33 protein-coding genes (2 of these 33 only partly in view) are annotated in these 57,671 nt (G+C 72.6%); 19 read left to right on the top strand and 14 right to left on the bottom strand.

The window, feature by feature from the left end; all coding sequences use genetic code 11:
• The 4 genes from WMF14_RS13840 to WMF14_RS13825 form a co-directional block, all read right to left on the bottom strand.
• On the bottom strand, positions 1–353 hold the 5' end (the start) of the coding sequence (locus WMF14_RS13840; protein ID WP_276598056.1) for a rod shape-determining protein. It extends 682 nt beyond the left edge of the window; only the first 353 of its 1,035 coding nucleotides appear in the window; the start codon lies at positions 351–353; its stop codon lies off the left edge, out of view.
• A gap of 113 nt (positions 354–466) precedes the next feature.
• Positions 467–628: a 50S ribosomal protein L33 gene (rpmG, locus tag WMF14_RS13835; RefSeq protein WP_012235039.1), complete on the bottom strand. Its 162-nt coding sequence runs from the start codon at positions 626–628 to the stop codon at positions 467–469.
• Positions 629–823: 195 nt separating this feature from the next.
• Positions 824–1,756: an RNA recognition motif domain-containing protein gene (locus WMF14_RS13830; RefSeq protein WP_437801436.1), complete on the bottom strand. Its 933-nt coding sequence runs from the start codon at positions 1,754–1,756 to the stop codon at positions 824–826.
• A gap of 518 nt (positions 1,757–2,274) precedes the next feature.
• A complete protein-coding gene (locus WMF14_RS13825) occupies positions 2,275–3,228 on the bottom strand; it encodes a prolipoprotein diacylglyceryl transferase (RefSeq protein ID WP_272103236.1) in 954 nt (317 codons plus the stop codon).
• Positions 3,229–3,476: 248 nt separating this feature from the next.
• On the opposite strand from WMF14_RS13825, the gene WMF14_RS13820 reads away from it, so the two are divergent.
• The 5 genes from WMF14_RS13820 to carB all read left to right on the top strand — a co-directional run bounded on the left by WMF14_RS13820 (position 3,477) and on the right by carB (position 11,960).
• A complete protein-coding gene (locus WMF14_RS13820) occupies positions 3,477–4,013 on the top strand; it encodes a MogA/MoaB family molybdenum cofactor biosynthesis protein (protein ID WP_437801435.1) in 537 nt (178 codons plus the stop codon).
• Positions 4,010–5,227: a molybdopterin molybdotransferase MoeA gene (locus WMF14_RS13815; protein WP_437801434.1), complete on the top strand. Its 1,218-nt coding sequence runs from the start codon at positions 4,010–4,012 to the stop codon at positions 5,225–5,227. The genes WMF14_RS13820 and WMF14_RS13815 overlap by 4 nt, the downstream gene beginning before the upstream one ends.
• A gap of 204 nt (positions 5,228–5,431) precedes the next feature.
• Positions 5,432–7,150: a carbamoyltransferase family protein gene (locus WMF14_RS13810; protein ID WP_272103233.1), complete on the top strand. Its 1,719-nt coding sequence runs from the start codon at positions 5,432–5,434 to the stop codon at positions 7,148–7,150.
• A 368-nt stretch (positions 7,151–7,518) separates the two neighbouring features.
• The gene (gene carA / locus WMF14_RS13805; RefSeq protein WP_437801433.1) at positions 7,519–8,685 is read left to right on the top strand and encodes a glutamine-hydrolyzing carbamoyl-phosphate synthase small subunit; all 1,167 of its coding nucleotides are present in this window, start codon (positions 7,519–7,521) and stop codon (positions 8,683–8,685) included.
• Between the two features lie 2 nt (positions 8,686–8,687).
• Positions 8,688–11,960 (top strand): carbamoyl-phosphate synthase (glutamine-hydrolyzing) large subunit, encoded by a 3,273-nt coding sequence (carB, locus tag WMF14_RS13800; RefSeq protein WP_437801432.1) that lies wholly within the window; start codon positions 8,688–8,690, stop codon positions 11,958–11,960.
• 294 nt (positions 11,961–12,254) lie between these two features.
• On the opposite strand, the gene WMF14_RS13795 is transcribed toward carB, so the two are convergent.
• Positions 12,255–13,580 (bottom strand): collagen-like protein, encoded by a 1,326-nt coding sequence (locus tag WMF14_RS13795; RefSeq protein WP_437801431.1) that lies wholly within the window; start codon positions 13,578–13,580, stop codon positions 12,255–12,257.
• A gap of 760 nt (positions 13,581–14,340) precedes the next feature.
• On the opposite strand from WMF14_RS13795, the gene WMF14_RS13790 reads away from it, so the two are divergent.
• Positions 14,341–14,481: a hypothetical protein gene (locus WMF14_RS13790; RefSeq protein ID WP_437801430.1), complete on the top strand. Its 141-nt coding sequence runs from the start codon at positions 14,341–14,343 to the stop codon at positions 14,479–14,481.
• A 187-nt stretch (positions 14,482–14,668) separates the two neighbouring features.
• Here WMF14_RS13790 and WMF14_RS13785 read toward each other — a convergent pair whose 3' ends face one another.
• The 7 genes from WMF14_RS13785 to treY all read right to left on the bottom strand — a co-directional run bounded on the left by WMF14_RS13785 (position 14,669) and on the right by treY (position 27,586).
• Positions 14,669–15,283, bottom strand: coding sequence for an HMA2 domain-containing protein (locus WMF14_RS13785; RefSeq protein WP_437801429.1), 615 nt, complete (start codon positions 15,281–15,283; stop codon positions 14,669–14,671).
• Positions 15,280–15,564, bottom strand: a complete 285-nt coding sequence (locus WMF14_RS13780; protein ID WP_272103227.1) for a hypothetical protein — start codon at positions 15,562–15,564, stop codon at positions 15,280–15,282. The genes WMF14_RS13785 and WMF14_RS13780 overlap by 4 nt, the downstream gene beginning before the upstream one ends.
• Positions 15,561–18,890, bottom strand: coding sequence for an HAD-IC family P-type ATPase (locus WMF14_RS13775; protein ID WP_437801428.1), 3,330 nt, complete (start codon positions 18,888–18,890; stop codon positions 15,561–15,563). Before WMF14_RS13775 ends, WMF14_RS13780 begins: the two co-directional genes overlap by 4 nt.
• Positions 18,891–19,136: 246 nt before the next feature.
• Positions 19,137–21,518, bottom strand: coding sequence for a PAS domain S-box protein (locus WMF14_RS13770; RefSeq protein ID WP_437801427.1), 2,382 nt, complete (start codon positions 21,516–21,518; stop codon positions 19,137–19,139).
• Positions 21,519–21,751: 233 nt separating this feature from the next.
• Positions 21,752–22,561: a tRNA (N6-threonylcarbamoyladenosine(37)-N6)-methyltransferase TrmO gene (gene tsaA / locus WMF14_RS13765; protein ID WP_437801426.1), complete on the bottom strand. Its 810-nt coding sequence runs from the start codon at positions 22,559–22,561 to the stop codon at positions 21,752–21,754.
• Positions 22,555–24,399: a malto-oligosyltrehalose trehalohydrolase gene (treZ, locus tag WMF14_RS13760; RefSeq protein WP_437801425.1), complete on the bottom strand. Its 1,845-nt coding sequence runs from the start codon at positions 24,397–24,399 to the stop codon at positions 22,555–22,557. The genes tsaA and treZ overlap by 7 nt, the downstream gene beginning before the upstream one ends.
• A 1-nt stretch (position 24,400) precedes the next feature.
• Positions 24,401–27,586, bottom strand: a complete 3,186-nt coding sequence (gene treY, locus WMF14_RS13755) for a malto-oligosyltrehalose synthase (RefSeq protein WP_437801424.1) — start codon at positions 27,584–27,586, stop codon at positions 24,401–24,403.
• Between the two features lie 609 nt (positions 27,587–28,195).
• On the opposite strand from treY, the gene WMF14_RS13750 reads away from it, so the two are divergent.
• The 12 genes from WMF14_RS13750 (at position 28,196) to WMF14_RS13695 (ending at position 55,902) form a co-directional block, all read left to right on the top strand.
• Positions 28,196–29,260 (top strand): sigma 54-interacting transcriptional regulator, encoded by a 1,065-nt coding sequence (locus tag WMF14_RS13750; RefSeq protein WP_437801423.1) that lies wholly within the window; start codon positions 28,196–28,198, stop codon positions 29,258–29,260.
• A 131-nt stretch (positions 29,261–29,391) separates the two neighbouring features.
• Positions 29,392–31,365: a carbamoyltransferase C-terminal domain-containing protein gene (locus WMF14_RS13745; RefSeq protein ID WP_437801422.1), complete on the top strand. Its 1,974-nt coding sequence runs from the start codon at positions 29,392–29,394 to the stop codon at positions 31,363–31,365.
• A gap of 165 nt (positions 31,366–31,530) precedes the next feature.
• Complete coding sequence (locus tag WMF14_RS13740; RefSeq protein WP_437801421.1) at positions 31,531–32,772, top strand: acyl-CoA dehydrogenase family protein; 1,242 nt, start codon at positions 31,531–31,533, stop codon at positions 32,770–32,772.
• Positions 32,766–34,769 (top strand): carbamoyltransferase family protein, encoded by a 2,004-nt coding sequence (locus tag WMF14_RS13735; RefSeq protein ID WP_437801420.1) that lies wholly within the window; start codon positions 32,766–32,768, stop codon positions 34,767–34,769. Before WMF14_RS13740 ends, WMF14_RS13735 begins: the two co-directional genes overlap by 7 nt.
• 102 nt (positions 34,770–34,871) lie before the next feature.
• A complete protein-coding gene (sbnA, locus tag WMF14_RS13730; RefSeq protein WP_437801419.1) occupies positions 34,872–35,837 on the top strand; it encodes a 2,3-diaminopropionate biosynthesis protein SbnA in 966 nt (321 codons plus the stop codon).
• Between the two features lie 15 nt (positions 35,838–35,852).
• Complete coding sequence (sbnB, locus tag WMF14_RS13725; RefSeq protein WP_437801418.1) at positions 35,853–36,842, top strand: 2,3-diaminopropionate biosynthesis protein SbnB; 990 nt, start codon at positions 35,853–35,855, stop codon at positions 36,840–36,842.
• A 46-nt stretch (positions 36,843–36,888) separates the two neighbouring features.
• The gene (locus WMF14_RS13720) at positions 36,889–49,407 is read left to right on the top strand and encodes an amino acid adenylation domain-containing protein (protein WP_437801417.1); all 12,519 of its coding nucleotides are present in this window, start codon (positions 36,889–36,891) and stop codon (positions 49,405–49,407) included.
• 106 nt (positions 49,408–49,513) lie between these two features.
• A complete protein-coding gene (locus WMF14_RS13715; RefSeq protein ID WP_272103213.1) occupies positions 49,514–50,104 on the top strand; it encodes a cysteine hydrolase family protein in 591 nt (196 codons plus the stop codon).
• Positions 50,105–50,191: 87 nt separating this feature from the next.
• Positions 50,192–51,220: a hydrogenase expression/formation protein HypE gene (gene hypE / locus WMF14_RS13710; protein ID WP_437801416.1), complete on the top strand. Its 1,029-nt coding sequence runs from the start codon at positions 50,192–50,194 to the stop codon at positions 51,218–51,220.
• Positions 51,192–53,573: a carbamoyltransferase HypF gene (hypF, locus tag WMF14_RS13705; protein WP_437801415.1), complete on the top strand. Its 2,382-nt coding sequence runs from the start codon at positions 51,192–51,194 to the stop codon at positions 53,571–53,573. The genes hypE and hypF overlap by 29 nt, the downstream gene beginning before the upstream one ends.
• Positions 53,570–55,213: a cyclic peptide export ABC transporter gene (locus WMF14_RS13700; RefSeq protein WP_437329110.1), complete on the top strand. Its 1,644-nt coding sequence runs from the start codon at positions 53,570–53,572 to the stop codon at positions 55,211–55,213. Before hypF ends, WMF14_RS13700 begins: the two co-directional genes overlap by 4 nt.
• Before the next feature lie 62 nt (positions 55,214–55,275).
• Positions 55,276–55,902, top strand: coding sequence for a glutathione S-transferase family protein (locus WMF14_RS13695; protein WP_437801414.1), 627 nt, complete (start codon positions 55,276–55,278; stop codon positions 55,900–55,902).
• A 65-nt stretch (positions 55,903–55,967) separates the two neighbouring features.
• Here the strand turns inward: WMF14_RS13695 and WMF14_RS13690 are convergent, their stop codons facing one another.
• On the bottom strand, positions 55,968–56,528 hold the full coding sequence (locus WMF14_RS13690) for a dihydrofolate reductase family protein (protein WP_437801413.1): 561 nt from the start codon (positions 56,526–56,528) through the stop codon (positions 55,968–55,970).
• A gap of 98 nt (positions 56,529–56,626) precedes the next feature.
• Between WMF14_RS13690 and WMF14_RS13685 the strand changes: the two genes are divergently transcribed.
• Positions 56,627–57,277, top strand: coding sequence for a winged helix-turn-helix transcriptional regulator (locus tag WMF14_RS13685; RefSeq protein WP_437801412.1), 651 nt, complete (start codon positions 56,627–56,629; stop codon positions 57,275–57,277).
• 83 nt (positions 57,278–57,360) lie between these two features.
• On the opposite strand, the gene WMF14_RS13680 is transcribed toward WMF14_RS13685, so the two are convergent.
• Positions 57,361–57,671, bottom strand: partial view of a serine/threonine-protein kinase gene (locus tag WMF14_RS13680; protein ID WP_437801411.1) — the final stretch only. Its footprint extends 1,258 nt past the window's final position; 311 of the gene's 1,569 nt are visible here — the last part of the coding sequence; the start codon falls outside the window, past its right edge; the stop codon is at positions 57,361–57,363.

Raw genomic sequence — 57,671 nt, 5'->3', positions numbered from 1 at the left:
GTGATGCCGAAGGGGACGCAGATGATGATGCGCGGCTTGACGAGCGTGCGGCGGTTGTGCGCGCGCGCGATGAAATACCGGAGCATCGCCTCGGTGATCTCGAAGTCGGCGATGACGCCGTCGCGCAGAGGCCGCACCGCCTGGATGTTGCCTGGGGTGCGACCGAGCATCTCCTTCGCCTCGCGGCCGACGGCGAGCACCTTCTTGCCGCCGCGAGCATCGCGCTGGACGGCGACCACCGAGGGCTCGCATGACACGATGCCCTTGCCCTTCACGTAGATGAGCGTGGTTGCGGTGCCGAGATCGATCGCGAGATCGTTCGAGAACAGGCCGTAGAGCCAGTCGAAGATCATCGCTTCGCCCTAGAAAGGAAAGAGGTTAAGCCGAGCACCACGGAGGACGCAGCAGCCCGACCCGGGGCCCGCTTGCGCGGGCCCGGCGGCAGCGGCCAGCGGTGCAGCGTGGCCTAGCCCTTCGAGATCTTGCCTTCTTTGTGCTCGGTGTGCTTGCGCTCGGTCGGGCAGAACTTCTTGATGACGAACTTGTCCGTCATCGTCCGCTTGTTCTTCGTCGTGTGGTAGTTCGCGCGGCCGCAGTTGCCGCACGTCAGCTTGATGATGTCGCGCATCGGAGGTCTCCGAAGACAGGGCCGACCTGTTTCCACAGGCGGCCCTGGTTGAACCTAGGCACGGGCAGCACGGGAAGCGCTAGCACCGCAACCGGCGGGGGGCACCAGAGGACGTGTGCCGGATCAGCGACGCCCGACCGCCCGTCTGGAGGGCGCTACCCTACGAGAAACGATGCAGTTGTCAACCGGGAGCGCTCATTCGTCGTCCCAGTCGTCACCGGTGCGGCCGCGATCCCAGTTCTTGTTGTTGCTGCGCCGGCCAGCACCACCAGCGCCGCCACCGCCACCACCGCCGGGAGGACCATCCCCGTCGTGACTGCCGCGCCGCCGGCGATCATCGAAGGTCTTGCGCGCAGGCGGCGGAGGAGCTCCGCCACCACCACCGGCGAAGCCGCCGCCGCCGCCGCCGCCGAAGCCACCGCCGCCGCCGCCGCTGAAGCCGCCGCCACCACCGCCGAAGCCGCCACCACCGCCGAAGCCGCCCGGGCGGTCCTCGCGCGCCGGCCGCTCACCCTTCGGGTGTGCAAGGTTGACGACGAGCCGTCGACCACGCACGTCCACGCCGCGCAGGGCATCGATCGCGCCGCGCGCTGCCTCGGCGCTCGCCATCGTCACGAAGCCGAAGCCGCGCTTGCGACCGTCAGGATCCATCGGGAGGTGGACCCGCACCACGGGACCGGCGCCCGTCGCGCCGATGAGCCCCTCGACTTCCTCGACGCTCGCGTCGTAGGGGAGATTGCCGACGTAGAGGGTGCGATCGGGCGCTGCAGCCGGCCCGCCGCCGCCCATACCGCCACCGCCGCCAGGGCCACCTGGGCCAGCGCCGGGACCACCGCCGGGGCCCATCGGGCGCCCCTCGCGCCGCGGCGGCTCGGCCTGGAAGGGGCGGACCGAGATGGACTTGCCGCCCTGAAATGAACCGTCGAGCGACTCGCGCGCGGCGTTGGCTTCGCCGGTCGTCGAGAGTGTGACGAAGCCGAACCCGCGCGGACGACCCGTCGCGCGATCTTTCGGAAGACTGACCTCGACGACGTTGCCGCCGGTGGCCTCGAAGAGCTGCCGCAAAACGTCTTCGGTGATGGAGTCGGGCAAGCCCGCCACGAACAACTTACGCGAATCTTCAGCCATTGTAGAAAAACCTGGGGTTGGCCCCTGCGTTCCCTCTTATTTTGGTCCACTCGCTCCGTGATCGATGTCGATGATGCGGAGCCTTTCGCGAGCGCGCCTCGATCGCCCCTCCGTCGGCGGAAGGAGCGACCGAGCTCAATCGAGCGAAGGTCGGCGGGCCGACCCTCTGGTGCAAACTCCACCCCACGATATCTGGCGCCCCAGGCGCGTCAAGGGACCCGCCACGGGCGGGCGAGCCAAATGAAGGCCCGGAAGGAGCCGTCCCGGGCCCCCACGCGCCTTGGGGGCCTTACGCCCCTCACCCGAGCGCCGGTCCGGAAGACCGAGGGCGCCCCAGGCGACCAGGGGCTCCACCGCGCGCGCACTCCGTCACAGGCGGGCGTCGCCAGGCCGGCGCTCGGGACGCCCAGCGGTCGGAAGGGCCGAGCGGTCCAGCGCCAACCAGCGTATGAGCGCATCGCGCGGCGCGGATCCGTCCGAGACCCGAAACGACCGCTCCACGGCGCCCAGGTGCGGGCTCACCTTTCGGCCCGGGCGCGGGAGGCCCGAGGCGCCTCGGGCTCATCGTCCTCGTCGGACGGGTCGTCGTCCGCGACGCGCGGCGAGCCGTCCAGCGGGTCCGCGCCGGCGCTCGACGGCTCGCCGCGCGCCGCCATGCGCAGGAAATAGAGCCCCACCGCGAACAGACCGAAGCAGGCCCACTGCGCCGGAGTGAGACCGCCATAGCGCGGATCGCCGCCGACGACCGTGCCCTCTCGCTCGCGCAGGAAATCCAGCGCGAACCGCACCGGAGCGTACGCGGTGCACATGATCCCCGTGTAGAAGCCGAGCGGACGATGGGGGTTCCGGCGCCAGAGCACCGCGAACGCGATCGCGAGCGGGATCGCGAGCACACACTCATACAGGCCGAGATCGAACCGGCCGACGTGTCCCGTCCCGAGCGGGTATTGGACCGCGAACCATGCGTCGGAAATGCGGCCCGGATGATCGTGGACCGACGCGCAGCCTGCGCGCCCGAAGACCCACGCGAGCGGAAACGCGCTGTTGACGACCTCGCAGTAGGGCAGGATCCGCTCGCGGCGATAGAAGCGCCACGAGAAGGCGCCGATCAGCGCGCCTGTGAAGCCGCCGAAGCTCGACAGGCCGTCCCAGAGCGCGAAGAGATAGAGAGGATCCCGGGCGACGCGCTGCGGGTGATAGAAGATCGCGTCGAGGACGTGCCCGCCGATGAACCCGGCCGCCACGACCCAGAAGATGAACTCGCTCATCTTCTTCTCGTCGAGGCGCCGCTCGCGGGCGTGCCGCGTGGCGACCATGGCGCCGATGTAGACGCCGAGCGCCACCAGCGTGCCGAACGGCTTGATCGACGGCGGCTTCGCCGGATCGATGAGCTGCCCCACGAGCGGGATGTGCTCCAGGAAAGCGAGCGGGATCTCGGGGAGCTCGATGTAAGGGATCAGAGGGCCTGACACGCCGCTCCCCTAGCGCAGCGACGGGGCGAAAGCCATCCGCCGTCGATGACGTCGGAGCGACAAGGCCGCGCCGCGCGCCGCGGACGGCTCGCTGGGCGCGGCGGGAGCGCCTGGGACGCAGCGAGGCCGCCTTCGCTCGATCGGCGATCGCGCCGTTGCGCCACCGCGCTCGGGCGAAGTCCGCCGCGACGTCGCGCCGGTGTCGTCAAGAGTTCGCCTATCGCCGGGGACAGGCGTAAATCTGCCGCATGAGCCGCTCCCCCGTGCGCGTCGCCACGCTGACGCTCAGTGACACCCGCACCCTCGACGATGACGAGGGCGGACAGCTCCTCGGCGAGCTCCTGAAGCGCGCCGGCTTCTCCGTGACATCCCACGCCGTCGTCCGCGAGGAGCCCGAGCTGCTGCGAGCCGCGATCGTTCAGATCGCGGACGCCGGCTCGGCCGACGCGGTCGTCACCACAGGCGGGACCGGGATCGCCCCGCGCGACCGGACCCTCGAGGCGCTCGCGCCGCTCTTCGAGAAGACGCTCGACGGCTTCGGCGAGGCGTTCCGGCGCCTGAGCTGGGACGCCATCGGGCCGAACGCAATCCTGTCGCGCGCCGCGGCGGGCGTCGCGCGAGGGCTCGTGGTGATCGCGCTGCCCGGCAGCCCGAAGGCGGTGGAGCTCGCCGTCACGCAGATCATCGGCCCCGTCCTCGCGCACGCGGTCACGCTGGCGTCCGGCAAGGGCGGGCACCACCACCGACCCCCGCAGCCCGCGCAGGGCGAGGAGCAGCGCGGATGATCCCCTTCGAAGAGGCGCTCGATCGGCTGCTCGCGACCGCGATCCCGGTCGGCCCCGAGCGGGTGCCGCTCGACGACGCGGCAGGGCGCGTGCTTGCCGAGGACATCGCGGCCGCCGACGCGATGCCGGCCTTCGACTACAGCGCGATGGACGGCTACGCCGTCGCCTCGGCCGACCTCGCGGGCAGCGGGCCCTTCAGGCTGCCCGTCCGCGGCGAGAGCGCGGCCGGCCGCCCGCTGCCGGCGCTCCAGCCGGGCACGGCGTGTCGGATCTTCACCGGCGCGCGGCTGCCGCCCGGCGCCGACGCGATCGCGCCGCAGGAGGACGCCGCGCGCAGCGGCGACGAGATCACCCTGCAGGAAGCGCCGCGGGCGGGCGCCTGGGTGCGCCGCCGTGGCGCGGACCTCGCGGAGGGCGCCGTCCCGCTGCGCCGAGGAGCGCGGCTCACGCCGGGGAAGGTCGCGCTCGCGGCCGCGCTCGATCGCCCGAGCGTCCTCGTCGCGCGCCGCCCCGTGGTCACGGTGATGTGCTCCGGCGACGAGCTGCGCGGGCCCGGCTCGCCAGGCCCCACCGGCACGATCCCGGAGTCGAACAGCTACTTCATCGCCGCGACGGCGCGCGCGGCGGGCGCTGCGGTCCGCGTCTCGCCGTTCGTCCCCGACGACGCGGCGCGCGCCGCCGAGGCGGTGTCGACGGCGCTGCGCGGGTCCGATCTCGTGGTGACCGTCGGCGGCGTGAGCGTCGGCGATCACGACATCGTCCGCCCCGCGCTCGAGGCAGCCGGCGTGTCGCTCGATTTCTGGCGCGTCGCCATCAAGCCGGGCAAGCCGCTCGCGGTGGGGCGCGCCGAGCTCTCGCGGTGCGGCGTCGTCCACGTGCTCGGGCTGCCAGGCAATCCGGCCTCGGCCTCGCTCACGTTCGTCCTCTTCGGCGTGCCGCTGCTCCGCGCGCTCCAGGGCGACGCGGCGCCGCGGCCGCCCCGCGTGATCGTCCGCGCGGACAGCGCGCTCAGGCGCCAGACCGGTCGCGCCGAGTTCCTCCGCACCCGCCTCGACGTCTCGAGCGGCGAGCTCGTCGCCCGCATCGCCGCGAACCAGGCGTCGGGCGCCGTCACGAGCTTCGCCGAGGCCGACGCGCTCGTCCTCGTGCCGGCCGATCGGGAGCGCATCGACGCGGGCGATCGCCTCGAGGCCATCCGCCTCGCGGAGATCTGAGCGCACGCCGCGCCATGCCGCGCTGCGCGCAGCATGGCCGCGGCAGCGGAGGGCATTGCCGCGCAGCGGGGGGCATTGCCTGCAATGCGCCGCATTGCCACGCGACCGCCGAAATTACGTCACGAACCCGCGCTCCATCACGCTGCGCTCGCACGGAGGGCTCGCCTTGACCCTCGCGCGGGGGCGCCGGAAGATGGCGGAGCCATGCTCATCCTCGGGATCAACGCCTATCACGGCGATGCGTCGGCCGCCCTGCTCGTCGACGGCCAGCTCGTCGCGGCGGCGGAGGAGGAGCGGTTCAGCAGGATCAAGCACTGCGCGGGCTTCCCGCGGCTCGCGGTCGAGTACTGCCTCGGCGCCGCCGGCGCGCGGGTCGAGGACATCGATCACATCGCGATCAGCCGCGACACGAGGGCGCACCTCGGCGACAAGCTCCTCTACGCGCTGACGCGGCGCTCGCCGGCAGGGCTCCTCAAGGGCTCGCTCGGCGCGAGCGACCCGAAGGTGCACCTCGGCGCCGCGCTCGGCGTCGATCCGAAGCGCATCCGCGCCGCGTCGCACAGCGTCGAGCACCACCGCGCGCACCTCGCCTCCGCGTTCTTCCCCTCGGGCTTCGACGAGGCGGCGGTCCTGTCCGTCGACGCCTTCGGCGACTTCGTCAGCACGATGTGGGCGCGCGGCCGCGGCAACAAGCTGGAGATCCTCCGGCGCGTCGGCTTCCCCCACTCGCTCGGGCTGTTCTACTCGGGCCTGACGCAGTACCTCGGCTTCCCGAAGTTCGGCGACGAGTACAAGGTCATGGGGCTGGCGGCTTACGGCCAGCCGGATCTGCTCGACAAGCTCCGGCAGGTGGTGCGCGTCAAGGACGGGGCGTTCGAGCTCGGGCTCGAGTACTTCCAGCACCACACGAAGGGCATCGCGATGACCTGGGAGGGCGAGCCGCGCTACGGCCCCATCCACTCCGAGCGCCTGATCGACCTGCTCGGCCCCGCCCGCAGCCCGAAGAGCCGGATGGAAGATCGCTTCATGGCGGTTGCCGCCTCGACCCAAGCGGCGTTCGAGGAGGTGTACTTCGAGCTGCTCGCGACGGCGAAGCACCTCACCGGCTCGACGCGCCTCGCCCTCGCGGGCGGCTGCGCCTACAACAGCGTGGCCGCCGGGAAGATCCGGCCGAAGGGGCTGTTCGACGATGTCTTCATCCAGCCCGCAGCCGGCGACGCGGGCACGTCGTTCGGCGCGGCGCTCTACGTCCACCACCACAAGCTCGACAACCCGCGCGGCTTCCACCAGACGCACAGCTACTTCGGCCCGGCCTTCTCGCAGGAGACCATCGACGAGCTGCTCCGGAAGGAGCAGGTCGCGTTCGAGACCCTCCCCGACGAGGACCTGATCCCCCGCGTCGCCAGGGCGCTCAGCGAGGGCAAGGTGGTCGGCTGGTTCCAGGGGCGGATGGAGTACGGCCCGCGCGCGCTCGGCAACCGCAGCATCCTCTGCGACCCGCGGCGGGTGGACATCAAGGACGTGATGAACGAGCGGATCAAGCGCCGCGAGCTGTTCCGCCCCTTCGCGCCGGCGCTCCCCCTCGAGCGCGTCGGCGACTACTTCGAGCAGACCTCGCCGGATCCGTTCATGGTCAAGGTCTACAAGATCAAGCCCGAGCGCCGCGCGGAGATCCCCGCCGTGACCCACGTCGACGGCACGGGGCGCCTCCAGACGGTGACCGCCCAGGAGAACCCGCGCTACCACGCGCTCATCAGCGAGTTCGGCCGGCAGACCGGCACGCCCGTCCTCCTGAACACCTCGTTCAACGCGAGCGAGCCGATCGTTTGCACCCCAAAGGAAGCGCTCGACTGCTTCCTCCGGACCAAGATGGACGTGCTCGTCCTCGAGCGGGCCTACCTCGAGCGCGCGCCGGCCCTCTAGGCAGACCCGCGCGCGCTCCGGCGCGCTCCGGACAGGCCGCGAAAAGCGGGCCGGAAGCGGCCGAGAAAGCTCGGCCGAAAGTTCGTGGTTGACGTGGAGCGAGGGGACGGCAAATGGGCGTCCCCGGCATGTGGAAGAACGGGACGCCGGGCGCCCTGCCCCACCTCGACGGAGCGCCGGAGCAACCGGTGCCGACGAGCGGGGGTGCTTGGACGCCTTGCCTCGAGCATGATGCCGGCCCGCCGCGCGGCGTGCGCGCGGACCTGGTACCCCATGGGCCCACGGCGCTGCATGCGCTCACGGCCCCTCCTGCGTAAGGGTCCGCGCCGCGGCGGCCCAGGCGGTCAAAGAGGATGGATGCGAATCGGATGAAGCTCGTACTCGAAGACGGGACGACCATGACGGGCCGGTGCTTCGGCGCCCCGCGCGCGGTGAGCGGCGAGGTCGTCTTCAACACCGGCATGACGGGGTACGTCGAGACGCTCACGGATCCCTCGTACAGAGGCCAGATCCTGACGATCACGTACCCGCTCGTGGGCAGCTACGGCGTGCCCGCGCCGCGGAGAGCGGGCAGCGTCGACGGGCCTTACGAGGCCGACCGCATCCAGGTGCAGGGCCTCGTGGTCCAGAGCTACGTGGAGCGGTACAGCCACCACGCCGCGGTCCGCTCGCTCGGCGCCTGGCTCGCCAGCGAGGGCATCCCGGCGATCACGGGGATCGACACGCGCACGCTGACGCGGCGGCTCCGGGAGGTCGGCACGATGAAGGGCTGGCTGTTCCCGGCCGAGATGGACCTCGAGCGGGTGAAGCGCTCGGCCGAGGCCGTGGACATGCGCGAGGAGGTGTTCCGCCTCGTTTCGCCCCGCGAGCCCATCACGTACGAGGGCGGCCCCCTGAAGGTGCTCCTCATCGACGCGGGCGCGAAGGACAACATCGTCCGCTCGCTCCTGCGGCGAGGGGTGACCGTCATCCGCGCCCCCTACCACGCGCCCATCGCCGAGCTCGCCGAGAGCGCCGACGGCATCCTCATCGGCAACGGCCCCGGCGACCCCAAGGACCTCGGCCAGCTGGTCACCGCGCTGCGCGGCCTGCTCAGCACCTACACGAAGCCGATCTTCGGCATCTGCCTCGGCAACCAGATCCTCGCGCTGGCCGCCGGCGGCGACACCTTCAAGCTGCCGTACGGCCACCGCGGCGTGAACCAGCCGGTGCAGGACCTCCTGAGCCGCCGCTGTTACGTCACGAGCCAGAACCACGGGTACGCGGTGAAGCACGAGTCGCTGCCCGCCGAGTGGGAGCCCTGGTTCGTCAACATCAACGACGGCACCAACGAGGGCATCCGCTCGCGGCTCCGCCCCTTCTTCAGCGTCCAGTTCCACCCCGAGGCGACGCCCGGGCCCGAGGACGCAAGCTACCTGTTCGACGACTTCCTCCGCCTCTGCGGCGCGATGAAGGGGTCCTCCGATTCGCGACTCAAGACCGCGGGGGCCGCTGCCGTGGATCCCCGCTCTACCCCCACTGCAGGAAGGAGCTGAGCATGTACGGCGCCTATCTCCCCAAGAAACCCCGGCGCGTCCTCGTGCTCGGCTCCGGCGCGCTCCAGATCGGCCAGGCCGGCGAGTTCGACTACTCGGGGTCGCAGGCGATCAAGGCCCTCAAGGAAGAGGGGATCGCCACCGTCCTCGTGAACCCCAACATCGCCACCATCCAGACGAGCGAGGGGCTCGCCGACCGCATCCACCTCTGCGCGGTCACCCCGGAGTTCGTCGAGCGGATCATCGTCAAGGAGGAGGTCGACGCGATCGCCCTCTCCTTCGGCGGGCAGACCGCGCTCAACTGCGGGCTCGAGCTCCACGACTCCGGTATCCTCGACAAGTACGGCGTGCGGGTGCTCGGCACGCCGATCAAGGCGATCCGCGACACCGAGGACCGGCGGCTCTTCATCGAGCGCCTCGACGAGATCGGCGTGAAGACGGCCCGCAGCCGCGCCTGCCGCTCGCCGGCCGAGGCCATGGCGGCGGCGCGCGAGATCGGGTTCCCCGTGATGCTCCGCGGCGGCTACGCGCTCGGCGGCAAGGGCAGCGGCATCGTCGAGAGCGAGCGCGACCTCGAGGACGCCGTGCGCCGCGGCTTCGCCGGCGGCGTGCCCCAGGTGCTCGTCGAGGAGTGCCTCCGGGGCTGGAAGGAGATCGAGTACGAGGTCGTCCGGGACGGGCGCGACAACTGCATCACCGTCTGCAACATGGAGAACCTCGACCCGATGGGGATCCATACAGGGGAGTCGATCGTCGTCGCCCCGTCGCAGACGCTGAACGACGAGGAGTACCAGCTCCTCCGCTCGGTCGCGCTGAAGACGATCCGCCACCTCGGCATCGTGGGCGAGTGCAACATCCAGTACGCGCTCGACCCGCACAGCGCCGATTACCGGGTCATCGAGGTGAACGCGCGCCTCTCCCGGTCGAGCGCCCTCGCCAGCAAGGCGACGGGCTACCCGCTCGCCTACGTCGCCGCGAAGATCGCCGTCGGCTACACCATGCCGGAGATCGCCAACGCGATCACCCGCAGGACGACCGCGTTCTTCGAGCCGGCGCTCGACTACCTCGTCTGCAAGGTCCCGCGCTGGGATCTCGGCAAGTTCCGCGGCGCGTCGATGCGGATCGGCAGCGAGATGAAGAGCGTCGGCGAGGTCATGGCCATCGGCAGGACGTTCCCCGAGGTCATCCAGAAGGCGCTCCGCATGCTCGACATCGGGGTGAAGGGGCTCGACCCCGACGCGTTCACCTTCCAGGACCTCCGCGACGAGCTGAAGAACGCGACGCCGCTCCGGATCTTCGCCGTGGCCCGCGCGCTCCAGGAGGGGATGGCGGTCGACGAGATCCACGACCTCACCAAGATCGACCGGTGGTTCTTGAACCAGATCGACCCGATCGTGCGGATGCACCGGGACCTGAAGGCGCTCAAGGTCGCCGTCCCTGCGCAGGCCGACAAGGCCGCGGCCGCGCAGGAGCCGGCGCTCGAGGAGGCGACCCTCCGGGAGGCGAAGCAGCTCGGCTTCAGCGACCGGATGATCGGCACGCTGACGGGCGCGCCGCGGGGCTCGATCCGGGAGGCCAGGAAGCGGCACGGCGTCGTGCCGCACCTCGCCCAGATCGACACGCTCGCGGCCGAGTTCCCCGCCGAGACGAACTACCTCTATTCGAGCTACCACGCGTCGGCCACCGACGTCGCGCCGTCCTGGCGGAAGAAGATCATGGTGCTCGGCTCCGGCGCCTACCGCATCGGATCGAGCGTCGAGTTCGACTGGTGCTGCGTCAACGCGATCCGCGCGGCCTCGGAGCTCGGCTACGAGACCATGATGCTGAACTACAACCCGGAGACGGTCAGCACCGACTACGACACGTGCGACAAGCTGGTCTTCGACGAGATCAGCTTCGAGACGGTGCTCGACATCTACGAGCGGGAGCAGCCCTACGGCATCGTGGTCAGCATGGGCGGGCAGGTCCCGAACAACCTGGCGCTCCGGCTGCACGAGGCGGGGGCGCGCATCCTCGGCACGAGCCCGGGGAGCATCGACACCGCCGAGGACCGGAAGAAGTTCAGCGATCTGCTCGACCGGCTGGAGATCGACCAGCCGCGCTGGGCGCACGTCGTCGACGCGGGCCAGGCGGGCGAGATCGTGAACAAGCTCGGCGGCTTCCCCGTCCTCGTGCGGCCGAGCTACGTGCTGAGCGGCGCGGCCATGAGCGTGGCGCACGAGCCCAACGAGCTCGATCGCATCCTCGCCCGCGCGAAGGCCGTCTCCCCCGCCTACCCCGTGGTCGTGTCCAAGTTCGAGACCCACGCCCGCGAGGTGGAGATCGACGCGGTCGCCGATCGCGGTGAGATCATCCTCTGGGCGATCAGCGAGCACATCGAGAACGCCGGCGTCCACAGCGGCGACGCGACGCTCGTCCTGCCCCCCCAGTCGCTCTACATCGCGACGATCCGCAGGATCAAGCAGATCGCCCAGCAGGTGGCGCGCTCGCTCTCGATCACCGGGCCGTTCAACATGCAGTTCTTGGCCAAGCACAACACGGTCAAGGTGATCGAGTGCAACCTGCGCGCGTCGCGGAGCTTCCCCTTCGTGTCGAAGGTCACGGGGAACAACTTCGTCCGGGAGGCGATGCGCAGGATGCTCGGCGTGTCGCAGCCGGTCGAGAACCGCGGGCTCGACCTCGATTACGTCGGGGTGAAGGCGCCGATGTTCTCGTTCTCGCGCCTCGTGGGGGCCGATCCGATGCTCGGCGTGGAGATGGCGAGCACCGGCGAGGTCGGCTGCTTCGGCGACGACATGCACGAGGCGCTCCTGCACTCGCTGCTCGCGACCGGCTTCAGGTTCCCCAAGAAGGGCGTGCTGCTCTCGCTCGGGCCCCTCGAGGACAAGTACTGGTTCGCCGACGAGGCCCGCGTCATCGCCGAGCACCTGAAGCTCCCCATCTTCGCGACGCCGGGCACGGCCGAGGCGCTCCGGGCGCTCGGGCTCGAGTGCACGAGCCTCGCGAAGCAGCCCGACGAGGGAGAGACGGCGATGAGCGCCATCGAGCAGGGGAAGGTGGATCTCGTGATCAACATCCCCCGCGAGTACGACCAGCTCGGCCGTCCGGACGGCTACCTGATCCGGCGGCGCGCGGTCGACGCGAACATCCCGCTCCTCACGGACCTCCAGCTCGCGCGGGCGGTCATCGGGGCGATGCGCGCGAAGAGGATCGAGGATCTGCGGACGCTGTCCTACGACGAGTACCTCGCGCGGAGCCCGGTCGCGCTGAGGTGACCTGAGGCGCCGACGCGGCGAGGAGAGGCTCCGGGTGGCTCGGGACGTCGTGCCGAGCTGCCCGGCCCCGCGGCGGACACCGCCGCACGGGGCCGGCCGCCTTCGTGAGAACAGGACAAACGCCGGCCCTCTCCGCGCCCCGTGACGGACACCCCCGCATGGGGTCTGTCACGTTCCTGACAGCAGAACGAACACCGGTCCCCTCCGCTCCCCGCGATAAAACACCCCTGCACGGGGCCGGCTGCCTTCCTGAGAGCAGCGCCGGGCTCACGACCCCTGACGGCGGGCTCGCCCTCAGTCGTTCGTGACGATGAACCAGCCGTTCACAAAGCCGTTGCCGGTCGTCGAGGTCGATCCCTGGATCGGGCTGGTCCCCTCGTTGCGGAGGCACATGCCGACATTCCATTCGCCCTCTGTCAGCACCGTCGTGGCAGAGACCGAGTAGGTTGTGCGGGTCGGCGTGAAATAGTGGCTCGTAAAGATGCCTCCGAAGAAGTTGACCAGCTCGCCGCCGCTGCGGCGCTGGTAGCAGAGGCCGAGCGGAGCGACGAACGCAGCGCTGGACGACCGCAACCCGAGCGGCGCAGAGGCCGATCCGGTCACGCGCTGGCTGCCGGTGATGGTCACCGACCCCGGGGGGCCGACGAAGACATACGCGGAGCTGCCACCATCAAAAAGGGGAGCCATGTTGCCCGCAATCGCGATCGTGGCGACCACCCCCGTCGGCCCCTGGGGCCCTGTCGCGCCCGTGGGCCCCGTCGGCCCCTCGGGTCCCATCGGGCCATCGAGTCCCATCGGGCCCTCAGGGCCCATCGGTCCCTCGGGTCCCATCGGGCCCTCAGGCCCCATCGGGCCCTCAGGCCCCATCGGGCCCTCAGGGCCCATCAATCCCTCGGGCCCCATCGGACCCTGGGGCCCTGTCGCGCCCGTGGGCCCCGTCGGTCCCTCGGGCCCCATCGGTCCCCTCTCGCCGGGCAGGCCAGCCGGCCCCGCCGGCCCCTCGGGCCCTGTCGCGCCCGCGGGCCCCGTCGATCCCTGGGGCCCCGTCGGCCCCTCGGGCCCCTTCGGCCCCTGGGGCCCTGTCGGCCCCGCCGGCCCCTCGGGCCCTGTCGGCCCCGTCGGTCCCCTCGGCCCCGCGATGCCGCTCGAGTCGCCCACCCAGTTGCCGCTCTCGTCGATGACGACCCGGCCGCCGATCTTCACCAGCTTCGGCGTGATCTCACCAACGGCGTTGTTCGCGACCATCGCATACGGGACGCTCCCTATCGAAGCGCGAGGCTCCATCTCCCGATCGTCCCCGACCGCGATTCCGATGTAGCGGACCGAGCCGTCAAAGACCTTTTCGGCCTGCTCCTCGGTGAAGTCGAGCACCGTGGAGAAATAGCCTTCATCGAACGAGAGCGCGATCGCCTCGCTCCAGAGCGGATCGTCGTCGTCCTCGGCGGCGTAGATGGCGAACGTCACCGAGAGGACGTCATTGACCGGCTCGCCGTTGGCCGTGAAGAGCCGCCCCTGATGCGAGATCTGCATCGGCACGGCGGCGGCCGCGCCGCGCGCGAGGCCGACGGAGGCGGCGAGAAAAACACCCATCGCGAGGACACGCCGTCCCATCCCGTTCATGGCAAGCTCCCGTTCGCCCCGACCAGACCGCCCTGCACGCGGTAACTCGGTGAGGTCGCCTTTCCCTGCATCTGCGTCGGCTGACCGAGCGTGAAGACCATGCGATAGCTCGGACTCCTCACGACCTTCCCCGCGCTGACCATCTCGCCCGCAGCGATGCCCCGCTCCCCGACCTCGGGCCGCCCACCTGCGCCACCCCCGCCCGCCGAAGCCACAGGATCGCCTGCACCAGCCCCGCCAGCACCCCCGAGCCCCTCACCCCCCGACCCGGCCCCAGGCACGGACACGTCGGGACTGCCACAGCTACAGCCCGGAAACACGGCGAGCGATGCAACAGTCAGGCCTAGCCACACCGGGAATTGCAGTCGCACCATCAACGTGTTCCCCTCTGCTTCCGGGGCTTACGATCCGGACCAAGAGGGTACGCGCCCCGCCACCAAGGTTCAATCTATTCCCGAGCCATCGTGAGACATCGCCGCTTTACGTCGGGGTCGACAGGAGCCGCCACGAGCTCGAAAGCGCACCGACACGATCACGCCGCGATCCCAAGGAGATGTCCGAGGCGAGGTGACCGCCGAGAATCCTGGCCCCGCCGGAGGAATGCCCTTGTCTCGCGCTCTCCTGCCCTCCGCGCGAGCGCCGCGGGGGCAGCTCCCGCCGAGCGCTGCCCCCGCGCGCCGAGCCGACGAGCCCGCCTTCGCCCGCGCCCGGAGCGCCCCGACCGAGGGGCGACCGCGAAAGGAAGATGTTTTTCCGAACCATGATCTTGCTGAGCACGCTGATCCCCGTCGCGCTCGCCGAGGTTGTGAACTCGCGCTGGACTCAGGGCCTCGCCGGCGCCCTGCTCACCGTGATGGGCGGCATCTACCTGATCGGCGCGCTGCGCCAAGGGCCGAGCTAGCCCGCCCCAGCGGCCCCCGACGCTCTACAGCGCTTTCCGCCTACCTCTGCACCACGCCGAGCAGAGCGGCGGTCACCCGCACAGGAGACGGGCCCAGATCGGCGTTTTCGGCGCGCAAGCGCACTCCGGTGCGCTGAGCACCGAAAACGCCGAGGTGGGCCCGTATCCGAAGCGGGTGACCGCTGCTCTAGAGATCGTCGCACACGGGGACCGCCTCGTCGGGCCCCTCGCCCGCGACGCCCGGCTGGCCCTCCGCCCCGCCGCCGCTGTGCAGCTCCTCCGAGATCGCCCCGGGGTTGAACGTCATGAACCACCGGAGCGACCACCAGAGCAGGTTGAACCAGGCCGGCACAGGCAGCCTGCGCGTCGCCCCGACCTCGGCGAGCCCCGCCGCCGCGAAGACGACCGGCAAGATGGTGCCCAGATCCGCGCGGTAATCCATCGCCTCGCGCACATCGGCGTTGATCCCGGCAAAGGCGTGCGCGACCGCGCGGGCGACGCGCGTCGGGCCAGGGTGGCCCTCGGGCCGCGGCGCGCCGATCGGGTGGCCGTCGTCGTCGCGCGCCCCGTCGACCAGGCCGGCGAGCAGGGCGCGGAGCCGCTCCGGCTCGAGCTCGCCCTCGGAGCGCTCGACGATCACCGAGCCCGTCATCGGACGGATCGAGACGACCTCGCACGCAGGATCGGCGGCGAGCTTCTCCGCGATCCGCTCGCACACGCGGCGATGGCCGGCCAGCGCCGGCGCGCGCAAGCGGACGCGCCGCCCCAGGGCGTGGACGACGAGGACCGGCGGCGACGTCATGACGACGGCTCGCCGTGGAGCCCCGAGGCGCCGTTGCTCTTGTGCGCAGCCCGCTGGCCGTGCGCTCCGCCCGCGGCCTTCTGGCGCACCCGCTCGGTGACCTCGGCGAAGAGATCCTCGACGTGCTCCCGCTGGCGCTCGATCAAGCCGAGGCCCAGCCTGCCCAGGTGGAGCCCGAGCGCCGCGATCTCGACGACCACCGGCCGGAGGTGCTGCTTCTTGCCCATCAGGAGGACGGCAGTGCCAACCCCCAGGGCGAACGACGGTGGATGGAACTTCATGATGCCATGTCTCCCTTGCGCAGCCCGGCGACGCGCGTGGCGCGCACGCCTTGCTTGGGTCTCTCGGCCGCCCCCGCCCCCTCGCCTGTGCCCTCGTCCGTTGCCTTTTCTGCTCTCGCTTCTGCTGCTTTCGCTTCGGCTTCTGCCGACGCGTTCGATTCCGATTCCGCTTCCGCTTCCGATTCCGATTCCGATTCCGCTTCCGTGCGCCTGCCGTTGACGAACACGATCTCGCGGCCGGCGCTCGCGGAGCGCCCCAGAGGGCCGCGGAGCAGCGCGGGCAGCGCGCCGAGGGCCACGGCGAGCGCGAGCTCCCCGGCGCTTAGGCGCTGCGCCCCGAGCAGGCGGCCGAGGGACCGGGAGCCGAGCGCGAGCGCCTGGAGCGCGGACGTGGCGGCGAGCGCGCGGGCCACGTGCGGGCTGTCCCGGCGGAGCGCGGCCCCGGGCGCGAGATCCCCGGCGCCGGCGCGGCAGGCCAGCATGTGGAGCAGCTGCGCGGTCACCAGCGCCGTGAACGCCCTCGTCCCCGCGGTGGCCCGGCCGCCGAGCGCGTACGCCGACAGCGACGCGCCGGACATCGCGGCCGCGTCCACGCCCAGCGCGCGGAGATCGGCCGCGCCGAGCAGCCGCGCCGCAGGGTCGCGCGGGGGGCGCCGCATGACGCCGGGCTCGGCGGGCTCGAGCGCGAGCGCGAGCGCCGGCGCCACGTCGGTGAGCAGGTTGATCCAGAGCAGCTGCAGCGGCGTCAGCGGCGAGGCGCCGCAGAGGGCGCCGACAAGCATCGCGAGGACCTCGCTCGCGTTCGTCGCGACGAAGTAGGCGATCGCCCGGCGGACGTTGTCGTGGAGCCGCCGCCCCTCGCAGACCGCCTCGGTGAGGCTCGGCAGATCGTCCTCGGCGAGGACCACGTCGGCCACGGCCCGCGCGATGTCCGTCCCGCGCTTGCCCATGGCCACGCCGACGTCGGCCGCCTTGAGCGCGGGCCCGTCGTTCACGCCGTCGCCCGTCATCGCCACGATCGCGCCGCCCTGCTGGAGCGCCCGCACGATCTCGAGCTTGGCCTCCGGGGTGACCCGGCTGTGCACGGCGTCCGGTGGGATGCCGAGCTCGGCGCCGATCGCGCGCGCGGTCCGCTCCTGGTCGCCCGTGAGCATCAGGGTGCGGATGCCGGCGCCAGAGAGGGCCTCGAGCGCCTCCCGCACGCCGGGGCGAGGCGGGTCGCGGAGGCCGACGAGGCCGGCGAACTCGAGCGGAGCGTCGTTGTCCGGCCGGCCGTTCTGCCGCCACGCGAGCGCGAGCACGCGCAGCCCCCGCGAGGCCATCGCGTCGTTGTGCCGGAGCGCCTCGCCGCGCTCGTCGCCGAGCGCCTCGCCCCGAGGCGGCGCGTCGCAGCGCGCGACGACCTGCTCGGGCGCGCCCTTCACGAGCTCGATGTGCCCGAGCTCCGGGTGGTCGTGGACCGTCACCATGAACGCGCGCTCGGCCGAGCGTCGCGCCTCGCTCACGCGCCGGGCCGCGAGGCGCCGCGCCGACACGGGGTAGCCGGCGGCGAGCGCGAACTCCACGAGGGCGCGCTCGGTGCCGCTGCCCTGGACGACCTTGCCCGCCTCGCTCAGCTCGACGTCGGCGTTCAGCGCGGCGATGCGCGCGAGCGCGTGCACGCGCGGGGCGGCGGCGTCGACCTCGCGCCCGTCCTCGCCGATCAGCGCGATCCGTCGCCCAGGCCCCGCGCCGTCGCCCCGGCGGGCGCCGCGCTCCACCCGCAGCGCGCCCTCGCCGGGGAGGAAGATCTCGGCCACCTGCATCCGGTTCTCGGTGAGCGTGCCGGTCTTGTCGGCGCAGACGACGCTCACCGCGCCGAGCGTCTCGGCCGCGGCGAGGCGGCGGATCACGATGCCGGAGCCGCGCAGGCGGCGGCTCGCGAGCGCGAGCGCCGTGGTGCCCACGGTGGGGAACCCCTCGGGGATGGCGGCGACGCCGAGCGCGACGGCGCTCCGCAAGAGCGCGTGGAGCGGCCTCCGGCGCGCGAGGCCGACGACCATCACCGCCGACGAGCTCGCGAGCGCGAAGGTCGCGAGGCGCTGGCCGATCCAGGCGAGCTCCTGCTCGAGCGGCGGGGTGCGATCGGACTCGCGGGAGAGCGCGCGCTGGATGTCCCCGAGCGCGGTCCACCGGCCCGTCGCGACGACCACCGCCGCCCCCTCGCCCGAGGCGATCGTGGTGCCCGCGTACACCATGCTGCGGCGCTCGGCGAGCGGCGCGACGCCGCCGACCCTCGCGGCGCGCTTCTCGGCGGGCTCGCTCTCGCCGGTCAGCGTGCTCTCGTCGGCGGCGAGGCCGTGCGCGTCGACGACGCGCGCGTCCGCCGCGACCGGCTCGCCTGCGCGCAGCGCGAGCACGTCGCCCGGCACGAGCTCCGCGGCGGCGAGCCGCTGCTCGCGCCCGTCGCGCACGACGCGCGCCCACCCGACGCGGAGCTCGCCCCACGCGTGCAGGAGCTCCTCGGCGCGCGACTCGGTGTACGTGCCGATCGCGGCGTTCGCGCCGACGACGAGGAGGACGGCGCCGGCGTCGATCAGGTCGCCGAGCGCGAGCGACAGGCCCGCCGCGCCGAGGAGCATCGCCGTGGGCACCGTGAAGATCTGCCCGGCGAGGATCTCGATCGACGAGCGGGTCGCGACGCCGGCGAGCTCGTTCGGGCCGACCGCGCGGAGGCGGCGGCGCGCCTCGGCGGCGGGGAGCCCCTCGCGCGGATCGACGCCGAGCGCGCGGGCGACCTCGCCCGCGTCCTCCGCGTGGGCGCGGAGCGCCACGTCGACGCGGCGGGCGCGCTCGCCTCCGCCCTGCCCGGCCAGCGCGCTCTCCCCCTGCCCGGCCGGCGCGCCCTCCCCCTGCCCGGCCGGCGCGCCCTCACCCTGCCCGGCCGGCGCGCCCTCCCCCTGCCCGGCCGGCGCGCCCTCACCCTGCCCGGCCGGCGCGCCCTCGCTCCCCCAGGCCCGCGCCTGCCACGCGCGGCGGTCGCCCTCGCCCGCCGCGCTCTCGCGGGGGCGCGCCCAGCCACGCGCCGCGTGCACGAGCGCGCCCACGCCTTCGGCCAGGGCCCGCGCGGCGCGGCGCGCGGACGGCGGCGGCGGGGCGCCGGGCACGGCGTGGGCGCCGAGCACGAGCGCAGCCTCGTCCGCCGCGTCCTGCCCCACGCGCACGAGCACCCGCCCGGTGCGCGCGCTCGCCCGCGCGGACACGACGCCAGGGATCGCCGCGAGGTCGCGCTCGATGCGCGCGGCGCGCGCAGCGTCTCCGAAGAGGCCGGCCACCTCCGCGCGCACCCGCGCGATCCCTGCGCGCCCGTGCAGATCGCGCGCAGGCGTGCGATCTGCACGAGCGCGCCGGCGCGCGCCGCCGCCGCGGCCCCCGCGCCTGCCACGAAGATCGATCCAGCCCGTACCCCGACGCTCCATGATCCTCCGCGCTGAGGCGAAGGCCTTTTCAAAGGTCGAGCCAGCGCCTGTGTGCGAGCGAGCCACATCGAGCCGCCGGGCCGGCGCGGCGGCGCGCCGGCGCCCTCGTCGCCGTCACGCCCGCGTCGCCACGGAGGCCAGGAGGCTCTGCAGCGAGCCCGGATCGATCGGCTTGATGAAGTGCATATCGAAGCCGGCCTCGCGGACCCGGCGCTGGTCCCGCTCCTGGCCATAACCCGTCAGCGCGATCATCAGCGACGGGGCGACGTCCGCGCTCTCCTCCAAGGCTTTCAACGCCCGCGCCACGCCGCAGCCATCCATCCCGCCGGGGAGGCCGATGTCGCACAGGATGACCTCCGGCCGGAACGAGCGGGCCGCTTCCACCCCCGCGACCCCGGACAGGGCCACCTCGACCTGATGGCCGTTCATCGTGAGGAGCACCTGCAGCATCTCGGCGGCGTCCTCGTTGTCCTCGATGATCAGGACGCGCAGCGACCTCACGGCGCCGGCCGGCCTCGAGTCGTGGCGCGGCGGCGGCGCGGCGCGCTCCGGGGGCGCCTCGGGCCCGCGCGCAAGCGGCAGGCGGAGGGCGATCTCCGTCCCGTGGCCGACGCCCGCGCTCTCGGCCGACGCCGCGCCGCCGTGGAGTTCGACAAGACCCTTCACGAGCGCCAGCCCCAGCCCGAGCCCGCCCCGGTTGCGGTCCAGGCTGCGCTCGGCCTGGCTGAACGCCTCGAACATGCGCGCCAGCGTCGCCGGCTCCACGCCGATGCCGGTATCGCGGACGCGGATCGCGGCGGAGCCGTCCGACGTCGCCGAGAGCGCGACCGTCACCCGACCGCCGGCGTCGGTGAACTTGTTGGCGTTGTGCAGCACGTTGCTGACCGCCTGCGACAGGCGCGTGGGATCGCCGGAGACCCAGAGCGGCCCGGCCGGCAGCTCCAGCTGGAGCTCCAGGCCGCTCACCTCCAGCGTGCTGCGGTAGTCCTCGGCGGTCTGCCGGACCAGCCGGGACAGGTCGCAGCGCTCCTTCCTCAGCTGGATCCTCCCGCGCGCCACGCGCGACACGTCGAGCAGGTCGTCCACCAGCCGGGCCATGTGCGCCACCTGCCGCTCGATCACGCCGCACGCCCGCAGGAGCGACGGCTGCTCCATCCCGGTGCTCCGCAGGATCTCCACCGCATTGCGGATGGGCCCGAGCGGATTGCGCAGCTCGTGCGCCAGCATCGCCAGGAACGCATCTTTGTTCTGGTCCGCTTCCCTCAGCGTCGCCTCCCAGGCGTCGCCGGCCCGCTTCCGCTCGGTGATGTCGTAGGCGATGGTGACCAGGAGCCGCCGGCCCGCCGCGTCCCTCCCCAGCCGAGCGGAGCTGAAGACCCACGTGCGCTCGGCGCCGCTCGCCGTGGTGAGGGTGAGCTCGTTCTCGCCCGACGCCTCTTCGTTATCGAACAAGGACGCCACACGGGCGTGGATGGCAGCGCTCCTCGCCCCGAACGCCTTGTCGAGCCACGCCGTGACCGTGGGGATCTGCTCGCGGGTGTAGCCGCTGATGTCCGTCCACGCGCTGTTGACGCAGACGACGTGCCCATCGTCGGCGTAGATCATGATGGGGAACGAGGTCGCCATGATGGCGCGGCGCAGCTCCTCCTCCCGCTCCTGCAGCTGGAGCTCCGCCTCCTTGCGCTCGGTGATGTCGATGATCGAGCCGACGTAGCCCAGGAACTCGCCGCCCGGGCCGAGCCGCGGAGCGGCCGAGTCGATGCACCAGCGGTACACGCCGTCGCGGCGGCGCACGCGGAAATCCATCCTGTAGGCATCGCGCCGCTCGTTGGCCCGCACGAACGCCTGCATGGCCGCCGAGCGATCCTCGGGGTGCACCGCCTCGATCCAGCCGGCGCCCAGGGCGGCCGACTCGGTCTGGCCCGAGAAGTCCAGCCAACCCCGGCTCGCGTACGTGCAGCTGCCGTCGGCGCCCGTGACCCAGATCATGACGGGCGCGTGATCGGCCATGTTGCGGAAGCACGCCTCGCTGTCGCGCAGGGCCTCCTCGGCGCGCCGCCTGGCGGTGCTCTCGCGCCCGGTCTCCAGGACGAGCCGCCGGCGCTCCACCCCTTCGACGAGCCGCAGGCGGCTCTCGACGAGGATCTCCCGGCCGTCGCGGGTCGTGCGCAGGATCTCGCCGTCCCAGAGGCCGTCGCGCACGAGCGCCGCCTCGATCTGCGCGAGCGGCGCCGGCAGGGCGGTGCGCAGGAGATCGTGGCTCGACCGCCCGAGGGCGTCGCGCGCCTGGAAGCCGTAGAGCTGCTCGGCCCCGGCGCCGAAGTACACGATCGCGCTCGATCCGCCGAGCTCCCATGCGAGGGCCGCCTCGCCGAGCCGGTCCAGGAGGGCCGCCTTCAGCTGCAGCTCCCCCGCGATCTGCCCCCCGTCGCCGCAGCCGTCGTCCGGCGAGGCCGCGTACAGAACCGGCGAGGGCGCGCAATGAAGGGGGCTCACCCCCTGGTCAGCCGAGCTGCAGCGACGCTCCGGCCGCACCGTCAGCAGGCGTCTCCGTCGAGCGCGTCGGCCCGATGCCCAGACGAGATGTCCCCGATGAACACGCTGAGCATTTGTCCGCCTCGAGCGCGTGCTGCAAGCGACGCGGACGTGAATCGTCACGCGAGATCGCCGGAATACCGGGCGATCCGAGCGTGCCTGGCGAGCAGGCGGCGCCGGTCGATCGCCGATCGCTAGCTGCGGCCGAACCGCTCCACGAACCGCCGGTGCGCCTCGAGATCCGGGCCCTCGCCGCCGACGAGCTCCTTCTCGCGGTAGCCCGTCGCCACCGACAGCACGTCGATCCGCCGCCCCTCGGCCCTGAACCGCACCCGCCACGACGTCACGGCGAGGCGCATCGCGTCCCCGTCGGCGCGGATCCGGCGGTAGGGGTGCGGCTGCGGGCCGAGCGCGAGCACCCGGTCCACGCGCTCGCGCAGCGCGAAGCCGTGCGCCTCCTCGATCCACGCGGCCTGCTCGGCGGCGCGCGCGCACCACGCCACCTCGAAGCCGGGCTCGGGGTCGACCGGCGCCCCGGCGCCCGGCTCCTCCGCGAGCGGCGTGAGCCAGCCGGTGCGCGCGTGCGGGTGGGCGTCCGCGTACGGCACGTAGGGCTTGAGATCGAGCACCGGCGTGCCGTCGATCATGTCCACGCCGCCGACGCGCAGGGTGAGCCCGTCCACCGCGAGCAGCCTCACCGCGCTGAGGCCGATGGGGTTCGGGCGGTGCGGCGAGCGCGTCGACAGCACGCCGCGCCGCTTGCCGGCGCTCCTCGGCGGCAGCACCTTCGGGCGCCAGCCCTCGTTGAGGTGGAACCAGAAGACCACCCAGAGGTAGTCCCACCCCTCGATGTCCGAGAGCGCGTGCTCCAGCCCGAGGCCCGGCACGAGCTCGATGGTCCCCTCGGCGCTGCCCGCCGCGTGGGGCTGCCGCGGCGCGCTCACCTTGTCGGAGAACGGCGTGCGCACCACGCCGATGGGCGTGAACGTGACGGGCTTCAGCACGGCGCCCCGGAAGGATCGGGCACCTCGACGATCAGGACCGCCGGCCCCTCGATCTCCACCCGGCCGCGCTCGAGCGGCGGCCGCCGCGCCGCGCCGCCGAACCGCGGCTCCTCGCTGAACGCGAGCGCCCGCGCCTCCGGGCGGCCGAGGTCGAGCGAGAGCGCGCCCCGGAGCGCGCAGAGCGCGATCACGGCGACGCCGCCGCCGCGGCGCTCGACGCAGATCGCGTCCGGCGAGAGCGCGTCGGCCGAGAAGGCGCCGCGCGCGCGGCTCCGCAGCGCGGGGTGCGAGGCGCGGAGGCGGAGGAGCTCGCGGTACCACGCGAGCACGCCGGCGTGCTCGGGCCGCCGCCGCTCGGCGTGATCGAGCTTCGAGCGCTGGAACGTCCGCGGGTCCTGCGGATCCGGCACCTCCTCGCCGGCGAACGCCGCGAAGTACTGGAACTCGCGCCGGCGGCCCTCGGTCACGAGCCGGCCGAGCTCGGCCTCGTGATCGGTGAAGTACTGGAACGGCGTCCGCGCGTTCCACTCCTGACCCATGAACAGCAGCGGCGTGTACGGCGTGAGCAGGAGCAGCGCCGACATCGTCCGGAAGGCCGCCGGGCTCACCTTGTCCCCGAGCCGATCGCCGACGGCGCGGTTGCCGATCTGATCGTGGTTCTGGATGCAGTGGACGAAGCGCGGCGGCGGCACCGGATCCGCGGGCGTGCCCCGCGGCTTGCCCGCGTGCTTCGAGATCTGCCCCTCGTAGAGCCACCCCTTGCGGATCGTCGCCGCGATGTCCTCGGCGGTGCCCGTGTGATCTTCGAAGTAGCCATCGCGATCCCCGGCGAACAGGACGCGCAGCTCGTGGTGGAAGTCGTCGGACCACACAGCGTCGAGGCCGTACCCGCCCTGCTCGACGGGCGTCACGAGGCGCGCGTCGTTGTGGCTGTCCTCGGCGATCACGAGGACGCGCCGCCCCTCGCCGGCCGCCCGCGCGCGCTCGCCGATCTCGCGGAGGATGTGCGGCTCGGAGTCGTCGACGATCGCGTGGGTCGCGTCGAGGCGGAGGCCGTCGATGTGGAAGTCGCGGATCCACATCTCGACGTTCTCGAGGACGAGCGCGCGGACCTGCTCGGCGCCCGCGCCGTCGTAGTTCACCGCGTCGCCCCAGGGCGTCTTGTGCCGATCGGTGAAGTAGCGCCCCGCGTAGGCGCGGAGGTAGTTCCCGTCGGGGCCGAAGTGGTTGTAGACGCAGTCGAGGATCACGCCGAGCCCCGCGGCGTGGGCCGCGTCGACCAGGCGGCGCAGGCCCGCCGGGCCGCCGTAGGCCGCGTGCGGCGCGAAGAGGTCGACCCCGTCGTACCCCCACCCGCGCTCGCCCGGGAAGCTCGCGACCGGCATGAGCTCGATCGCCGTGATCCCGAGCTCCCGGAGCTCGGCGAGCCCCCCGATGAGCGCGTCGAACGTGCCCTCCGGGGTCGCCGCGCCGACGTGGACCTCGTAGAGGACGAGATCCTCGAGCGCGACGCCCCGCCACCCCGCGTCCGTCCACGCGAACGAGGGGTCAAAGGCCGCCGACGGGCCGTGGACCCCGAGCGGCTGCGCGCGGGAGTACGGGTCCGGGAACGGCCCCTCGCCGTCGATCCGCACCTTGTAGAGCGCGCCGGCCCCGAGGCCCGGCGCCGTCGCATCGAAGTAGCCGTCGCCGGTCGGGGCCGCCGGCAGCACGCCCGTGACCTCCTGGCCGTCGGCCCCGTAGGTGACGATCTCGATCCGATCGTGGTCGGGCGCCCAGACGCGGAAGCGGACCGCGCCGCCGTCGATCCACGCGCCCATCGTGCGCATCGCCTTCATGTCACTGGCCTCGCTGCGCCGCCCGCAGGAGCAGGGCGACGGGAAAATCGGAGAGCACGCGGTCGAGCGGGAGCGACGCGCCGTCGCCCGGCTCGTGCGGCGCGTCCGAGCCGCGCGGCGGAGGGGCGGAGGGCGACGCCTCGAGCTCGGCGCCGGTGAAGAGATCGGTGTAGAGGCCGGGCTCCACGTCGACCGACGTGCCCGCCCACGCCGCGCCGATCGGCGGGGAGCAGGCGCCGCCGAGCAGCCGCGCGCTGAACCGGGGCGCGACCACGACGATCGAGCGCCCGTCCGGCGCGCGGCGCGCGAAGGAGACGACGTGGGCCTCGCGCTCGCCGATCACGGCGCGCGGCGCGTAGTCCCCGTCGGCCCCGAAGAGCTCCGGGTGGCGCCGGCGCAGCTCGAGCGCGACGTGCGTGACGAACAGCTTCACGCGGCCGTCGCGCGCCTCGGCGCAGAGCTCGCGCGCGAGCGCGCGGCCCCCGCCGCTCGATCGCCGGCGCGCGCCGAGCTCCGCGAGCGCCCGCTCGCGCACGGCGTAGTCGACCGGGCGGCGGTTGTCCGGGTCGACGAGGCTGAAGTCCCACACCTCGTTGCCCTGGTAGATGTCGGGCACGCCCGGCGAGGTGAGCTTCAGCAGCGTCTGCGAGACCGAGCCCCACATGCCGTGGTACGCGACCACGCGCGCGAGCGGCAGGAGCGCGCCCAGGACCTCCGCGGACGAGAGCGCCTTGCGGACGAACGCCTCGACGGCCGCGTCGTACTCGGGCTGCGCGTCGATCCAGGACGTGTTGACCTTCGCCTCCTTCGTGGCCTTGCGCATGTAGTCCACGAGGCGGTCGGCGTACGCCGAGAGGGCGTCGCCCTCGGGCGCGCGCGGGCCGCTGGCGTCGCCGAGCAGCGGCTCGATCGGCAGGCTGCCGAGGAGGGTCTGGTAGAAGAGGTACTCCTCGTTGCTGTCCGGCGCGAGGCGGCCCTCGATCTCGGCCTTGAGCGGCGCGGCGGCGGCGGCGGCGCGGTGGAGCGCCTCCTCCCAGGCCGACGGCAGCTCCGAGAGCACGCTGATGCGCGCCCGCACGTCCTCGCTCCGCTTCGTGTCGTGCGTCGACGTCGCGAGCATCGACCACGGCCACGCCCTGTGCCGCTGCACGTTGCCGCGGTGGAACGCGAGGACGCTCGATCCGTAGCGCTCGGGCTCGCCCCCGACCTCGTTCAGCGACACGAGCCGGTTGTAGATGTAGAACGACGTGTCCTCGAGCCCCTTGGCCATCACCGGCCCGGTGAGCTGCTGGAACTTCATCACGAAGTCGCAGAAGAGGTGCCGGTCCTCCTCAGGGAAGAGATCCGTGCCGTCGAGCATGAGGACCGAGCGCACGAACGTGAAGATGGAGCCCTCCATCGTCGGGTTCTGCCGGCGCGCGAGGGCGACGGCGCGGCCGATGGCGACGCGGTCGTGATCGGAGATCGCCGGCGTCCGATCGGTGATGTAGGTGCGGTAGACCGGGAAGCACGCGATGACCTCGCGCAGGGCCTCGTTGAGCGAGCCCAGGGTGAAGTCGCGGAAGCGGCGGTCGCGCTCGGTGAGCCGGTTCAGGGCGTGGGTGAGCACGTTGAGCTCGCTCGCCAGGGCCGTCCGGAGGATCACCTTCTTCTTCTCGTAGACGAGCGCCTCGAACGCCAAGTGGTCGCCGATGAAACGCTCGTAGATCGCGGTCATCTGCCCCTCGCTCGAGGCGTCGACGAAGAGCTCGCCCACGAGCGCGGTGAAGTCGTAGCCGCTCGTCCCATGGACGGGCCAGGCCTCGGGCAGCGTCTCGCCGCGCGCGAGGATCTTCTCGACGACGACGTAGAGCGGCCGCGCGTCCAGCGCGCCGCGCGCGGCGCGCTCCGAGAGGGCCGCGCGAAGGGCCGGCTCCAGCCGGGCGAACCGGGCCTCGGGGCGGCGGCGCGGGTCGTGCCGCTGCTCCGGCTCGCCCGCAGCCTCGGCGAGGAAGCGGCGCCGGCAGCGCTCGATCACGTAGCCCTGCTGGAGATCCTCGAAGTAGCCGATCGGGTCCCAGAGGCCGTCGGGGTGGTCGATGCGCAGCCCCGTGACCTGGCCCCGCTCGCAGAGCTCGAAGACGAGGCGGTGCGCCTCGGCGAACACCGGCCGGTGCTCCATCCGGATCGCGGCGAGGTCGTTGATGTCGAAGAACCGGCGGTAGTTGATCTCCTCGGCGGCGGTGCGCCAGAAGCTGAGGCGGTAGGCCTGCTCCTCGAGCAGCGCCTCGATCGGGTCGAAGCTCCGCGGATCGCCCGCCTTGCCGTTGATGCGCAGGACGCCCTCGGCCACGGCCGCCGCGATGTCGGGCGAGTCCGCGACGAGCGACGCGAGCCGCCGCCTGAGGATCTCCTTCTCCCGACGCCGCTCGATCACCTTGGCCCGCTGCGTCTCGGTCCGCGGCGGCATGTTGCGGAGCCCGGTGAGGATGCTCTGCAGCTCGAGGAGCGCGTCGTGCTCCTCGCCGAGCGCGGCGACGAGCCCGGGCACGAGCGGCCCGATGATCATGCCGTACGTCCGCGGGTTCACCGGGAAGACGTGATCGAAGTACCGGAGCACGAACGCGCCGCTGTCGAACTCGATCGTGAGCTCGCCGCGCTCGAGCACGCGCCCGAAGTGGTCGCCGAGCACGGGGAGCAGCACCTTGTGCTTGAGCTCCGTCTTGAGCGGCGCCCAGTCGATGTCGAAGAACGGCGCGTAGAGCGAGCTCGGGCCGTTCTGGAGGACGTCGTTCCACCAGGCGTTCTCGGAGGTGCCGATGCCCATGTGGTTGGGCACGAAGTCGAGCAGCAGGCCCATGCCGTGCGCCGCGAGCTCGCCGGTGAGCCGGTCGAGGTCGGCGCGCTCGCCGATCGCGGGGTTGAGCGCGTTGTGGTCGACGAGGTCGTAGCCGTGCATGCTCTCGGGGCGCGCCTTGAAGAACGGCGACGAGTAGAGATCGCTGACGCCGAGGGCGTCGAGGTAGGCGACGACGCGCCGCGCCTGCTCGAAGGTAAAGTCCTTGTTGAGCTGCACGCGGTAGGTGGCGCGCGGCAGGCGAGGCGCCACGCCCTCGCACGCCGCGTCGACGAGCCGCGCTGCCATCGCCTGCAGGTTGGCGCCGTCCACGTGGCCGCTCGTCTGCTGTTCGTCCGACGTTCCGGTCATCCCTCGGTTGCCTCCGGCGGCAGAATCTACTGCGAACGAAGCGACAGGCACCCGCGGATCTGCGCAGCTCGCGCGGCTCCTGCGGCTCCGGCTTGCGGCACGAAGGAAAGGCCTGACGCGCCTACGGGAAACGCAGCAGCGCTGGCATCAGGCATAGAAAGGTGACGGGCTCAGCCGCTGTCGGGCGCGCGCCAGGCTCAGCCGTCGTCGAAGGAGCCGCCGTCAGCGCGCTGCGCCTCCCGCGGGAACGCTCGACCCCGCATCGCCACCGTTCTCCTTTGCTGTTCCACCCCTCCGCGCATGGCCGCACCGATACACGAATAACAAGCGCCGTTCAGGCGGCCGACTGCATGTTTCCGGAGCCGCCCCCGCGAACATCACGGCGAGCGCGTTCCTGCTCCGGCGTTCGTTTGCACCGCCCGCCCGCCCGCCCGCGCGCGCTCGCCGCGCGTCCCCTGGAGCCCGCCGTCGAGATGGCTCGACCGGCGCATGCTCGGCGGCGCGCGGCCGGAGGCGCGCGCTCGGGAAACGATATGTTGCCAAATGCCCGTACTCGCGGGCGCAGTCAGACAACAACTGTTTCCGTCATGAAGAATCAGGAGAGGATTGATGACCAGCTCTTGGAGATTCGTCGCGCACTCGGAGGCGCGGCGCAGGGCGCTCGGGTTCGCGAAACAGGCAGCGTCCGCAGACTGCTCGGTCCTCATCGTCGGGCCGACCGGAGCGGGGAAAGACATCCTCGCGCGCGACATCCATCAGCACAGCAAGCGTTCGAAGCACCGACTCATCACCGTCAACTGCGCGGCCCTCACGCAAACGCTGTTCGAGAGCGAGCTGTTCGGCCACGTGCGCGGCGCGTACACGGGGGCGACCGTATCGAAGCGCGGCGTGGTGGAGCTCGCGTCCGGAGGCAGCCTGTTCCTCGACGAGATCGGCGAGCTGCCGGCGGAGGCGCAGGCGAAGCTCCTCCGCTTCCTCGCGGACGGCTCGTTCTGGCCCGTGGGCGGCAGCGAGGAGAAGAGCGTCGACGTCCGCGTCCTCGCCGCCACGAACCGGGACCTCGCCGCCGGTCTCGACAAGACGTTTCGAGCCGACCTGTTCTTCCGGCTCAGCGTGCTCACCATCGTCGTGCCCCCGCCCAGCCGGGAGGACCTGCGCAGCCTCTCGAGGGTCCTCGCCCTGGAGCTCGGTGAGCGCTACCGCACGCTCCTGCCCGCGCGCGAGGTGAGCGCCGTCGGCGAGCTCGCGAGCAACGGAGTGTACAGGGGCAACGTCCGCGAGCTCCGCAACGCCGTCGAGCGGTACTTCCTCGTGCGAGACCCGGAGCGGACCGTCGAGCAAAACTGGCGGGCCGCGTGCGCGCTCGACCTCCTGGCCCAGCAGGGCGCGCCCCCCCACGACGACACAGCGGCGATATCCCAGGTGCACCCACAAGAGGTCGAGAAGCTCTACGACCTCCTTTTCCTGACGTGGGCCAGCGAGACCAGGAACGCGCGCGAGCTGTCGCGGCGAATCGATCGCTCGCTACCGTACGTTTACAGCCGCCTCGCGAAGCTCGGTATCAAGCCGAAGGATCTCCAGAGCACCGAGATCCTCGAGCGCGCGTCGGCGCAGATCCGCGCGGCGCTCGCCCCCTATCGCTCCGCATTTCTCCAGCTTCTTAAAGAAACTTAACAAATAGATCACCCCATCCTTGGGGCGCCGCCGGAACCGTCGCGCCGTTCGATGGAACGACCCTTGCGAAACGGCTGAGACGGAACCCGGGAGGGCGGTGGACGTCCCGACCGAGAAGGATGGAGGAGCGCATGCTGACTCTGGGCCTCGCAGGAGGCTTGGATCCCGTCTACGACTGCCGCTACGACTCGCCGCAATTCTTCACGTACGACGCGGCGGCCGTGCTGGTCGAGGACGGGCAGGTGGTGGCCGCCATCGAGGAAGAGCGGCTGAACCGCGTCCGGCGGACGAACAAGTTCCCGTTCGACGCGCTGCGCGCCTGCCTGAGACAGCGAGGCGTCGCGCTCTCGGACGTGGACCGGATCGCCTATTACTCAGGTGAGGAGACGGCCAACCTGCTCGTCGGGCGCCTGCGCGCGGCGTTCCCGGAGCTCGCCGGCGTGCCGGACGCGCGCGGGCTGCTGCACGCGGCCATCCAGCGGGAGATGAGGTGCGCGATCGATCCGGCGCGGCTCGTCTTCGTGCCGCACATGATGACGCACGCGGTGAGCGCCATCGCGGTGTCGGGCTTCGATCAGGCGCTCGTCTACGTCATCGACAACGAGGGCGGGGTCCTCGCCGGGACGTCGGCGAGCGGGAGCCGGTCGTGCCTCACGTCGCTCGCGGCGTTCTCACCGCAGAAGTCGCTCGGCGAGCTGTGCCATCGCACGATCCGCGCGCTCGGATACAGCCCGTTCGAGGAGGCCGAGGCGATGGAGCTCGCCCCGCAAGGCGACCCCGCCGCGCTCCGCGGCGCGATGCGCGAGGTGTACAGGCTGCTGCCGGACGGCGACTACGATCTCGCCTTCCAGAACCTCGCGGCCGTGCTCTCGAAGGCGCCGGGCAGGCTGCGCGGCGAGCCGGTGGAGCAGGCGCACAAGGACGTGATCGCCGCGCTGGAAGAGGCGATCTCCGAGATCGTGCTCCACGTGTTGCGCCACCACCGCACGAAGAGCGGGCTCCGGCGGCTGTGCCTGGCCGGCGGGGGGGCGCAGATCTGCGCCGTCAACTCGCGCGTCCTCGCGAGCGGCCTGTTCGACGAGGTGTTCGTGCAGCCCGCGGCGCACGACGCGGGCTGCGCCCTCGGGGCCGCGCTCTTCGCGAGCGACGCGCCGCCGCGCCGCGCCCCGCTCGACAACGTGGCCTGGGGGACGGACATCGGGAACGCGGACGCGGTGATCCCGGCGCTCAGGCGCTGGGGCGCGCTCGTGACGGCGGAGCGCCCGGCCGATCCGGCCCGCGAGGCCGCGGAGCTGATCGCCGCGGGCGCCGCCGTGGGCTGGGCGAACGGCCGCTCGGAGATGGGGCTCGTGGCGCTCGGGCGCCGCGCGATCGTCGCCGATCCGAGGGACGAGCGGCGGCGGGAGGCGCTGAACGAGCTGAAGCGGCGCGCGCCGCACCGGCCGCTGTCGGTCGCGATGCTCGCCGAGGACGCGGCCGAGTGCCTGATGCTGCCGGGCCCGGCCGAGCAGCTGCGCTGGAAGAGCTTCGCCCTCCGCGTGAGGCGCGAGCGCCGCGCGGCGCTCGCCGCGGCGCTGCACGCGGACGGCACGGTCCGCGCGCAGGTGGTGCTGAAGGAGGCGGATCCCCGGCTGTTCGCGCTGCTCTGCGCGTTCAAGGAGATCTCCGGGGTCGGGGCGCTGCTCGCGACGTCGCTCGATCACGGGGCGGAGCCGCCCGCCGAGACGATCGACGACGTTGTCGCGCTGCTCCTGACGAGCCGCCTCGAGGCCGCCTTCGTCGACGACGTGCTCGTCCGCGGGAAGGGCCCGTCGCTGGAGGCCAGGCTCGGCATGGTCGTGGAGATCCCGCGCTCGACCCAGGTATGCCGCACGCGCGGGTGGCTCGACGGCGCGCGCATCGGCGACGCGTGGGAGCTGCGGACGAGCTACGACCGCGGGATCCGCCGGAAGATCTCGCGCCCCGCGTACGAGGCGCTGGTGAAGGCCGACGGGAGCCGGCCGCTGTCGTCGCTGCTCGACGGCGCGGGGGCCGACGTCGCGGGCGAGCTCTGGGCCCTATGGACAGAGCGGCTCGTCCGGCTCGCGCCGGCCGAGCGCGGGTGAAGAGCGAACCAGACGCGCAGGAAGGGCGCGCGCCGGCCTCACGGCCGTGCAGCGCGCGCGCCGGCCGGGCGCACAGGGAAGAGACGACGCAGGCCGGAGCGGCCGCGGGGTTCGGGACACGACGGGTGCAAGGAGAAGAGCGCTGTGAGCTCGGATGACATGACCATGAGCGCTGGACGCAAGGCGCGCCCGAGGATCGACCTCGATCGGCAGACGCAGCTCGCGGCAGAAGCGCTGAAGAAGGCGCTCGCGGAGCGGGATCTGCCGGCCTTCTACCGGGTGTTCCGGTCGACGGATCTGCCCTTTTTGGGGCGCATCTACGAGGGAGACGCAGCAGGCCTGTTCCGCGCGTGCGCGCACGTGCTGCACCGGCTCGGGGGGATCTCCCCTGCTGTCGCGCTCGCTGTGGAGAACCACTTCTACGTGACCTCCGCGATAGCCACCTTCCCCATCGCGGACGACGCGCGGCTCGACGCGCGGCGGCGCGCGCTGCTCTCGGAGGTCGTCGAGGGGCGCCGGCTCGTCGCCAACACGAACTCGCGGGTCCACGGGGACCGCGTGAACGCGGTGGGGACACGGGCGCGGAAGGTGCCCGGAGGACACGTGGTGAGCGGCGCCGCGTCGTACACGTCCCTCGCGACCGAGGGAGATCTCCTGATCTTCACGACGGCGCTTGAGGAGGGCTTCCCCGCGGTCTTCATGACACGGCCGCGGGGCAACCCGGCCGTCGAGATAGGCCCCTACCTGTTCCCGGACGCGATGCTCGACTCCGATACACGCCGGATCGTGTTCCACGATCTCTTCGTGCCGGACGAGGACCTCCTGCTCGGCGGCCCCGGGCCGGAGGTGGTGCAGCTCCTCCTGTTCGAGATGGTGTGGCACCAGGTGCTGATTCCATCGCTGTACCTCGGCGCCGCGGCGCAGGCGATCGACGAGTCGCGCCGGTTCCTCCGCGCGGTGCGCGGCCGGGACGGGGCGCCGCTCGCCGAGCTGGACGGCATGGTCGTGGATATCGGCCGCCTCGTGATCCGCTACCGCGCCGCGTGCGCGGCGGTCCGTGAGGCGGGCGAGGCGATGGGCACGATCGCCTCCGCGAGGGACCGCGCCGAGCGGCTGCCGCGGCTCTACGAGCTGGCCGGGGCCGCGAAGTACACGGGGACGAGGTGCGCCGAGGAGACCGTCTCGGCGGCGCGCGGCATCGTTGGCGCGCGCGCGTACGCGGGGGACGGCGCCCTGGAGCGCCTGTGCAAGGAGGTCGTCTTCGGCCCGCTCGGGCCGGAGGTGAACGCCGTCATCGAGCGCGCCCACGGGCGACGAGCGCTCGGAGAGGGCGAGTTCGACGGCGCGGCGTCGTCGCCGTGGCTCGATGGCGCGATGAGCGCGAGCGGCAAGGAGGAGACATGCTGACGCTGGGCCTATCCGGCGGGTTGAGCTTCGCCCACGAGGAGATGTACGACATCCCGAAGAGCTTCACGCACGACGGCGCGGCGGTCCTCGTCGACGGCGGGGAGGTCATCGCGGGGATCGAGGAGGAGCGGCTCAACCGCATCAAGCACTCCAACAAGTTCCCCATCGAGGCGATCCGCTTCTGCCTCGCCCGGGGCGGCGTCGACATCGATCGTGTGGACCGGATCGCGTTCTACGCGAGCGAGGAGTACTGCAATGCGCTCCTCGGGCGGGTGCGGCTCCTGACCGGCGGCGCGCTGCCGCGGATCGACGCGCGCACGCTGCTCGCGGCGAAGCTCGGCCAGGGCCTGGGGCGCCCGATCGACCGCGACAAGATCGTGTTCGTGCCGCACCACCAGGCGCACGCGGCGAGCACGTACCTGCTGTCAGGGTACGACGACAGCCTGATCGTCGCGATCGACGGGTCGGGAGACTTCCTGTCCGGGCTCGTGGCCGTGGGCTCGGGCGACCGGATCGACGTGCTGAAGACGATCCCGGAGTCGAAGTCGCTCGGGAACTTCTATGTCTCCGTCATCGCGCTCCTCGGATACGGGGTGTTCGACGAGTACAAGGTGATGGGGCTCGCGCCCTACGGCGATCCGGCGAGGTACCGCGCGCTGATGAGCTCGCTTTACACGCTCTTGCCGGACGGAGACTACGAGATCCACCGCGACCGCGTGGGCGCGCTGGCGCAGGCGATCGAGGTGCGCAGGAAGGGCGGGCCCTTCACCCAGCAGCACCGCGACGTCGCGGCGTCGCTGCAGGAGGCGCTGGAGGCGCTCGCGCTGCACGTGATCCGCCACGAGCGCGAGGCCACGGGGAAGACGCGGCTCTGCCTGGCCGGCGGGGTCGCGCACAACTGCACGATGAACGGGAAGATCCTCTATTCGGGGATGTTCGAGCGCGTCTTCGTGCAGCCGGCGGCGCACGACGCGGGCTGCGCGCTCGGGGCGGCGCTGCACACGACGCTCGCCGCGGGAGCGCTGAAGTCGCGGCGGCGGATCGAGCACGTGTTCTGGGGCCGCGACGTGGGCGGCGAGGCCGAGATAGAGCGCGAGCTCTCGGCGTGGTCCCGCTTCCTCCGCCACGAGCGCGCCGAGGATCTGCCGGGGCGCGTCGCCGAGGTGATCGCCGCCGGGGCCGCCGTCGGCTGGGCGCAGGGAGGATCGGAGTTCGGGCCGCGGGCGCTCGGGCACAGGAGCATCCTGGCCGACCCGAGGCCGGCCGCGAACAAGGACCTCGTGAACGCGATGGTCAAGAAGCGAGAGGCTTACCGGCCTTTCGCGCCGGCCGTCCTCGCGGAGGACGCGCGCGAGTTCTTCGAGCTCCCGCCCGGTCAGGACGAGTTCCCGTTCATGATCTTCGTGCTGAAGGTCCGAGAGGACAAGCGGAGCGTCCTCGGGGCGACGACGCACGTGGACGGCACGGCCCGCGTCCAGACGGTGGCGCGGGGCTCGAACCCGCATTTCTGGGGCGTCCTCAAGGCGTTCAAGGACAGGACGGGCGTGCCGGTGCTGCTCAACACCTCGTTCAACAACAACGTGGAGCCGATCGTCGACTCCGCGCACGACGTGGTAACGAGCTTCCTGACCACCGGGCTCAACTACCTCGCGATCGGCGGCTTCTTCGTGCAGAAGCGCGCGTGGACGTGGGAGGACGTGACGACGCTCGCTGTCGACATCCCGAGGCACGTCCGCGTGGACCAGATCCGCCGCTTCGTGGCGATGGATCGCGCGGCCGCGGCCTTCGAGCTGCGGAACACGTACGACGCCGGCGTGCGGGTGAGCGTGTCGGCCGACCTGGGCGAGGCGCTGATGCGCGCGGACGGGGCGCGCTCCCTGGCCGAGCTGCTCGCGGACGCCGGCGTGGACGAGCCCGCGCGCGCGCAGAAGGCGGCCCAGGAGCTCGAGGGCCTCTGGGCGGAGCGGCTCGTCTCCCTGCGCCCGCGAGGAGCCTAGAGCGAGAGCGCCTGTACGTCGTCTCGTGATGAGCCATTGGCGCGAGCGGCCTCGTCCGCTCGCGCGTCGCCTGTCCGCTGTCTTGAGGGTGGTGAAGCTTGCATGCTTAAACAAGAGCAACTCCTGGCGCGGGCGGCCACGCTCGTCAGCATGCTCCGTGGGACGCCGGTCGTGAAGCTCGAGCACGAGCGGCTCGATCTCTCCGTGAAGCTCGAGTACTGCAACGCGGTCGGGAGCATCAAGGACCGCCCCGCGCTCTGGATCCTGAAGACGGCGATCGAGCGCGGCGAGGTCGACCCGCAGACGACTGTCGTGGAGTCGTCGTCAGGCAACTTCGCGATCGCGCTCGCCGCGTACGCTCAGCTCCTCGGCCTCGACTACATCCCCGTGATCGATCCCCACATCTCCGCGGTGAACGAGCACGTGCTCCGCTCGCTCTGCGCGAGGGTCGTGAAGGTGGAGGAGCGCGACGACACCGGGGGATTCCTGAAGACGCGGCTCGCCCGGGTGCAGTCGATCTGCGCCGCGCTCCCGAGCGCTTACTGGCCCAACCAGTACAAGAACCCTGACGGGATGATGGCCCATTTCCACACGACGGGGCGGGAGATCTGCGAGGCGTTCACGGCCCTCGATTTCGTGTTCGTCGCCGTGAGCTCGGCGGGGACGATCGCGGGGCTCTCGCGGCGCCTGAAGGAGCACTTCCCGGGCGTGAAGATCGTCGCGGTGGACGCCGAGGGCTCGGTGATCTTCGGCGGCCCGCCGCGGCCGCGGCGCATCCCGGGGATCGGCGCGGGGGTCGTTCCGGATCTGCTCCGCGAGGCGCTGATCGACGATGTGGTGATCGTGCCCGAGGTCGAGTCGATCGCCGCGTGCCGGACCCTCCTCGACCGCCACAAGCTGCTCGTCGGCGGCTCGACGGGGACGGTCTACGCCGCGATCCAGCGCTATTTCAGCAAGGCGACCGGCCTCGTGAGGCCGAAGGTCCTGTTCCTCTGCGCGGACCGCGGCGTGCCTTATCTGGACACTGTTTACAACCCTGCTTGGGCGTCGCGTTACGCCGAGGGATGAGCGATGCGCTTTGGTGTGGTATCTGGCAATGTCATCCGCCGCCTCATCGAGGAGAGCCCCGAGGAGTGCGTCAAGGCGGTCGAGGACGTGTACCTCGCAGGCCACCGGGGAGAGGTGGTCTGTCCCAACAGCTATTTCCTCCGCTTCCCCGACCGACCGGACGCGCGCATCATCGCGCTTCCAGCCCACCTCGGCGGTGGTGAGCCCGTGTCTGGGATCAAGTGGATCGCCAGCTATCCGGCGAACATCCGGCAAGGCATCCCCCGGGCGTCGGCGGTGATCGTCCTCAACCGGGCGGACAACGGCTATCCGTTCGCGTGCCTCGAGGGCTCGATCATCTCGGCGGCGCGCACCGCGGCGTCGGCGGTCTCGGCCGCGGCGGCGCTCTCCGGGGGGCGGCGCGCGGGCACGCTCGGCATCGTCGGGACGGGGCTCATCGCGCGGTACGTGGTGTCCTTCCTGTCGCGCCTCGGCTGGGAGATCCCGGAGGTGCTCCTGTTCGACACGAACCCCGCGGAGCCGGAGCGGTTCCGCGAGGTCGCCTTCGCGCCGGAGCGGCGCCGCGACGTCCATGTGGCGAAGGACCTGGAGTCGGTGGTGCGGCGGAGCGATCTCCTCGTCTTCACGACCTCGGCCGCCACGCCGCACGTCCACGATCCGGGCTGGTTCTCGCACGCTCCGGTGGTGCTGCACCTGTCCCTGCGCGACCTGTCGCCGCGCGTCGTCCTCTCCTCGTTCAACGTGGTGGACAGCGTCGAGCACGTGATGAGCGCCGGGACGTCGCTGCACCTCGCAGAGCAGGAGTCCGGCGGGCGCGAGTTCGTCACGGGGACGCTCGCCCAGGTGCTCCTCGGGCAGCGCGCGGCGCCGCGGACGAAGCCGATCGTGTTCTCGCCGTTCGGCATGGGGACGCTCGACCTCGCCGTGGCGAGGTGGGCTTACGCGCGCGCCGAGGCGGCGGGCGACGTGGTGTGGATCGACGACTTCTTCGACATGACGCGCTGACGCCAGGCGGGCTTCGCAGAGGGCGACAGGGCGCTGGAGAGCTTCGATGAACGGTGATGTGTTGTTGGGCGATCTGGATCGCTGCGAGACCCTCGTGGATCTCCTCCGGCTGCGCGCGGAGGCCCAGGGCGACGCCCTCGCCTTCCGGTTCCTGACCACCGGAGACGTGGACGGCGGCTCCGAGGAGTGGACGTATCGGGATCTCCACCTCCGCGCGATGGGCATCGCCGCGTCGCTGCAGGCGGCGGGGGCCGCCGCGGACCGCGCGCTGCTCCTCTACGCGCCCGGGCTCGACTTCATCGCGGCGTTCATGGGCTGCGTCTACGCCGGGGTCGTCGCCGTCCCGACGTACCCGCCGAACCCGGCGCAGCTGGATCGCACCCTGCCCCGCCTCCGCGCGATCGCCCGCGACGCCGGCGCGAGGTTCGTGCTGACGACCGGGCTGATCGCCTCCCTCTCGGAGGCCCTGCGAGCGCAGGCGCCCGAGCTCTCGGAGCTCCGCTGGATCGCGACGGACGCGCTCGAGCCCGGGGCGGCCTCGGCGTGGCGCGCGCCGGACATCTCGGGGGAGACGCTCGCGTTCCTCCAGTACACGTCGGGCTCCACAGGGCACCCCAAGGGGGTGATGGTGAGCCACGCGAACGTGATCGCCAACGAGCGCGCCATCCGCGCCGGCTTCGAGCACGACGCGGGCTCGTCGGGCGTGGGGTGGCTGCCGCTCTTCCACGACATGGGGCTCATCGGGAACGTGCTGCAGCCGATCTTCGTCGGCTTTCCGTGCACGCACATGTCGCCGCTCGCCTTCCTGGAGAGGCCGCTCCGGTGGCTCAAGGCGATCTCCCATTTCCGCGCCACGACGAGCGGCGGGCCGAACTTCGCGTACGACCTCTGCGCGCGCAAGGCGACCCGCGAGGATCTGGCGGCGCTCGACCTCCGCTCGTGGACGGTGGCGTTCAACGGCGCGGAGCCGATCCGCGCCGAGACGCTGGACCGGTTCGCGGCGGCGTTCGCGCCCTGCGGCTTCCGCCGGGAGGCGTTCTACCCGTGCTACGGGCTCGCGGAGGCGACGCTGTTCGCCTCCGGGGGCCTCCGCGACGCGCAGCCCGCCTGCGTGAGCGTCGACGCCGGCGCGCTCGCGCGAGGGGTCTCGCTCCCGGTGGAGCCGGCCGCCGCGGGGGCGCGGCGGCTCGTGTCGTCCGGGGCGCCCCGGGCGCGCGTCGCCGTCGTGTCGCCGGAGCGCGGAGAGCGCGTCGCGGACGGGCAGATCGGCGAGATCTGGATCGCCGGCCCGAGCGTCGCGGGGGGGTACTGGGGCCGCGCCGAGGAGACGGCGCGCGCGTTCGGCGCGCGGCTCCAGGGCGACGGCGAGGCGTCGTACCTGCGGACGGGGGATCTCGGCTTCCTCTCGGGAGGCGAGCTGTTCGTCACCGGGCGCATCAAGGACCTCATCGTCATCCGGGGGCGAAACCTGTACCCCGACGACATCGAGCGGACGGTGGAGGCCGCGCACCCGCGCGTTCGCCCGGGCTGCTGCGCGGCGTTCTCGATCGAGGTCGGCGGTGAAGAGCGGCTCGGCGTCGCGGCCGAGCTCGACGGCCGCGGCGGCGACCCGCCGCCGGACGTCGTGGAGGCGCTGCGATCGGCGGTCGCAAGGGAGCACGACGTGCAGCCGCACGCGGTGCTGCTGCTCCGCCCCCGGACCCTGCCGAAGACGTCGAGCGGCAAGGTCCAGCGGCACGCGTGCGCCCAGGGTTTCCGCGAGGGGACGCTCGAGACGCTCGCGGTGTCCGTGGCGCAGGAGGCGCCGGCGCCCGCGGGGGCCGAGGGCGCGCGCGCGGCGGCCGATACGGCGCGGGTGCTGCGCCTCGCGCTGCGCGCGGTGCCCGCCCCGGGGAGGGTGGGCCTGCTCGTCGAGGTGGTGCGCGAGGAGCTCGCCCGGCTCGCGCGGGTGGACCTCGGGAGCGTCACCCCGACCTCGAAGCTGATGGCGCTGGGGCTCGACTCGCTCGCGAGCGTCGAGCTCCAGGCGCGCTTCGAGGAGCTGCTCGGCGCCGCTGTGCCGCCGCAGCTGCTCTGGCAGGCGACGACGGTCGAGGAGCTCTCGGCGGCGCTCTCGGCGGCGGTCGACGCGCCGGCCGCCGGGCCGGCCCCCGCGCCCGCCCCGGCGGACGGCGAGCCGGCGGAGCTCTCGTCGCACCAGCTCCGCCTGTGGTTCTTCTGCCGGTTCGCTCCGGAGAGCCCGCTCTACCACGTGGTGTTCGGCGCGCGGATCGTCGGGGCGCTCGACGAGGCGCGGCTCGAGGAGAGCCTCGCGGCCGTCGTCCGCCGGCACCCGGCGCTGCGCACGGTGTTCCGCGAGATCGCCGGGGAGCCCCGGCAGATCGTGCTGCCGGAGGTGGCGGTGCCCCTCGCCCGCGTGCGGGTTGTCGACGCCGCGCGCGCGGAGGAGCGCGAGGAGCGCCTGCGCGAGCTCGCCGCGGCGTGGGGCCAGGCGCCGTTCGCGCTCGAGGAGGGGCCGCTCCTCCGGGTGTGCCTGGTCTCGCTCGGCGAGCGCCACCACGTGCTCCTCTTCGCGCAGCACCACCTCGTGACCGACGGCCGGTCGATCGAGGTGCTCGTGCGCGATCTCGCCGCGAGCTACGCCGCGCGCGGCGCCGGCCGCGCGGACGCGCCGCCGCATGCGTACGGGTACGCCGACTACGCGCGCGCGCAGCGGGCCGCGCTCGCGCGCATGGACGCGGCGCGGGCCTACTGGAAGGCGAAGATCGAGGGGCTGCCACGGCTCGAGCTGGGCGCCGAGCGCCGGCGGGCGGCGGCGTCGCCTTTCGCGGGCGGGACGGTCCGCTTCGCGCTCTCCGCGCCGCACGTCGAGGCGGCGCTCGCCGTCGCCCGCGCAGAAAACGCGACGCTCTTCGTCGCGCTGGCCTCCGTCTACGCGGCGCTGCTCCACCGCACGACCGGGCAGGAGGACCTCGGGATCGGCGTCGTCGTCGCCAACCGGAGCCGCCCCGAGCACCAGGGGATCGTCGGCTTCTTCGCGAACACGGTCGTCCTGCGCGTGGATCTCGGCGGGAGGCCGAGTTACCGCGAGCTCGTCCGCCGCGTGCGCCGGGCGATGGCGGAGGCGATGGAGCACGCCGAGCTGCCGTTCGACGAGGTCGCGCGCGCCGCGGCCCCGGCAGCGGGGCGGGACGGGGAGCGGGACGCGCTGATCCAGGCGAGCTTCGTGCTGGAGAGCGCCTCGGAGCCGCCGGCGGAGGTCGAGGGCGCGCTGTGGCGGCCCGTGCTCTGGGCCCCCGACGGGGCCGTGGAGGGCACGGCGAAGTTCGATCTGGGGCTGAGCGTGGCGCGCCTCCACGGCGAGCTCGCCGCCGCGCTGGAGTTCCGCGCGGATCGCTTCGCGCGCGACGAGATCGAGCGCATGACGGGCCACCTCGGGGAGCTCCTTCGCTCGGCCGGGGCGGAGCCGGACCGCCCGATCGACGAGCTCCGGCTGCTCCCGCCCGAGGAGGAGCGCTACCTGATCGCGGGCTGCAACGACACGGCGGCGGCCTTCCCGCGGGACGCCTGCTTCCACGATCTCTTCAGGGAGCAGGCCTCCCGGACGCCGGAGCGGATCGCCGTCGCGTGCGGCGATCAGCGGCTCTCGTACGCGGAGCTCGACAGCGCCACCGACCGCGTGGCGCGGGCGCTCTCGGCGCGCGGCGTCGGGCCCGATCGCCTGGTCGCCCTGCTGACGCGGCGCGACCTCGACTTCATGCTGCTCGCGCTCGGCGCCTTCAAGGCGGCCGGCGCGTACGTGCCGCTCGATCCCGCGCACCCGGCGCGGCGCAACGCCGACATCCTGGCGCGCGCGGGCTCCCCTCCGCTCCTCGCCGGCGCCGCGATCCCGGGCGCGCTGCTGGACGAGATCGCCGCGGCGGGCGCCGGGGCGCTCGAGGTGCTCCCGGCCGGCGCGCTGCTCGCCGGCGCCGCGGCGGAGCGCGGGGCGCTTCCGGCCGCGCGCGCGGAGCACCTCGCCTACGTCATCTTCACGTCCGGATCGACCGGCGCGCCCAAGGGCGCGATGGTCGAGCACCGGGGGATGCTCAACCACCTCTTCGCGAAGGTGCGCTCCCTCGGGATCGGGCCCGAGGACGTCGTCGCGCAGACAGCGCCCATCACCTTCGACATCTCGGTGTGGCAGCTGCTCTCCCCGCTGCTCGCGGGCGGGACGTGCCGCCTCGTGCCGGACGAGATCGCGACGGACCCCGCGCGGCTGCTCGACGCCGTGGGGGAGCTCGGCATCACCGTCCTGGAGGTCGTGCCGTCGCTCCTGCGGGGGGCGCTCGACGAGCTCGAGGCGCGCCCGGCGTGGCGGCCGCGCCTCGACGGCCTGCGGTGGCTCGTGCTCACGGGCGAGGCGCTCCCCCCCGATCTCGCGCGCAGGTGGCTCGCGCTCTACCCGCGGATCCCGCTGATGAACGCCTACGGCCCGACGGAGTGCTCGGACGACGTCGCCCAGCACGTCATCGCCGAGCCCCCGGCGGAGGACGCGGCGTACGTGCCGATCGGCAGTGCGATCCAGAACACGCAGCTCTACGTGCTGGATCGACGGCGGCAGCCCGTGCCGCTCGGCGTCGCCGGCGAGCTGTACGTGGGCGGCGACGGGGTCGGCCGGGGGTACCTCCTCGACCCGGAGCGCACGGAGGCGGCGTTCCTTCCGGATCCGTTCTCCACAGCGGCGGGGGCGCGCCTCTACCGGACGGGCGATCTGGTGCGCCGGCTGCCCGGCGGCGAGCTCGTGTTCCTGGGGCGCATCGACCACCAGATCAAGCTCCGCGGCTTCCGCATCGAGCTCGGCGAGATCGAGGCGGTCATCGCGCGGTGCGGCGGGATCCGCGACGTCGTCGTCGTCGCGCGCGAGGACGCGCCCGGGGATCCGCGGCTCGTCGCGTACGTGGTCCCCGAGGCGCCGTCCTTCGAGCCGGGCGCCCTCAAGGACCAGCTCTCGTCGCGCCTGCCGGGCTACATGATCCCGGCCGCGATCGTCGCGCTCGACGCCCTCCCGCTGAGCGCGAACGGCAAGGTGGACCGCAAGGCGCTGCCCGCGCCCGCGTGGAATGCCCCGGGCGAGCTCGCGGCGCAGACGGCGCCGCGCACCGGCCTGGAGCAGGCGATCGGCGAGGTGTGGCGCGCCGTCCTCGGCCTCGATCGGGTCGGCGTCCACGACGACTTCTTCGCGATGGGCGGGCACTCCCTCTCGGCCACGCGCGCGGCGGCCCGCCTGCGCGACGTGCTCGGCGTCGACGTCGGCGTCCGGTCGCTCTTCGAGGCGCCGACGATCGCCCGGCTCGCCGCGCACATCGAGCGGTCGACCCGCGGGGAGGCGCGCCGGGCGCAGGCGCCCCTCGCGCCGGCGGCGCGCGTCGGCGAGGAGGCGCCGCTGTCCTTCGCGCAGCAGCGGCTGTGGTTTTTGGATCAGCTCGAGCCCGAGAGCGCCACGTACAACGTGCCCGCGGCGCTCCGCCTGCGCGGCGCGCTCGACCTCACGGCGCTCGCGCGCGCGATCGCCGAGGTCGTGCGGCGGCACGAGGTGCTGCGCGCGACGATCCACGCGGTCGACGGCCGCCCCGTCCAGCGCTTCCAGGGCGCTCCGGACGCGTGGCCCCTCCCCCTCGTCGACCTCTCGGCGGTCCCCGCGCGCGATCGGGAAACAACTTTACAAAGCGACGCATCGCGAGAAGCAGCGAGGCCGTTCGACCTGGAGAAGGGGCCCCTCCTGCGCGCGACGCTCTTCCGGCTCGCGCCCGACGAGCACGTGCTGGTCGTCACCCTCCACCACATCGCCTCGGACGGGTGGTCGCTCGGCGTGCTCGCGCACGAGCTCACGGCGGCGTACGCGGCGTTCGCGAGAGATGCGGCGCCGGCGCTCCGCGCGCTGCCGGTCCAGTACGCCGACTACGCCGCGTGGCAGCGGCAGGAGCTCACGCCGGAGGTGCTGGAGGCAGAGCGGGAGATCTGGCGCCGGCGGCTCGACGGCGCGCCGCCGCTGGACCTCCCGACGGACCGCCCCCGCCCCGCGGCGCGCTCGTCGCGCGGGCGCACGCATCGGTTCGCGCTGCCGCAGGAGCTCGCCGCAGCCCTCCGGCGCCGGAGCCAGGAGCTCGGGGCCACGCTGTTCATGACGCTCCTCGCCGCCTTCGAGGCGCTGCTCCACCGGTACAGCGGCCAGCAGGACTTCTGCGTCGGCACGCCGGTGGCCGGCCGCGGTCGGACCGAGCTCGAGCCGCTCATCGGGCTGTTCGTCAACACCCTTGTCCTGCGCGCGCGGCTCGACGGCGACCCGACCTTCGCGGAGCTCGTCGGCCGCGTGAAGGCGGACGCGCTCGAGGCGTACGCCCACCAGGATCTGCCGTTCGAGGCCGTCGTCGACGCGCTCGCCGTGGAGCGGGATCTCAGCCGGAACCCGCTGTTCCAGGTGATGTTCGCGCTCCAGAACGTGCCCCCGCCCGCGCTCGCGCTGCCGGGCGTCGAGGCGTCGCCGGTCCCGCTCGACGTGGAGCGGGCGCGGTTCGATCTCACGCTCTTCCTCACCGAGTCGGGCGACGCGATCGAGGGCGCCCTCGAGTTCGATCTCGATCTGTTCGACCCCGAGACCGCCGCGCGGCTCGCGGGGCACTACGAGACGATCCTCCGCGCCGTGGCCTCGGACCCGGGGGCGCGGGTCGCCGAGCTCCCGCTCCTCACGGCGAGCGAGCGGCGCGAGCTCCTCATCGCGTGGAACGCGACGAGCGCGCCGCCGCCGCCCGCCGCGTGCCTGCACGAGCTCTTCGACGCGCAGGCGGAGGGGTCGCCCGACGCCGTGGCCGTGGCGTCCGAGGCCGGCGAGCTCACCTACCGCGAGCTCCGCCGCCGCGCCGACGCGCTCGCCCTGCGGCTGCGCGCGCTCGGCGTGCGGCCGGAGACGCGCGTGGGCCTGTGCGTGCGGCGGACGCTCGACATGGTCGTGGCCCTCTGGGCCATCTTCAAGGCCGGCGGCGTCCACGTGCCGCTCGACCCGGGCTACCCGCGGCAGCGGCTGCAGGTGATCCTGGAGGACGCCGCGGCGCACCTGCTCGTGACCGAGAGCGCGCTGTCGGGGCTCGTGCCGGCAGGGTCGGCCGAGGTGCTCCTGCTCGACGAGATCATCGCGGGCGCGGACGACGTGGAGGACGCGCAGGGCGGGGCGGGCGACGCGCTGCCGGCGGGGCGGCCGGACCAGGCGGCGTACCTCATCTACACCTCCGGCTCGACGGGCCGGCCCAAGGCCGTCGTGATCGAGCACCGCCAGGCCGTCGCGCTCGCGTGGTGGGCCAGGCGAACGTTCTCGGATCACGAGCTCGCGGGCGTGCTCGCGTCCACGTCCACGTGCTTCGATCTCTCGGTCTTCGAGCTCGTCGTCCCGCTCTGCTGGGGCGGCAAGATCGTCCTCGCCGACGACGCGCTCGCGCTGCCCGCGCACCAGCGCCGCGACGAGGTCACGCTCGTCAACACGGTGCCCTCCGCCGCGGCGGCGCTCCTCGCGGTGTCGGGCATCCCCGGGTCGGTGCGGACCGTGTGCCTCGCCGGCGAGCCGCTCCGCGCTTCGCTCGCGCGCGACGTGCTCGCGCTGCCGCACGTCGCGCGGCTCCTGAACCTCTACGGCCCCAGCGAGACCACAACGTACTCGACAGGCACGACCGTGACCGCCGCGGCGCGCCCGACGATCGGCAGGCCCATCGACCACACCCAGGTCTACGTGCTCGACGCGCGGCTGCAGCCGGTGCCCGTCGGCGTCGCCGGGGAGCTCTACATCGCCGGCGCGGGCGTCGCGCGCGGCTACCTGGGGCGCGACGAGCTGACGGCCGAGCGGTTCGTCCCCTGCCCGCTCGAGGAGGCCCGCGGCGCGCGGATGTACCGCACCGGCGACCGCGCGCGCTGGCTCGCGAGCGGCGAGCTCGAGTACCTCGGGCGGCTCGATCATCAGGTGAAGATCCGCGGCTTCCGCGTCGAGCCGGCGGAGACCGAGGCCGCGCTCGCCGCGCACCCGGACGTGCGCGAGGCGCTCGTGCTTGCGCGGGACGACGGCCCCTCGGGCCGCTGGCTCGTCGCCTACCTCCTCGTCCGGCGGCCGGTGGACGCGCAGGCGCTGCGGGCGCTCGTCGCCGAGCGGCTGCCGGAGCCGTTCGTCCCGTCCGCCTTCGTCGAGCTCGACGCCTGGCCGCTCAACGCCAACGGCAAGGTGGACAGGAAGGCGCTCCCGGCGCCCAGCCGCCCGGAGATCGCGCCGGAGATCGCGGGCGAGGCGCGGCGCGCGCCGGCGACGCCGACCGAGCAGGCCCTCGCGGGCGTCTGGGGCGAGGTGCTCGGCCGCGGCGGCATCGGGACGGCCGACGACTTCTTCGCGCTCGGAGGGCACTCCCTCCTCGCGGTCCAGGTGATCGCGCGCGCGCGGCGGCTGTTCGGCGTCGATCTGCCGCTGCGCGCCGCCTTCGACGCGCCGACGATCGCGGCCCTCGCCGAGCGCATCGATCGGGCGAGGCTGGACGGGCGCCGCGGCGCGCCCGAGCCGCTCCGCCCGGCGCCCCGCGGGGGCGACGCGCCGCTGTCCCACGCCCAGCAGCGCCTCTGGTTCATCGAGGCGCTCCAGCCGGGCACGGCGGTCTACAACATGCCGATCGGGGTCCTGCTCCGCGGGCCGCTCGACCGCGCCGCCCTAGAGCGGAGCCTCGATCGGCTGGTCGCGCGCCACGAGGCGCTGCGCACCCGGATCGAGGCGCGCGACGGCCAGCCGTTCCAGGTCGTGCTCCCCGAGGCGCGCCTCGAGCTGCGGCTCGTCGACCTGTCCGCCGTCCCCCGGCACGAGCGGGACCGGGCGGCGCAGCGCGCCGCGGAGGAGGAGGCGCGGCGGCCGTTCGATCTCGCCTCGGGCCTGCCGATCCGCGCGGCGCTGATCCGCCTCTCCGACGAGGCGCACGTGCTGCTCGTCACGGCGCACCACATCGCCTGCGACGGCGGCTCGATCCCCGTCCTGTTCCGCGACCTGTCCGCCTTCTACGAGGCCGCGCGGGCTGGCCACGCGCCGGATCTGCCGCCCCTCCAGGTGCAGTACGCCGACGTCGCGATCTGGCAGCGCGCCCAGGCCGACGCATGGCGGGGGCAGCTCGAGTACTGGAAGCGGCAGCTGTCCGACCTGGAGCCGCTCGATCTCCCCACCGACAGGCCGCGCGGCAGCGCCCTCTCCCACCGCGGCGACACCGTCCCGGTGAGCCTGCCCGCGCCGCTCGTCGAGGCCCTCCGCTCGCTCGGCAGGCGCGAGGGCGCGACGATGTTCATGGTGCTCCTCGCCGGCTTCGTCGCCCTCCTGCACCGCTACACGGGCCGCGCCGGCGTGGCCGTCGGCTCGCCGGTCAGCGGCCGCACGCAGGTCGAGATGGAGCCGCTCGTCGGCTTCTTCGTGAACCTGCTCGTCCTGCGCGTCCGCGTCGACGACGACCCCACGTTCGTCGAGCTCGTGCGGCGGGTCCGGCAGGCGACGCTCGAGGCCCAGGAGCACCAGGACGTCCCGTTCGAGCAGGTCGTCGACGCCCTTCAGGTCAAGCGCGACCTCGGCCGCACCCCGCTCTTCCAGGCGGCCTTCGCGTTCCAGGGCGCGCCGGAGCGCCCGCGGAGGCTCGGCGACCTCGACGCCTCGCCGTTCGAGGTCGACACGGCGACAGCGAAGTTCGACCTCCTGCTCGCGCTCGAGGAGGACGACAAGGCCGTCTCCGGCGGCATCGAGTTCAGCGCCGACCTGTTCGACAGGGCCACGATCGAGCGCTGGCGGGGCCACCTCGAGGCCCTGCTCGCGGCGAGCGCCGCGCAGCCCGAGCTGCGCGTCGGCGACCTGCCGCTGCTCGGGCGCGACGAGCGCGACCTCGTGGTGCACGCGTTCAGCGGGGGCCGATCGGCGCAGCCCGCCCCGGAGGCCGCGTGCGCGCACCGCCTGTTCGAGGCGCAGGCCAGGGAGGCGCCCGGGCGGGCCGCGCTCCTCTTCGAGGGGGCGACGGTGAGCTACGGCGAGCTCGACCGCCGGGCCAACCAGCTCGCGCACCACCTCCGCGCCCGCGGCGTGCGGCGCGGCGCGCTGGTCGGCGTGTGCCTGCCGCGCTCGCCCAACATGATCGTCGCGCTCCTCGCGGTGCTCAAGGCCGGCGGCGCGTACGTGCCGCTCGACCCGACCTACCCGCGCGATCGGCTCGCCTTCATGATCGAGGACGCGCGCCCCGCGCTGCTCATCGCCGAGCCGGAGCTCCTCGCCGCGCTGCCCGCGGCGCTGCCGCCTGTCGTGCGGCTCGGGGAGAGCGAGCCCGCCTTTCCGCACGAGCGGAGCGACGCCCCCGACGCCGGGTCGCTCCCCGAGGACCTCGCGTACGTCATCTACACGTCCGGCTCGACCGGGCGCCCGAAGGGGGTGCTCATCGAGCACCGCTCGCTCTCCGCGTTCGCCGTTGCGCAGCGCAAGCTGCTCGGCGTCGAGCCGGGGACCCGCGTCCTCCAGTTCACCCGGCTGAGCTTCGACGTCTCCGTGATGGAGATCTTCGTGCCGCTCTCCGCGGGCGGCGTCGTGTGCCTCGCGCGCGCCGAGGCGCTGATGCCCGGGCCCGGGCTCGTCGACCTCCTGCGCGAGCAGCGGATCCAGGTGGCGTCGCTGACCCCCTCGGCGCTCATGGCGGTCGGCTTCGACACGCTCCCGGACCTGCGCGTGCTGTGCGTTGCCGGCGAGGTGTGCCCCGCGGAGCTGCCGCGGCGGTGGGCGCGCGGCCGGCGGTTCGTCAACGGATACGGCCCCACCGAGGCGACGGTGCTCGCGACCGCGGCCGAATACGCGCCCGACGTCGCGCGGCCCACGATCGGCCGCCCGCTGCCGAACACGCAGACGTACGTGCTCGACCCGCGGGGCCAGCCGGCGCCCGTCGGCATCCCCGGCGAGCTCCACATCGGCGGGATCGGCCTCGCGCGGGGCTACCTGAACCGCGACGACCTCACCGCGACGCGCTTCGTGCGCGCGGCGTTCCCCGAGGCGCAGGGGGCGCGGCTCTACCGCACGGGCGATCTCGTGCGGTGGCTGCCGAGCGGCGAGATCGACTTCCTCGGCCGGCTCGACGAGCAGGTCAAGATCCGGGGCTTCCGGATCGAGCTCGGCGAGATCGAGGCGGTGCTCGCGTCGCACCCCGACGTGACCGAGGCGGCGGTGGTCACCCGGGAGCACGCCCCGGGCGACGTGCGGCTCGCGGCCTTCTTCATCCCGCGCGGCGGGCGCGTCGCGGCGAGCGACGCGCTGCGCGGGTACCTGTCCGATCGGCTGCCCGACTACATGGTCCCGCCGGTCATCGCGCCGGTCGAGCGGTGGCCGCAGACCCCGAGCGGCAAGATCGATCGCCGGGCGCTCGCCGCCTCCGTGCCCGCGGCGCTCGCGGCGCTCGCGGGCGGAGCGCGCGTCCCGCCGAGGACCGGGCTCGAGCTCGAGCTCTGCGCGCTGTTCGAGGAGCTCCTCGGCGAGGGCGGCGTCGGCGTGACCGACGACTTCTTCTCGCTCGGCGGGCACTCGCTGCTCGCGGTGCGGCTCATGGCCGAGATCCGCGGGCGCTTCGGCCGCGATCTGCCGCTCACCAGCCTGTTCCGCGCGCCGACCGTGGAGGGCCTCGCGGCGCTCCTGCGCGAGGATCGGGGAGCGCCGCGGGGCCGCGCCTCCGTCGTCGTCCCGCTCCACGAAGGGGGCGCCCGCGCGCCGCTCTTCTTCGTTCACCCCATCGGCGGCAACGTCCTCTGCTACGCGGATCTCGCGCGCGAGCTCGGGCGGGATCGGCCCTTCTACGGCATCCAGGCGTTCGGGCTGGAGACCCCCCCGCGTCCGCTCGCCAGCGTCGGTGAGATGGCCGAGGCGTACTGCGAGGAGCTCCGCCGCGTCCAGCCCGAGGGGCCGTACCTGCTCGGCGGCTGGTCGATGGGCGGCGTGGTGGCGTTCGAGATGGCGCGCGTCCTCGAGCGCGGCGGGCGCAGCGTGGCCGCCGTCGTCCTCGTGGACGCGTACCTCCCCCCGTTCGACGAGCCCGGCGACGATCTCCCGCCGATCGCTCAGTTCGCCGCGGATCTCGCGCGGATCGCGGGCGCGCCGGCCGCCGCGGCGCTCGCCGGGCCGGACGGCGGCGCGGCCGACGCCGCGTGGCTGCTAGCGCGCGCGCAGGAGCTCGGTGCGCTGCCCCGCGGGACGACGCTCGGCGAGCTGGAGGCCCTGCTCGACGCCTTCCAGCGGAACGCGGCGCTGCTCGCGCGCTACGCCCCCGGCGAGGTCTCGGCCCGCGTGGAGCTCTTCCGCGCCGAGGCCTCGCCGCGCAGGGATCCGCGCCCCGCGTGGGCGAAGTGGGCCCCCGGCCTGCGGAGCCACGTCGCGGCCGGCGACCACTACACGCTGCTCCGAAAGCCGCACGTCGGCGCGCTCGCCGAGCGCATCCGGGCCGCGCTGCTCGAGGCGGACCCCGGCGCCCCGCGCGAAGGCGCCGGAGCCGCCCGGCCGCCGGGGTGATCGGCGCTCGCGCCGCCGCGCTTCGCCGCCCTGCCACGCTCGTTGCCAGGCAAGGGCCTTTGACTGACTCGTCTCGAATCCATCAACCGAATCCAAGAGGATCATCATGCCCAACATCGCAGTGCTCACCAACGACCTTCAGTACGAGTTCATCGACAAGATGCCGGGAGGTCGCGAGCTCCTCTCCAGGGTGGCGCCGCAGTTCAACATGTTCCTCGGCGCCATCCGCGCCCTGGGGCACGTCGTCGTCCACCTCCAGCTCATCAACGATCCGGCCGATCCGCAGATCCAGCGCCGCTTCCGCGGGAAGGACATCCCGGCGATCAAGGGCACGCCCAACGCCGAGCTGATCAAGGACTTCGTCCATCCGTCCGACATCGTGATGGTCAAGCACCGCGACAGCGGGTTCTACGAGACGCCACTCGACGACAAGCTGAAGGAGCTCGGCGTCAAGACGATCCTCGTCACGGGCATCCAGACCCAGATCTGCGTGCAGACCACGGCGGCGGACGGCTTCTTCCGCGGGTACAAGGTGTGGGTCCCCGAGGATGGCGTGTTCTCCCTCAAGGAGGAGGACAAGAAGCGCTCCCTCGAGTGGATGGCGTCGTACTGCGCGGCGATCGCCCCCGGCGCGGAGATCATCAAGCGCCTGCGCCAGAGCGACGACCTGCCGAGCCGGGAAGAGCTGCTCGGCTGACACGGCACGACGAGGCCGCAGAGCCGGGCGGCCTCGTCTCTTTCACCACCTCACCGCAGCTCTGCGGTGCCAACGCTGGAGCCTCACATGACGAAAGAACACGCGAAAGAGAACGAAGAGGTCGTCCTCGACCACGGGACGGGCGCCCGCCTGAGCCGGGAGCTCGTCGAGCGGATCGCCGCGACGCTCGGCGACACGTACATCGGCGCGATGGAGGACAGCGCGATCCTGGAGGTGCCCACCGGCCGGATCGCCGTCACCACGGACTCGTTCGTGGTCACGCCGCTGTTCTTCGGCAACGGCGATATCGGCAAGGTCGCCGTCTGCGGCACCGTCAACGATCTCGCGGTCAGCGGCGCGAGGCCCCTCTACCTGACCCTGGGCCTCATCATCGAGGCGGGCTTCCCGATCCCCTTGCTCGTCCGAGCCCTCGAGTCGGCGCGCGACGCGGCGAGGGAGGCCGGCGTGAAGATCGTCGCCGGCGACACCAAGGTCGTCGGCAAGGGCGAGGCCGACCGGCTCTTCATGAACACGGCCGGCGTGGGCGTCTTCGAGCGCCCGCCGCTCGTGAGCCGCGCCGTGCGGCCGGGGCACAAGATCATCGTGAGCGGGTATCTCGGCAACCACTCGATCCACCTGCTCTCCGTGCGCGAGGGGCTCGGCTTCGAGAAGCGGGTGCAGAGCGACTGCGCGCCGCTCAACGGGCTCATCGACGCGGTCCTCAAGGGCGTGCCCCAGGGCGCCGTGGCGGCCATCCGCGACGTGACGCGCGGCGGCCTGTGCGCCGTCCTCCACGAGTTCGCCCGCGCGTCGGGCGCCGAGCTCTCCTTCGCGCGCGCGGCGCTGCCCGTGCTGCCGGAGGCGGTCATGGCGGCCGACATGCTCGGCATCAACCTCATCCACCTCGCCAACGAGGGGTGCCTCTGCCTGTTCGTGGAGGCGGACAAGGCGGGTGACGTGCTCGGGATCCTCCGCGCGCACCCCTACGGCCGCAACGCGGCGGTCATCGGGGAGGTCAAGGCCGCGACGGAGCCCGTCGTGTCCATGACCGAGCCCGATGGGACTCAAACCCTGCTCGAGGAGCTTTATGGAGCCGAACTCCCCCGACTCTGCTGACGCGCGGCCGGTGATCGTGACCCGCCGATTCCGGGTCTCGGGCATCGTCCAGGGCGTCGGCTTCCGGCCCTTCGTGCACCGGCTCGCCCGCGCCGTCGGGGCGCGCGGCTGGGTCCTCAACGACTCCCGCGGCGTGCTGCTCGAGCTGCAGGCCGGCGACGAGGCGATCCAGGCGTTCCTGCGCGCGCTCGTCGAGTCGCCGCCGCCGCTCGCCCGGATCACGGGCGTCCGTGAGGAAGCGCTCGCCGAGCCCGCCCCTCGATACGACGACTTCCAGATCCGCGGCAGCGTGGATCTGCGCAGCACCGACACGCTCATCCCGCCCGACTCGGACGTCTGCGCCGAGTGCCTACGGGAGCTCAGGGACCCTTCGAACCGCCGTCACCGCTACCCGTTCATCAACTGCACGCATTGCGGGCCGCGCTACTCGATCATCTGCGACATGCCGTACGACCGGCCGCAGACCACGATGAAGAGCTTCCCGATGTGCCCCGCGTGCGCGCACGAGTACGAGGACATCGAGGATCGGCGCTACCACGCGCAGCCGAACGCGTGCCCCGGGTGCGGCCCCCGGCTCACGCTCACCGATCGGCTCGGCGCGCCGATCGAGGCGGAGGACGCGGTGCGCTTCGCCATCGAGCGGCTCCGCGAGGGCGCGCTCTTCGCTGTGAAGAGCCTCGGCGGCTTCCACCTCGTCGCGGACGCGCGCAACGAGGCGGCGGTGCGGGAGCTCCGCCGGCGCAAGCGCCGCGACGCCAAGCCGTTCGCGATCATGGTGGCCGACGCCGAGGCCGCGAGCCGCCATGTCTCGCTCAGCGACCCGGAGCGGGCGCTGCTCGAGAGCCGGCAGCGCCCCATCGTGCTCCTGCGCAGGCGGCCAGGCGCCCTGTCCGAGGCGATCGCCCCGAGGAACCCGAGCTTCGGCGTCATGCTGCCCTCGACGCCGCTGCACTACCTCCTGCTCGAGGACCCGGCGCTCGACGTCCTCGTCATGACGAGCGGGAACCTCTCCGGACACCCCATCGCGTTCGACAACGACACGGCGCTCTCGCAGCTGCGCGACATCGCGGATTACTTCGTCCTGCACGACCGCGATATCCGGACACGCGTCGACGACTCCGTCGTCCGGCTCACGGAGGCGGAGGGGCTCGACGCGCCACTCGTCTCGTTCATCCGCCGCTCGCGCGGCTATGCGCCGTATCCGATCCACCTCCCGCAGGACGTCGGTGCGGTCGTCGCCCTCGGCGGCGAGCTGAAGACCACCGTCGCCGTCGGCAAGGACAACCAGGTCTTCATCAGCCAGCACATCGGCGATCTCAAGAACGACGCGACGTTCGGCGCCCACATCGACTGTTCGTCGCACGTCCAGCGGCTCCTGTCCGTGCAGACGGACACGGTCGCTTGCGATATGCACCCGGCGTTCCGCTCCACGCGGGCGGCGAAGCGCCAGGCTGGCGCGGAGGTCGCGACGGTGCAGCACCACCACGCCCACATGGCCGCCTGCATGGCCGAGAACGGGCTGAACGAGCGGGTGATCGGCGTCATCTTCGACGGCTCCGGCTACGGCCTCGACGACAGCATCTGGGGCGGCGAGTTCCTGGTCGGCGACTACCGTGAATTCGTGCGCGCCGGCCACCTCCGGCCGATGTACCTCCTCGGCGGCGACAAGGCGGTCAAGGAGCCCATCCGCGTCGCGATCTCGCTGCTCGTGGAGACGTTCGGGGAAGAGCTCGGCGGGATCCGCGTCCCGGCGCTCATGGACGTCGCGGAGGAGCGCCGCGACGTCTTCGTGAAGATGGCGCAGCGGAGGCTGAACGCGACGGCCACGACGAGCATGGGCCGGCTGTTCGACGGCGTGTCCTCGCTCCTCCGCATCTGCCACGAGGTCGAGTACGAGGCGCAGGCCGCCATCGAGATGGAGGCGCTGCTCGACAGGGACTTCGGGACGGCGCCGCCGCTCCAGTACGGGATAGACGAGCGGGACGGCCGCCTCGTGGTCGATTACCGGCCCCTCGTCCGGGATCTCCTGCGCGCCCTCGACGAGCCGGACGCCACGCCCGCGCACCTCAGCCGCCGGTTCCACTCGACGATCGTGGACGTGATCGCGGCGGTGTGCCTGCGCCTGGCGGACAAGTTCGACGTGCGCCGCGTGGTCATGAGCGGCGGAGTCTTCATGAACGAGTTCGTCCTGATCAACGCGCTCCGACGCCTGAAGAGCGAGGGGCTCACCCCGTATTGCCACCGGCTGGTCCCGCCGAACGACGGCGGGATATCGCTCGGCCAGATCCTCGTCGCGGCCGCCCGCGGCCCGTCGGCGCGAGGAGAGCGCCCCACCACCACCGAGCATCCATGAAGCTCCTCGCGTTCGTCGCCGGCTACTCCCGGCGGATCCTCGTCCTCGCGATCCTCGCGGGGGCGCTCTGCGGCGCCTGCAACACGGCGCTCCTCGTGCTGATCAACGAGGCGCTGCAGCGCAAGCGCGGCGCGGTGATGTGGAGCTTCGCCGCTGTGTGCCTGCTGCTCCCGTTCGCCCGCTACCACTCGGAGATCCTGCTCACGCGCCTCAGCCAGGGGGCGCTCTTCGATCTCCGGGTGAAGATCTGCCGGAAGATCCTCGGCGCGCCCCTCCGTCAGATCGAGGAGATCGGCCCGTCACGGGCGCTGACCGCGCTCACGGACGACGTCCCCGTGATCACCACCGCGCTGATGCAGATCCCGATCGTCTGCATCAACCTGGTCATCGTGGTCGGAGGCCTGCTCTACATGGGGTGGATGTCTCCTGTCATGCTGGCCTCGGTGCTGGCGCTCATCGTCCTTGGGATCGTCGGGTATCAGCTCCCGATGAGCCGGGCGACACGGCACTTCCGCCGCGCGCGCGAGGCCACCGAGGAGCTGATGAAGACCTTCCGCGCGCTCACGCGCGGCGTGAAGGAGCTGAAGCTCCACGCGCGGCGCCGCGAGGCGTTCCTCGCGACGTCGCTCGAGGGAGAGGCCGGCGTCGTCCAGGCGAGCAACCTGCGCGGCATGGTCGCGCTCACCGCCGCGAACGGGTGGGGACAGGGGATGGTGTTCACCATCATCGGCGTGACGCTCTTCGTCGTGCCGCTCTTCCAGGAGGCGAGCTCCGAGGCGTCGATCGGCTACGCCCTCGTCCTCCTCTACCTGATGACGCCCATGCAGGTCCTCATCGGCGCGCTCCCGGCCCTGAGCCGCGCGGGCATCGCCGTGCAGAAGGTCGAGGACCTCGGCGCGAGCCTCAGGGTCGAGGCGAGCGGGGCAGAGGCAGGGGCCCCGCTCCCCGAGCGGTGGAAGCGGCTGGAGCTCGCCGGGGTCACGCATGCCTACAGGTCCGAGGGAAAGGACGACACCTTCACGCTGGGCCCCATCCACCTCAGCGTGCGGCGCGGCGAGCTGATCTTCCTCGTCGGAGGCAACGGCAGCGGCAAGACGACCCTCGCGAAGCTGATCGCGGGCCTTTACGCGCCCGAGTCGGGCCAGATCCGGCTCGACGGCGAGGCGATCACCGACAGGAACCGGCAGGCGTACCGGGAGCTCTTCTCGGTGGTGTTCTTCGATTTTCACCTGTTCGAGAGCCTGATCGGGCTCGACTCTCCCGAGCTCACCCAGCGCGCGCGGGGTTACCTCTCTCGCCTCCAGCTCGACCACAAGGTCTCTGTCGAGGGGGGTGTCCTCTCCACGACGTCGCTGTCGCAGGGGCAGAGAAAGCGCCTTGCGCTGCTCACGGCCTACCTGGAAGACCGGCCGGTCTACCTGTTCGACGAGTGGGCGGCGGACCAGGATCCGGTGTTCAAGGACGTCTTCTACCGCCAGATCCTCCCGGAGCTCAGGGCCAGCGGCAAGACGATCCTCGTCATCAGCCACGACGACAAGTACTTCGGGCTGGCGGATCGCGTCCTCAAGATGGACTTCGGTCAGCTCGTGGGCGACGCACAGGTTACCGTGAGATCGGACGAGACATACGCCAGCGCCTGAGTTAGAAACCCGCGCGTTCGTCGTCCGACGGCGAGCCGACGGGAGGTGTCATGGAACCGCTGGTGCTGTATCTTGGTACGAGGACGTATTCGACCTGGTCGCTCCGCGCCTGGCTTGCGCTGAAGCACACCGGCGCTTCGTTCACGGAGGAGGTCATCGCCCTTTACCAGCCGGGGTCGCGCGAAGCGCTCCTCCGGCGCTCCCCCTCGGGGCGCGTGCCGGCGCTGCGGCACGGCGACCTTGTCCTCTGGGACTCCCTCGCGATCTGCGAGTATGTCGCCGAGCTCTTCCCCGAGGCGCGGCTGTGGCCGGGCGATCGTGCGGCGCGCGCGCTCGCCCGGTCGGTGTCGAGCGAGATGCACTCCGGGTTCACGGCGCTCCGCAACGCGATGTCCATGGATCTGCGCCGGGAGATCGCCCCGATCGCGCGCGACGCCGCGGTGGACGCGGACATCGACCGTGTGACGTCGATCTGGACCGAGTGCCGGCGGGCCCATGGCCAGAAGGGGGAGTACCTCTTCGGGCATTTCACGATCGCCGATGCCATGTTCGCGCCGGTGGTCACGCGCTTCCGCACGTACGCCGTCCCGCTCGCGGGCGCCGCGGCAGCGTACGCCGAGACGATGTGGCAGCACCCTGGCCTCGCGGCGTGGGTCGCGGCTGCACAGACGGAGTCGCTGGCCGGCTAGCTGCTCCGCCCGGTTCAAGGACGGTGCCGGCTGGAGAGGCCGCAGCGCGCCTCCGTCAGGCCCTGTCACACAGTCGCTTCGTACCAGAGCACGACGTTCCCGTTGCTGAAGCTGCGCGTCTTCTTCAGCCGGAGGTCCGCCCTCTCCTTGACCCCCTCGAACAGCGTCCTTCCGCTGCCGAGGACGAGCGCGTTCACCACGATCTGGTACTCGTCGACCAGGCGCGCGTCGGTCAGCTGGGAGACGATGCTGCCGCTCCCCATCACGACCATGTTCGGCCCGGGCTCCGCCTTCAGCTTGCGCACCTCTGTCGCGAGATCGCCCTTGATGAGCCGCGTGTTGTTCCACGACGCGCTGTCGAGAGATCTCGAGAAGACGACCTTCGGCAGGCTGTTCATCCGCTCGGCAACGGCGGGGGCCGCCTCGAGCGCCGCGCGGGTGGGCCAGAAGCTCGCCATGAGCTCGTAGGTGACCCGCCCGAACACGAGCTCTCCTCCGCCGCGCGCGTTCTCCTCGGTGAACGCGCGCCACTCCTCGTCCGCTTTATGTGCCCAGCTCATGTCGCCGTGGCCGTCCGAGAAATAGCCGTCCAGCGAGATCTGGTTGAAGACGGTGAGCTTGCGCATGCTGTTCCTCCTGATGTCCGCTTCTGCGTTAGTCCTATTCTAGGATCATTTGGTCCTCTTTCGCAAGTGATGCGCACGTGCTGTAGGATGCGGCCGCCATGACCGGTCTGAGAAGCTACGGGGATCCCTGCGGCATCGCGCGAGCGCTCGATCTCGTCGGCGAGCGGTGGGCGCTCCTCATCGTGCGTGAGCTCCTGCTCGGTCCGAAGCGGTTCACGGACCTCCGCGACGGCCTGGCCGGCGCGAGCCCCAACGTGCTGTCGCAGCGCCTCCGCGAGCTCGAGGGCGGCGGCGTCGTGCGGCGGCACAAGGTCGGCGCGCCGACCTACGAGCTCACGGACTGGGGCCGCGAGCTCCATCCGCTGCTCGTGCAGCTCGGCCGCTGGGGCGCGCGATCGCCCGTCCGGCCCGCGGGCGCCCTGAGCGTCGATGCGCTGATGATCGCGCTCGAGGCGACGTTCGTCGCGGGCGAGGCCGCCGATCTCCGCGCGACCTACGAGCTAAGGCTCGGCGAAGAGCGGTTCTCGATCGAGGTCGATCGCGCGACCATCACCATCACGCGAGGCGCTCCGCGCACGCCTGACGCCGTGATCGCGACCGACCCAGCCACGTTGCGGGCCGTCGTCTTCGGGGACCAGAAGCTCGCGGAGGCGCCGGTCGAGATCCAGGGCGACAGGCGCCTGGCTCGAGCGTTCTTTCGCCTCTTCGCTCGGCCGCGGTCGACCCCTGGCAGCGCGCCCGCTGGATGACGGGCCGGCCCAACGATCACGGCGCACCGAGGCCCCCGCGGGGATTCACCAGGTGGCGCCGAGGTGCCCTTCGCGGTCGACGCTCAGAAGATCGCGCTCTTCCCCGCGCCTGCGTCGGTCGTCCGCTTTCGTGAGGGCGCCTTGCCGGTGCTCACCGGCGCGCCGGACGCGCGTCCGGGGCGCGCCGCGGTCGGCCGCGGCGCGGGCACAGGAGGAGCCGAGACGGGGCGCGCCGCCGCTGACCGCGCCGTGGACGCCGGAGACATCGAGACGGGGCGCGCCGCGGCTGAAAGCGGTGCAGGCTCCGGAGGCGCCGGCACGGGGGACGGCGCTGTCGCGGGCACGGCCGCGGGAACCGTCGAGGTCGTGCCCGCCCGGGGCGCCGCGGGCGCCT

The sequence above is a fragment of the Sorangium sp. So ce693 genome, assembly GCF_051521375.1.
Lineage (GTDB): Bacteria > Myxococcota_A > Polyangia > Polyangiales > Polyangiaceae > Sorangium > Sorangium atrum.
Note: the sequence above shows the minus strand (reverse complement) of the source record. Positions and strands in the feature narration are given on the sequence as shown.

Excerpts from the sequence above, each read along its gene's own strand:
- WMF14_RS13790 (WP_437801430.1), top strand. The coding sequence starts at position 14,341 with ATGATCTTGCTGAGCACGCTGATCCCCGTCGCGCTCGCCGAGGTTGTG.
- rpmG (WP_012235039.1), bottom strand. The coding sequence starts at position 628 with ATGCGCGACATCATCAAGCTGACGTGCGGCAACTGCGGCCGCGCGAAC.
- WMF14_RS13700 (WP_437329110.1), top strand. The coding sequence starts at position 53,570 with ATGAAGCTCCTCGCGTTCGTCGCCGGCTACTCCCGGCGGATCCTCGTC.
- WMF14_RS13780 (WP_272103227.1), bottom strand. The coding sequence starts at position 15,564 with ATGAAGTTCCATCCACCGTCGTTCGCCCTGGGGGTTGGCACTGCCGTC.
- hypF (WP_437801415.1), top strand. The coding sequence starts at position 51,192 with ATGGAGCCGAACTCCCCCGACTCTGCTGACGCGCGGCCGGTGATCGTG.
- WMF14_RS13830 (WP_437801436.1), bottom strand. The coding sequence starts at position 1,756 with ATGGCTGAAGATTCGCGTAAGTTGTTCGTGGCGGGCTTGCCCGACTCC.
- treY (WP_437801424.1), bottom strand. The coding sequence starts at position 27,586 with ATGACCGGAACGTCGGACGAACAGCAGACGAGCGGCCACGTGGACGGC.
- WMF14_RS13720 (WP_437801417.1), top strand. The coding sequence starts at position 36,889 with ATGAACGGTGATGTGTTGTTGGGCGATCTGGATCGCTGCGAGACCCTC.
- carA (WP_437801433.1), top strand. The coding sequence starts at position 7,519 with ATGAAGCTCGTACTCGAAGACGGGACGACCATGACGGGCCGGTGCTTC.
- WMF14_RS13820 (WP_437801435.1), top strand. The coding sequence starts at position 3,477 with ATGAGCCGCTCCCCCGTGCGCGTCGCCACGCTGACGCTCAGTGACACC.
- sbnA (WP_437801419.1), top strand. The coding sequence starts at position 34,872 with ATGCTTAAACAAGAGCAACTCCTGGCGCGGGCGGCCACGCTCGTCAGC.
- WMF14_RS13785 (WP_437801429.1), bottom strand. The coding sequence starts at position 15,283 with ATGACGTCGCCGCCGGTCCTCGTCGTCCACGCCCTGGGGCGGCGCGTC.
- WMF14_RS13795 (WP_437801431.1), bottom strand. The coding sequence starts at position 13,580 with ATGAACGGGATGGGACGGCGTGTCCTCGCGATGGGTGTTTTTCTCGCC.
- WMF14_RS13815 (WP_437801434.1), top strand. The coding sequence starts at position 4,010 with ATGATCCCCTTCGAAGAGGCGCTCGATCGGCTGCTCGCGACCGCGATC.
- WMF14_RS13750 (WP_437801423.1), top strand. The coding sequence starts at position 28,196 with ATGACCAGCTCTTGGAGATTCGTCGCGCACTCGGAGGCGCGGCGCAGG.
- WMF14_RS13745 (WP_437801422.1), top strand. The coding sequence starts at position 29,392 with ATGCTGACTCTGGGCCTCGCAGGAGGCTTGGATCCCGTCTACGACTGC.
- WMF14_RS13740 (WP_437801421.1), top strand. The coding sequence starts at position 31,531 with ATGAGCGCTGGACGCAAGGCGCGCCCGAGGATCGACCTCGATCGGCAG.
- treZ (WP_437801425.1), bottom strand. The coding sequence starts at position 24,399 with ATGAAGGCGATGCGCACGATGGGCGCGTGGATCGACGGCGGCGCGGTC.
- WMF14_RS13735 (WP_437801420.1), top strand. The coding sequence starts at position 32,766 with ATGCTGACGCTGGGCCTATCCGGCGGGTTGAGCTTCGCCCACGAGGAG.
- hypE (WP_437801416.1), top strand. The coding sequence starts at position 50,192 with ATGACGAAAGAACACGCGAAAGAGAACGAAGAGGTCGTCCTCGACCAC.
- WMF14_RS13685 (WP_437801412.1), top strand. The coding sequence starts at position 56,627 with ATGACCGGTCTGAGAAGCTACGGGGATCCCTGCGGCATCGCGCGAGCG.
- WMF14_RS13810 (WP_272103233.1), top strand. The coding sequence starts at position 5,432 with ATGCTCATCCTCGGGATCAACGCCTATCACGGCGATGCGTCGGCCGCC.
- WMF14_RS13715 (WP_272103213.1), top strand. The coding sequence starts at position 49,514 with ATGCCCAACATCGCAGTGCTCACCAACGACCTTCAGTACGAGTTCATC.
- carB (WP_437801432.1), top strand. The coding sequence starts at position 8,688 with ATGTACGGCGCCTATCTCCCCAAGAAACCCCGGCGCGTCCTCGTGCTC.
- WMF14_RS13690 (WP_437801413.1), bottom strand. The coding sequence starts at position 56,528 with ATGCGCAAGCTCACCGTCTTCAACCAGATCTCGCTGGACGGCTATTTC.